Below are 57,671 nucleotides of genomic sequence, written 5' to 3' on the forward strand. Positions count from 1 at the left end.
TGGAAAGTCCATCCATGCCAACGCATAAGCGGCAAAGGCTGCAATGAGAATCGGGATAACTGTTGCAGGGATGGTTACCGTTAATGTATTAAAGAATGCTTTTGCCATTCCCTCCCTGTTATCTTCAAGTAAAACATTTCTATAGTTTTCGGTAGTAAATTCGGGTGGCGATTCAGCGGTAACAAATATGCGTTGTCCACGTTTACCAGTGAATGGCTCTGTATTTGCCATACGGTAATCACCATTAGGTTGCTCCTTTTTTCAGCTCAGCGGTATCAGTGGCGTTATAGCGACTGATTTCACGTGAACTGGTACCCCAGACGGAAATAATGGCACCACTTTCCTTTGTAAATAGGTTTCCCTCAATGACAAATTGGCCATCTTTTTCGACCTGTTTTGTAGGAGGGTCGGTACGCAACGTGAAATTTTGTACGGATGGCGTTAGAGAGTTCCACCAACCACTGCTCGCAATTTGGTCCGATGTGCGAAAGGAAGATACCAGTAGTCCCACAGTAGGGAATAACCAAAGCAAAACAAGCATCAATAAGGAAATATGTACTGCCCAGGTCAGGCCCGATTTTTTACCAACAATATTGTCCATTACTGCATCTCCTTACGAGCGTTGTACACATTCCAGATAAGAATGGGCATGACTAACAGCATTATGATCATGGCACTAGCGGAACCCACGCCCCAATCATGTGAGCGGAATAACTTGTCATACATATAATTCGCTAATACTTGGGTCTCCCATTGTCCATTGGTCATTGCGAATACAATATCGAAGACTTTTAATACGGTAATAGTGATTGTTGTCCAGACGACTACGATAGTACCCATGATTTGCGGCACCTTAATCTTAAAGAACACCTGAAATGGACTAGCCCCATCAATGATAGCTGCTTCAACCGTTTCCTCCGGAATACCTCGCAGGGCAGCAGATAGAATAACCATTGCAAAGCCTGTTTGGATCCAGACCAAGACAATCATCAATAGAATGTTGTTCCAGAATGGGATGGTTAACCAGTTGTTCGGAGAGTCGCCACCAAAGAAAATATATAACGCGTTGAGCACACCAATCTGGTCTTGATCAATTGGACGTGCGTCATAAACCAGTTTCCATATAACGGCTGCACCAACAAAAGAAATTGCCATTGGCATAAAAATTAACGATTTAGCGAGATTGCCCCAGAAAACCCTATCTGAGAGTTGAGCAGCAAGTAAGCCAAATGCCGTTGAAAGTGCAGGCACGATCAGTAACCAAAGCATGTTATTTTTTAGTGCTTCCCAAAACTTGGGTTCATCAAGCATCTGCTCGTAATTATCCAAGCCAACAAAGGCCGATCCACCATCAGGAAGTCGTTCAGTCAGTGACAGACGTAAGGTTTCTACTACGGGGTAGGCTAGGTACACGCCCAGCGCTAATAGAGCCGGTAGTAAAAATAACCAAGGACGAATGATATTTGCTCGATTAATATTCTTGCCAGCATTAGGCCCACTAGCAGGAAACAATACTTTATCTAGAAACTGGTTGGAAAAATAAAAATAGCCTACGCAACCACCCACACCAATAATAATGGTCAAGAGACCTTGAAGTGCTGGATTCATATTAACCCCTCCTTAGTATATAAAACAAAGGGCATCTTGCGGTGTTGTAAGCTGCCCTTCTTTTTTTAGGATTTAGGGCGGAGTTACTTTTTCAAAGCATCCCAGCTATCCTGAATGGCTTTACTGACTTCAGCAGCATCTTTACCGCCAGCATAATCAACCATACCTGTCCAGAAGCTACCAGCACCTACACCACCTGGCATGAGGTCTGATCCATCAAAACGGAATGTGGTCGCATTCAACAAGATATCTCCCATGCCACGCAATGTGTCATCTGCATACATTTTTGGATTAACCCCTTTGAATGGTGTAAGGAACCCTTTTTGTGCCATCCATACTTCGTGCGCGATAGGTGACTTCAAGAATTCAACCAAGGCTCTTGCAGCAGGGCTGTCTTTAGTAATGGTGAATAAAGTACCTGCGCCTAATACTGGTTTACCAAGGTCTTTATCAGCATACGACGGGAAGTAGAAGAAGTCTGCATCCGCGCCAATTTCTGTTCCCTCAGGGAAGAATGCGGGGATGAAGGAAGCCTGACGATGCATATAGCACTGTGGAGGTGATGAGAAAAGACCTTTAGGGCTGTCACGGAAATCTGTTGAAGCGACTGAACCAGCGCCGCCAGCAACATATTTATCGTTACGGGCAAATGCACCGAACTCTTCAATTGCAGCAACAACTCGCTCATCAGTAAACGAAATTTCATTGCTAACCCATTGGTCGTAAACCTCAGGCGGTTGGGTACGCAGCATCATATCCTCAACCCAGTCAGTTGCTGGCCAGCCTGTTGCTCCACCGGAACCCAGACCAATACACCAAGGTTTGCCTCCGTCTTTGGCAATTTGATCAGTGAGTTTTTTCAGATCTTCCATTGACTCAGGTACTTCGTACCCAGCGTCTTCAAAGTTCTCTGGCGAGTACCAAACGAGTGACTTCACATCGACTTTAAAGAAGAATCCGTATAAATCCTTTTCACCTTTTGAGTTAGCGAAAGTAGCAAGATCAACCCAAGACTGACCTGCTGCATAGTTTTCTTTAACCCAGTCTGCTGTTTCAGAGCCCAGCGGTGTCAGAAAACCACGTTTTGCCATATCAGCTGCTAAGCCAGGCTGTGGGAATACCGCTATATTAGGCGCTGAGCCAGCTTCAGCATCAATCATGATTTGTTGCTCAAAGCTGTCTGAGCCAACGTATTTGACGTCAGCGTTACTCGCCTTTGCGAAATAAGACAGTACATTCTCAAATACTTTTTGATCTGGCCCAAGCCATGGTCCGAAGACGGTGACTTGTTCACCTTTCAGGTCAGTCTTTTTTAGGGCTTCGTAGCTTTCCCAGTTAAAGTCACCTTCACCAGGTTTAAATGGCATTTCACCGGCAGCAATCGCTGCTCCTGTGAATGTAGAAGCCGCAAATAGAGCCGCAGCTATCGCGGGCTTAAGATGTAAATTCATAATATCTCCTCATAATGACAAAGCACAAATCAAAAAATCAAAGCGCTTTGACGGTTATTGTAGTTAAGGCTATTTTAGAATGCAATGAATTAGTCGCTTAAATTTTTAGTGCACCGTATGGTCTGCTGCTTGACACGTTTCCTGCAATAATAATGTATTTACTGTGCTTGTTAGGTAATTTGAAGTAAAGAACTATTATCGTTAAGGTACAAAAAATGAAAATGGTTCTCACTACCTTGTTAATTTGAAATCCTTCAGTTATATTGAGAATACCTTGGATATTCAAAGCGCTTTGAGAAAAGATCCTACATGAACCTAAAACAGCTTGCCGACCATTTAAAACTATCGCCCACCACCGTGAGCCGTGCGTTAAATGGCTATCCGGAAGTTAGTGAAAAAACGCGCAATCGGGTGCTAGCTGCCGCAGAAGCCAATCACTACCACCCCAGCCATCACGCTACTCGCTTGGCTAAGGGTAAGGCTCATGTCATTGCTCATGTCGTTCCTTTATCTGTCCACACCATGATCAACCCACACTTTTCAGACTTTATTGCAGGCGCCGGACTAACCTATGCAAAGGCTGGCTACGACATGATCTTGCGTGTGGTCATGGAGAGTGAAGAAGAGGCGGTTTATCGTAGCTTTGCCAAAGACGGCAGGGTAGATGGCGTTATCGTTCATGGTCCACGTGTTGGTGATACACGAATCGCGCTACTTCAGGATCTCGGCTTACCCTTTGTGGTTCACGGTAGAACGATGGCGGATGATGCTGACTACAGCTGGCTGGATGTGAACAACTTCAGAGCTTTTGAACGGGCGACCAATTTCTTATTAGACCTTGGGCATCAAAAAATCGCACTGGTAAACGGTTTTGAAGATATGGTGTTTGCCGCCAGACGTCGTGACGGCTATCTCAAAGCACTAAAAGATGCCGGTATTCCTATCGATCCGGAGATTATGTTTAGTAGTGAAATGGTCGAGCCACAAGGTTACCAGGCGCTGAAAAAAGTTTTAAAGCAGGCCAAGGCACCCACTGCAATCTTGTTATCCAGTATTCTTCCGGCACTGGGTGCAGTACGAGCCATTCATGAGGCAGGCTTAGTGCCGGGTAAAGATGTATCGCTGGTGGTCTTCGATGACCAACTTTCTTTCTTACAAAACAGTGGTGACATACCGATGTTCACATCGCTAAGGTCATCCATTCACGACGCAGGAACACGCGTTGCTGAAATGCTCCTTTCAAAAATCAATCAACCAGACTCCGGTTTCTGCCATGAATTGTGGGAGGCTGAGTTTGTACTTGGCTCCTCAACAGCACGGCCACCACAAGCCTGAGTGCTATTCACTGAGTAAATTAAAATGACAATCGATTTCACACGAAAAGACTTCCCTGAGGGGTTCGAGTTTGGTGTTGCGACCTCTGCCTATCAAATAGAAGGCAGCGACTTTGGCGGCTGTGGCCGTTCACAATGGGATGACTTTGCCGCCACACCGGGCAATGTGGTTCGTGGTGAAAACGGCGCAATCGCCTGCGACCATTACCATAAATGGGCGGAAGATTTTGACCTGATCAAAGACTGTGGCTTGGATTCCTATCGTTTTTCTACCTCATGGGCGCGCGTAATGCCTGAAGGCAGAGGGCAGGTAAATCAACAAGGTCTGGACTACTACGACCGCTTAGTAGACGGCTTACTGGAGCGCGATATAAAACCCTACGCATGTCTTTATCACTGGGAATTACCGAGTGCCATTCTGGACATGGGTGGCTGGCGTAATCGTGATATCGCGGATTGGTTTGCTGACTTTGCCGAAGTCATTATGGGTCGTATCGGAGACCGTTTACACGCTGCCGCCACCTTTAACGAGCCGTGGTGTATCGCATGGCTCAGTCATTTCTTAGGTCATCACGCACCGGGCGTCAGAGACGTCAGGGCCGCTACCCGTGCCATGCATCACGTACTGCTGGCTCACGGTAAAGCGATTCAAACTATGCGCGGTTTAGGTATGGATAATTTAGGCGTAGTCATGAACTTTGAATACGCCAGTCCGGTGGATGACACACCACAAGCGCAAGAATCCGCCAAGCTTTACGACGGCATTTACAATCGCTGGTTCTTAGGCGGCGTGTTTAACAAGGCATATCCGGAAGACGTGGTGGCTGAGATTGGTCAGCACCTTCCAGATAACTATCAGGATGATTTTGAGACTATCGCCGCGCCAGTGGATTGGCTGGGCGTGAACTACTACACCCGTAAGGTCATCGCACCCAATGACAGCGGACAGTTCCCATATCACGATGAGATTGAAGGGCCATTGCCTAAAACTGCGATGGAGTGGGAAGTCTACCCGCAAGGATTGCATCACTTCTTAACGTGGGCAGACCGCGAATACACCAAAGGTTTACCGATCTATGTGACTGAAAACGGCATGGCTTCTTATGATGAGGTTGAAGATGGCGAAGTTGCTGATCCGGTGCGGATTGATTATCTGAATCAGCATGTTGCGGCAGTGAAGCAGGCGATTGCAGATGGCTCGCCAGTGAAGGGGTATTTTGTCTGGTCGCTGCTGGATAATTATGAATGGGCGCTGGGCTATGACAAGCGATTTGGGCTGGTGCATGTGGATTTTGAGAGCTTGGAGAGGACGCCTAAGGGGTCTTATTTGGGGTTGAAGGAGGCGTTGGTGAAGTAGTCGCTGGCGACGGAAGCAGAGAAATTCTAAACTACATAGTTAGATAACAAACGGCCTGAGTTTTTACTCGGGCTTTTTCGTTTTTGCCTTGCATATCATCCTTGTGTGTTTGTTACGAATAGGTACTGAACAAGTGCGGTCAACTCACTAGCGTGAAGTTGTAATAAGGGGTAAATATTGAACTAATATGTTATAAAAGCAGCTTAACTTAATATGAATGGGGTGGATATGAGTATACCGTTAGCTAAAGTGTTGGATGCACTTAAAAGTGACTTGAAAAAAGCACAAAAAAACAGTGACCCTAAGAACCCATTGATAATCGAAGACATTGAGGTTGAGTTACAAACTGTAGTTACTTGGGGCGTTGACGGAAAAGGCGAAGCAACAGGTAAGGTTGATCTTAAAGTTTTGGACTTTTTAAAACTTGGTGAAGCGGAGGCAAAATTGAATGCCAACGGTAAGTGGGAAAAAGCTTCAACACAAAAAATAAAGTTGAAACTGTCGGCTGCCAGCTTGAATGAAGAAACGGGTAAATTAGAAAAAACACAAGTATCGGATACGACAGAAAATGAGCCTGAAATCTGAACTGGTTGGTTTATTAGTAAGCCCCGTTAGTGGTGCTTTTGAAAAAGGTACGGCTTATCCTACACGCGATGGTGTTGCCATTACTGCTGCTCATGTTATACCTGATATTCAGAACTACAATGAGAAGCAAGATAAAGTCAGTTACATCCTTTGGCCAACCGAAAAAGGCAATAAAAGCTTTATCCAGCGTATATTGTTTCCTGTGACAGATGCAGATTTTGACTCTGGGCTAGATGTAGCAGTTATAGAGTGCAGTACTCCAGTAGATCTTAGTGCAGTAGTACTTTGTAAAAATACACCTGACTACCCAGAGCTTTGGCATAGCTTTGGCTATCCACGGGCGGCAGAAAAGCCTGAGTTAGATAAACATCATCAAAAAGCTGCTGCTGGGAACTATCTCTCAAAAGTTCACAATCAATCTTTTCAAGAGTTGGAAACCGAAAGCTTTGCAACTGATGATGTTTGGTGGAAAGGGATGTCAGGCGCACCCGTTTTCAAGGCGAATAGCAGTCACCTTACAGGGGTTTTTATTGAAGGCTCACCTGTTTATAAAAAAGAGGGAGAAGCCTCGCAACAAATTTTCAATGGATTATTGAAAGCTGCATCAATTGCCCATTTGTTGGATAACCCAAACTTTGCAGAAGCTGTTTACGGAAAAGAGTATTCAGAATATCAACAAGAGCATGAGAAAAAACTACGCGATATTTGGGACGCTACACCAGCATTTAAAGCTAAACTCCCAAGTTGTGATGATGTCTTGGCTCAACTCAAAATAAACCCTGTTAAATGCATTCAAGATTTAAAGAAACAATGTAAAGGTCTTAACCTTGCTGAGTGTAAAAATGAAGTCGAGTCGCTCTTTTATTTACTTCTTAGCCAAGTTGATATGTCTTGCAGTTGGCAAGGAAAGCACTTCCACGAATTAGAAGTGAGTACACGCTTATTGGCAGAGTTGTCAGTTGCTAAGTTATATGGTGTCGAGCCTAAGTTTGAACAGACGGATCAACTAGTGGGGCAGCACGTCATACCTGCATCACAAAAAGAACTTGGCTTTGACTTTGAAGACGCAGCAGAAGATCAAGCTAATAGCGTTGCTTATGCAATCTATAAAAAATGGGGTAACGAAGGTTTATCAAAAAACAGTCTGAAAAATTCTCCCCAGCACTATGACGAAGTCAATGAACAGTTATTATTATCAAGAGAAGATGACGGTGCGGTCTATCGCTTTGAGTTAAACGAAAAAAGCGAGGAGGCTCAAAATCATGCCTTGATGGATGAAAAAGTCCGCAAGTATATCCATGAAAAGTTATTACCCGATTTGCCTATTGTCTTGTATGACCGATCACCAGAGTCAGTTTTCCCTGATGAAGGAAAGCTACAAACTCACGTACGCTCCTTTGTAAAACAAATTATCTTGGCTTGATTTATGAGTAACTATTCCAAAGAAACTTTCGACCTAAAATACCCACACAAAGTAACTCTCGAACCAACAGGCTCGTGGACACAAAAACACTACTTACTAGACAAAAAATCCGCCTACGCGTTACAAATGGCACTCGCAACGAACCGTCCGCTGCTAGTAAAAGGCGAGCCGGGTTTAGGTAAAAGCTACCTTGCCTTAGCAGCTGCAGAATTACTAAACCGTGCTTTCATCGCTGAGGTAATAAACAGCCATACCGAAGGCCAAGAGTTACTTTGGAAAGACGATCCAATCCAACGCCTAAGTGATGCTCAAGCAAAAATCAAAACAGGCGATGATTTACATCCAAAACGCTACATAAGCCCGAGTGTGCTGTGGTGGACATTTGATTGGGCTAACGCTGCAACACAATATGAACAATTGCATCATAAAGTTTATAAACCCGTCTGTGGGCATGCAAAAAACCGCAAAAATGGACTTGTCGTATTAATCGACGAGATCGATAAAGCAGACCCATCATTGCCAAACAGTTTACTCGAAGTGCTAGGAAATAACGGTTTTGATGTTCCGCTGGCAAAAGTCAACGTCGGTCATCAAGGTATTGCGCCGCTTGTGATTATCACGACTAATGATGAACGTGAATTGCCGCCTGCATTTGTTCGTCGCTGCTTGGTTTTGCACTTAAAAATCCCTGATGGCACAAGCGATGATGGAAAAGATGAGTTAATCGAATGGCTAAAAGCACGTGTGCGTGTACATATCACGAAGGATCAGTGTAGCGATATTGTGCTGGATGAAGCCGCGAAACAGCTAAAAGAAGACCGGGAAAAAGCAGAAAGCCAAGGCATGATAAAAGCAGGACTTTCAGAGTATATCGACTTGATTACCGCCTTAGTTGAAATGACTGAAGCAGGTGATAACCGAGAGACTGAACAACTCAAACTACTAGAAGAAATCAAGGAGTTCAGCCTACGTAAGGCGGATGCATGAAGCTACAATCGCAAGTCAGTCGTGCGCAGTTATTAAGGGCTTGGAAAGAAAGCTCCGATGCTGAGTTGCGTGCTGACATCGCTGAGTTATTTGGTTACGAAGCATCTGAGAAATATCTGGGTGACTTGGATAAAGAGGATCATGAAGAGTCTCTGCCAAAAGAGAACGGGGGCGAAATCGACGAGCTAGCGCCCCTGCCATCTAAGAAATTAGACCCACCAAAACCCAGACCACAAGTCAGTTACTACTATTTAGCTGACCGTCAACGTTATGCAACCGAAGTTGAGGCTCAGCAAGAAACACCGCAAATATTTGATAGTGTAAAGACACTGAGTCGTGAAGAACTAAACAATTATTGGAAGTCTGAACCGCAAGATCCAACAGAGCCTGCACCGCTTACTCAAACAAGAACGCTGACGCCTTTTGTGCGTAAACAACTACGTCAAGCGGTAGGTCGTAATTTGGATGTGAAAACCTTGGTTAGACAGGTTGCTAAACAAAGGCCACTAAAAGAATTACCCACACAACCGCGCTTACTACCAGCGGGTCGTGTAACGGTGATTGCTGACTTAAATGACCGCTTGCTGCCTTTTTGGGGTGACATACGTGATGCTTGTGAGTTGATTAAGCAAAAGCATGGAAAAATCGGCTTAGATATACGAGTGCTGGCAAGGGATGAAGCTGCGTGTGACTATTATGCTTATGACGACTGGGAGCAACGAAAACTCAAAACGCAGGCCTGGAAAAAGATACACGCTCAAAGCATGGTTTTCATTCTTAGTGATTTAGGGCAATTAGCCGATCAAAGCAGTGTGATTCGTCGGCGTTGGTTACAGTTTGTTGTCACGTTAAACCGACGTGGAATCACACCTATTGTCTTGGCTCCAATCGCTGCTGCAAAACAGTGTCCAAAGCTACAAGCCAGAACACAGCTCATACTGTGGCAACGTTTCGGTCAACTCAACTCACGGCAAGTTCGTGGGGATATCTCAAAACATCAAGAAAAAGTGGAGCGAGTACTCGCTTTTCTTTCCTTATCACCTCATATAGAACCAGAGCTATTACGTTCGCTGTGCGAGCTATTGGGAGCGCAAGAAGGGCAAAGTGGTATCGAAGCAGATGTCTACCTACACCCTGATGTGCAATGGGGTTATACGGCAATCACACTTCGAACAGAGAGACGTGAGCATTACCAAGCGCAGTTTGCAAAACAACCTCAAGCGCTTAAAAAGCAGGTACTGGATTGTATTGGTCAGCACCACGCTTCACAGTTTGCCTCTGTTTGGGCGGAGTCTATTTTAAATGCCGAAAAGCTGATGCAGGTTGATCAGGCAAGAGTGGATGAGGCTGAAGCACTCATGATGAGCTTGGCTAAAGGCTATAACGAAGACCGTGACCATGACGGCATGATGCGCTTTGCCCGCCGTCATTTGTCACGTATGAGTGAGGCGCAGCTTGAAGACAAAAAGAGCAGCTACACTGCTGCTTTGTATTACTTGGCAAACCGTAAAGAGATAGATCAGGGGCACGCTGTTGAAAGTGAATACACGAACAAAACAGAAATCATTAACCAGTTAATGAAGCAGTCAGCACCAAAAAGGGAACTGGCTTTAAGGCAAGTTGGTTCTAAGTTATTTTTGGGTGATGAGGCCAAGCTCAAAGGTCAGTCGTTAACCGAGTTTACAACGGTACAAAACAGCATTTTAGCGAATGGACAGAACACGCCCTTACTCGCAGGAAAGGCCGTGACGCTAGTTGGTGGCTCGAAGCACGAAGGCTTACTCGATAAGCTTCACCTAGACACGGGGCAAGAACACCTAATCATTCGTTCGTTGATAAAACCAAGTTGGGCAAGTGAAATCACTATGCGAGATGGTGTGCCTATTACTGTACTGATTTTTGAAGGCAATTCGTATGAAATGCGTCCAGAGTGGCAAGATGAAAAGCTCAAGTGGCAGCCGGTAGAAGAGACTGAAAAGGTTGGTACTGATGAGTTTGGTTTGTTTGCAGAGTTTACTGTAAAAGGGGTGACGCAACGCCTTCGCTATATCGAGCCGACGACTTTTATGATGGGATCGCCTGAGAATGAAGATGGTCGTTACAACAACGAAGACTTGCATCAGGTCACGTTGTCCCAAGGCTATTGGTTAGCAGATACCGCTTGTACTCAAGAGTTATGGCAGACAGTGACGGGTGACAATCCATCAGAGTTTAAAGATGACTCACAAAACCCTGTAGTGCAAGTGAGTTGGTTAGATACACAGCGTTTCATTCAACAGTTAAAACAACTAACCCCGGAGCTTCTGGCTCATTTACCTACCGAGGCCCAGTGGGAGAATGCTTGCCGTGCAGGAACTGCGACGCCATTCTCTTTTGACGATGATATTAGCGTTGACCGCGTGAACTATCGTGATACATGGGAGCTAGAAAAAGAAGGTGAGGGTTTTAAGTGGGGCAAGGATGCTAAACAAAAAACGGCTCGCATAAAGTCTTATGCCCCGAATGACTGGGGACTTTATGAAATGCATGGCAATGTATTTGAGTGGTGTTTTGATGAGTGGCAAGAAAATTTAGGTAATAGCTCGGTTATTGACCCCGTGACTGCTCGCTTTTCTAGCGCGGTAGCGCAAGAAAAACAGGCAGACAAAACAGGACAGTACGGTGGTTTCTACGATAGCGCTTTATTAACTAATGCAGAAGAGGTTGGCGTGCAACGCGTGCTGCGTGGTGGCTCGTGGTACGGTCACGGCTGGAGCTGCCGCTCTGCTATCCGTTACCGGAACGACGCGTCTAACCGCGTCAGGTTCTTCGGCTTCCGTATTGCTGTAGGTCTTTGAGCTACCGAACAGGGCGGTTTTGCGTAGCAAGACAGCAACGGCAGTCGGTAGATGTAGCGAGCAGACAGAGCGAAACACAGCGCGTCGCGGAGCAGCGCAGGGTTTGGGTCAGGCTGGGAGAGGTCAGTTAATTTTTTTAATAGTGCTGAGGTGTGCCTTGGCCATATCCTGATGACGGTGCGATTACGCATCTCAAGGCAATGCTTAAGAAAGTTGAGTCAACCGAAACTTATATGTGGGGAATAGTGAATCTTTAGCTCAGTTTCGATGTGGTTGAATTTGCCATTTGAGTATTTTTGATATAATTTATACTCATGCCAATATTTGAATACGATGAAGCAAAAAGTCAGATTAACTTTGACAAACACGGTATCAACTTTGTTGATGCTCAAGAGCTTTGGGAGGATGCAGCGTATATCGAGATTCAGGCAAATTCAGAAACAGAACCACGTTTCCTGATTATCGGACGCATAAATGAAAAACATTGGTCTGCGGTAATCACCTATCGCGATGAATCCATTCGTATCATTTCTGTTCGTCGTTCAAGAAAGAAGGAGGTAAAACTATATGAAAGCTGATGAGTTTGATAAAAAATTTGATGACGATGACGAAGACATAATCGATGACTTAAAACTGTCAACGATTCGACGGCCTAATCTGGAACAAAAGCGCATCAATGTAGACTTTCCTAGCTGGGTAGTCGAGTCATTGGATCGTGAAGCGGCACGTATTGGTGTGACCAGACAGTCGATCATTAAAGTTTGGTTGGTAGAACGGTTGAAAGCAGAGGGCTCGGCAAGCTTTTGAAATTGAGGTTGACTTAAAGTTGGCTCGTCAAAGTAATACACCAAAAATAAAAGCACTCCAAATCCCTCTCTACCACATGCGGGGCGGCACTTCGACCGGCGTCATTCTCAACAAACACGACCTTCCGGCTGATGAAGAGTCACACGACAATATACTGCGTAAAATCATGGGCGTCCCTGAGTCCGGCCACTCAGACCAAAGCCAGATCACTGGCTTAGGACGTGGTGCGCCAACCAGCAACAAGCTATTTATCATCGAGGTAGTCGACAGAGAAAACCGCAAAGTAAATAGCACATTAGCACAGTTCGCCGCCGGTAAATCTGACATCGACTGGAGCGGCTCAGAAAGCTTTGGGTATTGGTTGGTCTGAAAATGAAACTGAAAAACCGTCAAGGTCATTTGATGTCTCAGTCAGAGCTTGAGCACAGCGAGACGATTCCCAAAATTTGCATGGTGTCACCAGCGACTCATGCGGGGGATATCAGCACTCGTTATTTTATGCCGCAAAAACCACATGGCTCATTGGCGGTATCAGGTGGCGGTTGTTTGGCAGCTGCGTGCACTTTAGAGGGCACGGTTGCATATAAACAGCTCGGTGATGTGGCTCGTTTGAAAGTTGCTGAAGGGCGCTATCAGGTCGCGATTGAGAACCCCGCAGGTGTGCTTGATATCGAGTTGTTGATGGGGGTGATCATATCGATAGCGTGAGATATACAAGAAATGCGCAGGTGCTTGTGAAAGGAGAATCGGTTATTTACAGTGGACTTTAGCGTCTATACTTATGGCTATCTAAAACGAGATGAGTGCTGCTTGTGAAAGTCGAAAATATAGATACTGATCTGGGCAATAAAATCCTTGAAGACCTCAAGCAACAAGGCTGGAAGCTAGGCGCTCAGTACAGCCCGCTGGCATTCGACAAGGGCATCGATTTCGATAGTTACACACTCAAAAAAGATCAATCAAAACTGTATCTGGAATGGACTAATTGGTTTGAATGGGAAATCCACGGCAGCAAGCAAGACCTCGATCAACTCGCTGAGAAGTATGAATTGGCAAAAATCGTCCCGAGCGATTTAGTTAAAAAATGGTTCGGTGATCAATTCACCAAGCTCCACCCATTACTCCAGAAACTGCACACAGATGGTGGCACGCTCACGGGCGATGTGGATATTCATTACGGCAAAGGGTTGGCCGGTGTAATTGGTCGTAGACTGGCTAAGAAAATGAAGCTGCCAGAAGCGGGTACGCACCAGCTTGCGGTGACGATTTCGCATGATAGTGCAGGCTTGCATTGGGGGCGTTGTTTTAACCAGTATTCCTATATCGAGTCGCTGTTTGAGCCGGTGGGTGTTATCACTCATGGCTATTGGATTGAGGCCACCGGCCCGTTAACCATGAAGTTGACGGTAGATGTCAAAGACGGCGGTTGGTATTGGCGGTGTTTGAGTATTCGTTTTATGGGGCTGCCGGTGCCGCGCTGGCTGGTGCCTAAGACGACTGCATACAAGGTAATCGAGGATGACCAGTACCGTTTTCACGTTGAATTTTCATTGCCTATGCTGGGCTCTTTAGTGCGTTATCAAGGTTTACTCAGCGCCCAAAGTGACTAAAATACAAGTCTCATTTCCTGCGAATAGTAGCGGAGTACATCATGGCCGATGCCAAGCGAAAGACACGTGTTACCTCAAGTCACTGGGGTGCGTTTAAAGTCATTACCGAGGGTGATGCGATTGTGGCTGTCGAGCCGTTTAGTGCGGACCCAAACCCTAGCGCGATTTCTGAAATATTACCGGCTGCTGTTCATCATGATAGCCGTATCAAACGTCCATCGATTCGCCGTGGTTGGTTGGAAAGTCGTAACCGTGACAAGCGGGGAGAAGATGAGTTTGTTGAGTTGCCGTGGGATGAGGCTTTAGATATTGGCGCTGCTGAGCTTGATCGGGTGCGCAAAGAGCACGGCAACGAAGCGATTTACGCCGGCTCTTACGGGTGGGGCTCAGCGGGGCGTTTTCATCATGCACAAAGTCAGGTACATCGTTTTTTAAATACGGCGGGCGGTTATGTGTCGTCTTTTGGGAGTTACTCAACCGGTTGCGCGCAGTCGATTATGCCACATGTGTTTGGTATGCCGTTTTTGAAATTCACCTATGGCTCGCAGGATAGTTGGGAAACCATTGCAGCGCACACCGAAACATTGGTGATGTTTGGCGGGATTAATCCCAAGAATTCACAGGTCAGTATGGGTGGAATTACTGAGCATGAAACCGCGGATCGTTTTAAGCAATTCGCCGCCTCGGGAATGCGCCGGATCAACATCGGCCCGCAGCGAACTGATGCGCCTGAGGGTTGTGAGTGGCTGCCGGTTAAACCGGCGACTGACACTGCATTGATGTTGGCATTGGCTTATGTCATCGAAACGGAAGGCTATACCGATGAGGCGTTTCTTGCTGAGTTTACGACAGGCTTTGAGCGTTTCAAACCGTATCTGTTAGGTACGAGTGATGGTCAGCCAAAGTCGCCGGAATGGGCCAGTGCGATCTGTGGTGTGAGTGCGGATGAAATATCTGAACTAGCGCGGTATATGGCGACGACGCGTACGCTGATTACCGTGTCATGGTCGTTGCAACGTGGCGAGCACGGCGAGCAACCGTATTGGATGGCGGCAACATTGGCATCGATGTTGGGGCAGATTGGGCTGGCCGGCGGCGGCATTGGTTTTGGTTATGGGGCGATTGGTGGCATCGGCAAGCCGTTAAAGCATTTACTGGGGATGACCTTGCCGCAAGGGGTGAATCCTGTGAAGACGTTTATTCCGGTGGCGCGTGTTGCTGACATGCTACTCAATCCGGGTGTGGATTACGATTTCAATGGTAAGCGAGAACCTTATCCGGATATCAAACTGGTTTACTGGTGTGGCGGTAATCCCTTCCATCATCATCAGGATTTAAATCGTTTACATGAGGCCTGGAAACAGCCGGAGACGGTGATTGTGCATGAGCCGTGGTGGACAGCGACGGCTAGACGTGCGGATATTGTGTTTCCTGCAACCACACCGTATGAGCGTGAAGATATCGGTTTATCCAAAATAGACGACTACCTGTTTAATATGCCGCAGTTGATTCCGGCGCAGCATGAGGCACGTGATGATTATGAGATTTTTGCGGGTCTGGCTGAGAGAATGGGCATAGGGGATGCTTTTACGGAAGGACGGAGTGCTGAGCAGTGGTTACGTCATCTTTATGCAGATTTTCATGATAATGCAGTGAAAGGGGGTGTCTATATTCCAGACTTTGATGGCTTGCGTGAGCAAAACTGGTTGAAACTGCCTATCCGTAGTTTGGAATATGAAAAGCCATTTTTAAGAAACTATCGTGAAAATCCGCAGACCTCGCCACTGCCAACACCATCAGGAAAGATTGAAATCTTCTCTGAAACCATCGAAGGGTTTAATTATGACGATTGTGCGGGGCACGCGATCTGGTTACCGCCTCAGGATTGGTTAGGGGCTGCGACTGAGGCAATGCCTCTGCATATGATCTCACCGCAACCGGGTGATAAGCTGCATAGTCAATTAGAGTGTGCGCTGGCAGATGTTGAAGGTGCTCGTCCTGAAACTCTGATTATGCATCCCACGAATGCACAGCAACGTGGACTGCAAACGGGTGACATTGTCAAAGTACATAATGAGCGTGGAAGTTGTCGCGCGCGTTTACGTGTGTCGGAGGATATTGTCGAGGATGTCGTGGCGCTACCAACAGGCGTTTGGTTTAGTGATACCCACAAACATGCAAAGGGCGGACAAACTGATGGCCATTCCAAAGGGCTGGATGAGCACGGTAATCCCAATGTGCTAACGCGTGATGTGGGTACTTCTCGCTTGGGGCAAGGTTCCAGTGCACATACGGCCTTGGTGGAGGTGTCAGCACTGCTTTAATGCTGTCAAAAGCTGATATTTATAAATCGTTTACGGTAGAATAGCCGATTGTTCGAACCTCAGTGAAAGGCCGCTATGTCAAACCAACCCGACGCACCTCATAGTTTTGCACGTTTTGAATTGCACCCCTGTTTATTGGATGCGATTAATGCGCAAGGTTTTGATCGCCCGATGCCGATTCAGGGCCGCGCGATCCCTAAAATCATCGAGGGGCGTGATGTTTTAGCCAGTGCAGAAACCGGTAGCGGTAAGACTGCAGCTTATGTATTGCCTTTACTACAATCGCTACTTGAGCAGCGTCTGGAAGAGGGCGTGAATGCCGCTAAAGGTCACCATATCCGTGCTTTGATTCTGGTGCCGACGCGTGAGCTGGCTTTACAGGTATCTGAAGTAGTGGGTGAGCTTGGCTCTAAAATGCGGCCCGCAGTGCGTTGCACCAGCGTATATGGTGGTGTGGATGTCAACGTTCAGGCCAGCGCATTAGCGCATGGCGTCGAGGTCTTGGTAGCAACACCTGCACGTTTATTGTCGCTAATTAATGCTAAAGCGGTTGTGTTTAACAAGCTGCGTACTTTGGTGCTGGATGAGGTTGACCGGCTAATTAGCAGTGACTTTCAGGATGAAGTGGAAACGATCCTTAAGCACCTGCCAAACAAGCGACAGAATCTGTTTTTTACCGCCACATTCCCTGATTCCATTCGTGATTTAGTGCGTAAAGTGCTGAACAATCCCGAGGTCATCGACATTCCGCTGGCGTCTAAAATTCTCATCGATCAGCACGTTGCGACGGTGAATCTGCGCGATAAAGTGGCTGCTTTGGGGTATTTATTAAAAGAAAATGATTGGCATCAGGTGTTGGTGTTTGCCACTACTAAAAAGAGCTGTGATGAGCTTGTGAAGGCATTGAAGTCCTTAGATGTGGATGTGCTTGGGTTGCATGGCAATATCCCGACAGATCAACGTGAAGAGGCGTTAGCGCTGTTTAAACGCGGTAAGTTACGGGTCTTGGTTGCGACGGATATTGCGGCACGCGGTTTGGATATTGGTCAGCTGGACTGTGTGATTAATTTTGAATTACCCCGTCAGGCAAATGACTATCAACATCGCATCGGGCGTACTGGTCGTGCCGGTAAGACAGGGCAAGCAATCAACTTAGTAGCGCACCATGAATTGGCGCACTTTGAAGCCATCGAGAAATACAATCAGGAACGCTATCCCAGAGAAGTGATTCCGGGGTTTGAGCCGGATGAGATTGCACCACCGCCACCATCACGTCGTAAGCCAAAGAAGGTGGTTGGTAAGAAGCGTAAAGCGAAACAAAAAGCGAGTCTTAAGAAGCAGCGGACTAAAAAGCCATTCGGCTCAGGTGAGGGTATCAGCAAGTCAGAAAGTTCCGGGCCTTATAAGACGACTGCTCAGCGAAATGCAGAGAAAGCTGACGCTGAAACGTCTTACAAAGAGCCTAAAGGCGCGGCGTTTTATGGCAATCCAGTGGCCTCAAAAAAGCCAAGTCTGTACAAAGGCTCATCGGGTGATGCGCCAACTGCGGACTCAAAGCGTCAGTCGTCTGAAAAAGACGGTGATAGTGATCCGAAGCCTTCTTTTTATAAGAAAGCTCCGGACTCTGAGTGAAACATCAGCCTGATAAATCAGACTGATTTGTTGGTGTGATGATTACTGGATACGAACCGCACGGCAGCAGCCATTTAGCTCTTCACCACGAATCATCGCCTTCACACGGTAGTGCACATTCTGTTTAGACAATGTGTGGAAGCATTGCTTGGTGTATTTAACCGTCATGTCTGCCTGAGACTGGCCATTTGAGCTTTTAAGCACCGTTTTCATCGCCGTGTTCCAGCGGTTACGGTCTTGCTGCTGATGAATGATCGGTAGCATACCAAGTGGCTGTCCGCGAAGATTGACATCCAATGCCTCTCCTGTGTGCACAATCACTCTCCAGAATGGGCTCATATTGCCGCACTCCAGTACCCATTTACCTTTTGAACCGGGTGCTGCAGGTGTACGTGCAACGGCCGGGCGTGGCGCGACTCTGGCTGGTGCTGGTGCGACGGCTCGTGGTGCAGCGGGTCGGGGAGCCTGAGCCGTTTGCATTGGGCGAATGTAACGTTCACTTACCCAGCCAGTGTTTCCTTGCCAGGTGACTTTAGTCCAAACAGTGCGACCGACTGACACGCGTTGGCCTGTGCTGCGAACATATTTACCATTATGCGGGATTTTAGCGACGACGGGGTTTTTCGTGCCGGGTTTGCTGCGCATATTGAGCGAGTCATTGCTCGCGACGCCCTGAATTTGAAATACGGCTGCCTGAGCCATTTGAATTGACAGAAGTGTAGCGGCTGCTACTAATCCTGCACGTCCCAATAAAGTGCTGATTTTCATTTAAACCGTCCTTAATTTAAATATAAAAAGCCCCGAAACAAGTGCTTGTTAACGGGGCTAAGATTGGGGTCGAACTCACAGGGGTATTGTTATTGCGTTACAGATAACAAGTCGCTGAGTATTTTCCCATCTGTAAACTGACCGACTGCCTAATAAGGGCGATAACTGAGTTATTCGCCCTTGTGCAGTCAATTAACGCTGCCCACCGTAAGTGTGGCTGTGTTGGTTGGCGCCGTTCGGATGTGTGTGTGTCACCGAGTTCGTCAAATTGTTCGCAGGGTGTCTGTGAGTATTGGCAGAATTCTGTGATACCTGTGCTGTTACCGCCTGGCGTGGAGGAAGCAAGAAGTCATGTACGTGTACGCCTGCACCACCAGCATGGGTATGCTGAGTTTGCTTGTTGTAAGGCGAAGAAGGATGAATGTGAGTCACTAACTGAGTGCCTGTGTTCACTACCTGACGTTGTTGCTGTACTTGTTGTGCCTGACGCTGCCCACCGTAGTTATGGCTATGCTGTGCACTACCGCTGGCGTGTGTATGCGTCACTGCGTTAGTGAACTGGTTACGTGGATGCGTATGTGTGTTTGCATTGGTCTGTGTGACAGCGCGAACCTGAACTTGAGGCTGCTGTACCTGACGCTGTCCACCGTAGTTGTGCTTGTGCTGTGAACTGCCACTTGCGTGAGTATGAGTCACGGCATTAGTGAACTGGTTACGTGGATGCGTGTGCGTGTTTGCATTGGTCTGTGTAGCAGCACGAACCTGAACTTGTGGACGTGGCTGTTGAGTAGCCTGTCCCTGACAGCTGTAACGGTGTGTATGTTGATTGGCACCGTTTGGATGCGTGTGTGAAACCGAGCGTGTGCAAGGGTTAGCAGGGTGAGTATGTGTGTTGGCGGTATTGGCAGGACGTTGCTGAACAACCTGAGTAGGTCGCTGCTTCGTTGTAATTGCCGGCATGCCGTTACCCGGTCCAACATATACGCTGCGAACAGTCCCTGTACCGGCATCATAGATATCACCAGTACGCTGAGTAACCTGAGTGCTGTAGTTCGGGGTGTTGATGTAAGTCTGAGTGGTCGTCGTTTGTGTTGCAACCGGTGCTGGCGGCGTATAAGTGTAATCAGTCGCAAGGTAGCGCTTGTTGATCCAGCCGTTAACACCATTCCAGTTTATTTTAATCCAGGTAGAGCGACCAGTCTGTACTTGCTCGCCATCGCTGTTGATTCCACTACCGTTCGATGGGATTTCACCAATGATCGTACTTCTGGCATTTGGCTCAGAACGAATATTCAATGTATCCCAGCTTTCTACACCCGATACGATATAACGCTCAGAGGCTGCAGTCGCTTGATTCATCGCCGCGACACTAATGCAAAGAGCAATACCAGAGACAGACGCTGCCTGTTTCAGTCGATTAAATACATTCATAAAATTATTCCTTTCCCTGTTTAATATTTACTTTATAGGAGACATTATAAGGTTTGAATCGAGGCCGCTGAATCAGTTTTACCAGTGGAATGCAACGATTTCCATACACTTCTTGTAATTATATTATAGTGCTAAGCGAGCAAAATCAATGATTTGCACTGCCTTTGTTATAAACCTATGTATTTTTAGCGTGTAGATGTTCTAGTTGTAAGGTTGAAACCTAAAAAGGATGTTAATAATCAGCCTACTTAATATTGATGCCGTGATAAATAGACTTTGCTTATTACATGGGCTGAGGTGAGTAACCACCATGCGCAATATAGCAATGATATAGCTAGGAAGCTGCTATGATTCCACGTTTAATAACATAAGTATATGAGGTAAATCATGCCGCTTACACTAGTATTGGGAGGTGCCCGATCGGGTAAAAGTCGTTATGCCGAAACATTGGCGTCAAATACCGCCCAAACGGTAATTTATGTGGCAACGGCACAAGTGCATGATGCTGCCATTGAAAAGCGCGTTGCACTGCACAAAGATAGCCGTCCGGCAGAGTGGCAGACGGTTGAGAGTCCACTTCAGCTAGCAAGCACTTTGGAGTCGCTGGCTCATGATAAGGTAACCTTGTTGGTAGACTGTTTGACGATGTGGGTTACCAACTGCTTATGTGCTGAAGACAACATCCTTATTTCGCAGGAAATAGATGCTTTCAAAAAGGTACTGCCCACACTGTCAGGTGACATTATTTTAGTAAGCAATGAAGTGGGGCTGGGGGTTATCCCGATGGGTGAGTTGACGCGTGACTATGTTGATACCGCGGGCAAGCTTCATCAAGACATTGCAGCTCAGGCAGACAACGTTGTTATGGTCGTTTCAGGTTTACCGATGGCATTTAAAGGTGTTGTCTGACTCGTGATTGCAGGCCTTGCCGTCCGTCTAGTGGTTGCTTACTTTTAGTCCTATACAGTTATCATTCACTCAATGATAACAATAAAGGAATGAGCGGATGACTGATCTATACATTACCTATGGCCTGCGCGAATCCATGTGGGTTAATAAACTGGTCTCTTTATTGGATGCTGAGGGCTACACAGTCTTTTGGGAGCACGCTGTAGCTCCGGGTGCTGATGTACGTTCTGAAGAGAGTATTCAGGCGCTCACCGATGCTAAATGTGTGCTGGCTGTCTGGTCTGATACGGCGGTAGATGACTTTTGGGTTTTGTCTGACGCTGAACGAGCGCTGGAGCAAAAAAAGTTGATCTCATTGGTTGCAAAGTCCGCGGTGATTCCAAGAGCCTTCAGGCAGATTGAAACGATCTTCACTCAGCATTGGGATGTTAAGACGAAAGAAGAAAAGGTGTTTACCAGGTTGCTGGAGAGTATTGCGGCTTTCACCGAATCTAGTCAGCCACGACGTTCTGACAGAGAGCAAGAAAGAATAGCGCGCCAGCAACGAATGAAGGCGGAGAGTGAGCGTCGTCGTCAGCAGGTATTGCAGAGAGAAGTAAGAGCGCAGCAGCGCCGAACTACGGTATAGAGTTATCCACTGCAGCTGTGGATATAGTTGTTAGTAGTGCTGCAAAATGCACTCTGGCCCTAGTGATTATGGGGCTCTAAGCGAATTGATTAATTTTTGATCTATGTGGTTTGGAAAGTCCATGCGTTGCCCCCAATGTCAGAGGCAACGCATAGCGATAAGTCTTAACCGCTTACCGTTTCAAGTTTCCAGATATCGTTGTTGTACTCTTCCATCGTACGGTCAGTCGAGAAGAAACCACTCTTTGCCGTATTGAGAATACTCATGGTTTGCCACTTTTCCTGATCCTGCCAGACGGCAGACACTTGCTGCTGCATATCAACATAACTGCGGAAGTCAGCCAGCGTCATCCAAGGGTCATGTGGGTTCATCAACGTATTCATAATGTTGTCGAATATACCCGGCTCGTTAGAGTTGAAGTGACCCGAACGAAGCAGGTTAAGCACGTCACGCAAGTCTTCATCGTGATTGATGTAATCAGATGGATTGTAGTGGGGTTTCAGCTCTTCAACTTCATTTTCGCGTAAACCGAATAAGAAGAAGTTATCTTCGCCGACCGCATCCATAATTTCGATGTTAGCGCCATCATAAGTACCGATGGTCAGCGCACCGTTCATCATGAACTTCATGTTACCAGTACCAGAAGCTTCTTTGCCCGCGGTAGAGATCTGCTCTGATAAATCGGCCCCTGGCGCAATGATCTCCATAGACGACACATTGTAGTTGGGTAGGAATGCCAACTTAAGCTTGTCAGAAACTTCAGCATCGCTATTAACGACTTCAGCAACACTGTTGATCAGCTTGATGATGTCTTTAGCCAGTAGGTAACCTGGCGCAGCTTTACCACCAATCAGCACGCAACGAGGACTCCAGTCCTTGGTGTTGCCTTTTTTGATTTGGTTGTATAGGTGAATCACGTGTAGCACGTTTAATAGCTGACGCTTGTATTCGTGAATACGTTTTACCTGTACGTCAAACATCGCATCCGTGTTGAAATCAACGTCACACTTTTCTTTTACAAGCTTAGCCAGACGCATTTTATTGGCTTGCTTGACGGCCTTCCAGTTGTTGCGGAACTCTGTTTGTTTAAGGTCAGCAAATGGCGTCAGCTTGTCGATCTGTGATAAGTCCTTAATCCATTCATCGCCAATCTTGCTACTGATCAGTTCTGTCATCATAGGGTTCGCATGTGCAACCCAACGACGTGGTGTGACACCATTGGTTTTATTGTTAAATTTCTCAGGCCATAGTTCGTAGAAATCGTGGAATAAGCCTTTCTTCAGTAGCTCAGAGTGAAGCGCTGCCACACCATTGATTGAGAAGCTACCAGCGATGGCCAGATGCGCCATGCGCACATGTTTCACCGGACCTTCTTCAATAATTGACATGCGGGATTGGCGATCGGTGTCACCAGGCCAACGCTGAGAAACAACTCTCAGGAAGCGGCTGTTGATTTCATAAATGATATCAAGTAAGCGAGGTAGCAGTTCTTCGAAGAGTTTTACCGGCCACTTTTCCAGCGCTTCTGGCAGCAGAGTATGGTTGGTGTACGCCAGCGATTCGGTAACGATTCTCCATGCAGTATTCCAGCCCATTTTCTTCTCATCCATTAGAATACGCATCAACTCAGCCACCGCGATGGTTGGATGAGTGTCATTCATTTGGAAGACATTCTCTGCAGAGAATCTTGAGTAGTCAGGCGCACCGTCAAAACGTTTTTCCCATTGGCGGATAACATCCTGAATACTGGCGGATGCAAGGAAGTACTGTTGCTTTAAGCGCAACTCTTTTCCATTCTCAGTCGTGTCGTTTGGGTACAGTACCATTGAGATATTTTCTGCACTGTTTTTAGCGCCGACTGACTCGGTGTAACTACCGGAATTAAACTCATCGAGATTAAACTCGTCAGTGGCTGTTGAGTGCCACAAGCGCAGTGTATTAACAGTGTTGTTGTGATAACCCGTCACTGGCATATCATAAGGAATGGCAATGACGTCATTAGTTTCAACCCATTGTGCAACGAGCTGACCCTGGTCATTTTTGCGGTACTCAGTGTGACCACCAAATTTGATGCGTTGTGAGTATTCCGGGCGCTCGATTTCCCACGGTTGGCCATCACGTAGCCAGTGATCCGGCTCCTCGTCTTGGTAACCATTGATGATTTCCTGACGGAACATGCCGTACTGGTAGCGAATACCATAGCCGGTGACCGGTAGTTGCAGAGTGGCGCAACTATCCAGGAAACACGCCGCTAAGCGACCCAGTCCACCATTACCTAGACCTGCATCAGCTTCTGCTTCGATGACGTCTTCTAAGTGGAAAGACATTGATTCCAGCGCTGCACGCGTATCTGGTTCTATGTCGAGGTTTAGTAGGTGGTTACCCAGTGCACGGCCAATCAGGAACTCCAGCGACATGTAGTTTGCACGTCGGACTCCCGGCATTTTTTGAGCCAGGCTGGTGTTACGCCAGTCTGCCATAATACGATCACGTAATGTCAGGCTGAGTGCGTTGTAAGCGTAGGTTGGCGTTGTGCCGGTACTACGACCTAAAAAGTATGTGAGGTAATGATTAAAGCTAGCTTCTAGTGCCGTTTTGTCAACAGATAAACGCTCCATGCGCGGTCTATACTGTTTATCTTCGTCTGTGTGGCCCATTGATTAAAAATTCCTTTGAATCTATGTTTTAGTGTGTTGTTAGTGATAGAGGGATAAATATTGTGAGGCACTGTTGTGCCATCCGAAATCCTTTCGCATTCCGGTTTGTTGTAATCTTTCCCAGAGTGGTTTGTCTTGATAAAGATGAAGCATGTGCTGCATCGTAGCAATAAACGCATTGGTGTCTGCTGAATACATCACGAAGCCATTAGCGGTGCCATCTTCGATCGTTTCATCCGTGACATTGACAACAGTGTCGGCTAAGCCGCCAGTGAAGTTAACCACGGGTAAGGTACCGTAGTGCAAGCTGTACATCTGGTTAAGTCCGCACGGTTCAAAACGGGATGGCATGAGGAAAACATCACTGCCTGCCTCTACCATGTGTGCGGTTTCTTCTGAATACCCGAGGTAGCAGAAAACACGCGTTGGGTAGCGGTCACGCAATTTCTGTATGACTTGCTCGTAGTATGGATTGCCTGATCCCATAAGCATGAAGTTGGCATCACTCTGATTGATCAACGTAGGGATAGCCTGTGTGATTAAATCCACACCTTTTTGCTCGACCAGACGGGTCACCATTCCCATTAACGGCGCTTCCATCATGGCGTCGGTGACGTGATCAACATGCTTTGCAAGTAGGGCGCGTTTGTTATCGCTCTTGCCCGGTTGAACCTGATCTGCCGAGTAATGATGCGGTAGATAAGGATCTGTCTGTGGATTCCAGACATCGTCATCAATGCCGTTGAGAATTCCGGTCAGCTTGTATTGGCGGGCAGATAAAATACCCTCCATACCATGCCCAAACTCGGCACTACAAATCTCTTTGGCATAAGTGGGACTGACGGTGGTGATGGCATCAGAGTAAATAATTCCCGCCTTAAGCATGGAAAATCCACCGTAGAACTCAACACCTTCTGAAGACCACCACACATTCGGTAGTCTCATTTCATGAAACTGTTGTTCTGAAAAGTGACCGCCATAAGCGAGATTATGAATCGTGAAGATACGCTTAGGTGGTTCCGGATGCTCTTCCAAAAAGGCAGGAATCAAGCCGCACTGCCAGTCATTGGCATGTACGACATCAGCTTTCCAGTCTTTAATGACATGGCCTGTCGCGATTTGTGATACGGCCCACGCAAACTGAGTAAAGCGCTCAGCATTATCAAACCAATCCTGTCCTTCCTGATTAACATATGGATTACCGGGACGGTCAAACAAAGCCTGACAATCAACCAACCAGAAAGGGGTCTTTATGGCCTTATGCTTTGCTTCAAGCAGGCGTATGGATGGTGTGAAATAGCCATAAGGCGAATCCATCCAGCCGAGGATTTTAATCTCATCACACGAAGCCAATACATCACGGTAGGCCGGCATAATGATTTTTACATCTTCTCCGGCCTCCTGAAGTGCATGTGGCAGGCTGTAGGCGACATCACCTAAGCCGCCGGTTTTGACAACAGGCCAGACTTCACTACTGGCAAACAATATGTTCATTTAACCACCTTTAAGAACAGTGCGCCAAGTGGCGGCAGAGTTAATGCAATGGACTGCTCAAAGCCCATCCATGCTGTGTCTTCTGACTCTATCAGGCCGCTGTTGCCACAGTTACTACCGCTGTAGTAAGACGAGTCTGTGTTCAGAATCTCTTGATACTCACTGGCATCGGGTACGCCGATACGATAGTTTTCGCGAGGCACCGGTGTGAAGTTAAACAAGCAGATAATGTAATTGCCTTCTTCATCCTGACGGATCAGGGAAAGGGTTGACTGATCCGAGTCGTTACAATCAATCCAGCGGAAACCATCGTGTGAGAAATCAAGCTCATGCAGCGCTGTTTCTTCGCAGTAGAGTTTGTTCAAATCGGCTACTAAACGAGACACGCCTTGGCGGTCTTCTTCCTGCGCAGCATGCCAATTTAGCTGGCCCAGCTCGTTCCATTCTTCAGGCTGTGAGATTTCACCACCCATAAACATGAGTTTCTTACCAGGATGTGCATACTGCCAGGCGTAAAACAGGCGCTGGTTCGCCAGTTTTTGCCAGCGGTCACCAGGCATTTTATCAAACAGGCTGTACTTACCATGCACTACCTCATCATGAGACAGCGGCAGTACAAAGTTTTCACTGTAAGCATACACTTGGCTAAAGGTCAGCTTGTTGTGGTGATACTTGCGGTGAACCGGATCATTCTCGATGTAGTCAAGATTGTCATTCATCCAGCCCATATTCCACTTCATAGTGAAACCGAGCCCACCGAGTTCGATAGGACGGGATACCATCGGCCATGAGGTAGACTCCTCAGCCATAGTCAGTGCGCCGGGTGCTTCCTGATGCACAATGCGGTTCATTTCCTGAAGGAAGGCTACCGCCTCAAGGTTTTCACGCCCGCCAAACTCATTCGGCAGCCATTCACCGTGATCACGGTCATAGTCCAGATACAGCATCGAAGCAACCGCATCTACCCGTAAGCCATCGATATGGAATTCTTGTAGCCAGTACAGTGCATTTGCCAATAAGAAGTTACGAACTTCATTGAGTCCGTAGTTGAAAATCAGGGTGCCCCATTCTTTGTGTTCACCTTTGCGGGTGTCAGCATGTTCATAGAGTGCATCGCCATTGAAGCGTGCCAGCGCAAAGCTATCTTTCGGGAAGTGAGCAGGCACCCAGTCGATAAACACACCAAGGCCATTTTGGTGACAACGATCGATAAAGGTACGGAACTGATCCGGTGATCCTAAACGTGACGTTGGCGCGTAAAAACCAGTAACCTGATAACCCCAGGATTGATCCAGCGGATGCTCTGTGATGGGCATTAGCTCGATATGCGTATAGCCCATTTCTTTAACATAAGGAATCAGGCGATCGGCTAACTCTTCCCAGTTATAAAATTCTTCCGGGGCAGGGCGTTGCCATGAACCCGCATGCACTTCATAAATACTGATTGGCTTATGCTGCCAGTCAAAGTTAGCACGTTGCTCCATCCACTCCTGATCCTGCCAGCGATAGGTGTCATCAGCAACGATGCGCGAGGTGGTATCAGGGCGCAGTGCCATTTCACGGGCATACGGGTCGGTCTTAATGAGGAGTTGACCATCTTTGGACAGCAACTCATATTTGTAGTGCTCACCGGGATTGAGGCCGGGGATGAATATTTCCCACAAACCTGAACCGCCCAAGGCACGCATAGGATGGCAACGTCCGTCCCAGCGATTAAAGTTACCGACTAAGCTGGCGCGCTTAAGCGACGGAGCCCACAGTACAAACAGGCAACCTTCAACACCATCAATCGTTTTTAGATGAGCACCCATAAAACGGTACGCATGGTTGTGCTTGCCTTCGCTAAACAGGTGAATATCTAACTCATCAGTCTGCGGTAAAAAGGAGTAGGGTGAGTACTGCTCATGCCACTCTGAAGTGTGCTTGTCCAACCATTTCAGTTGGTAATGACTGCCTACTTCAAATGATTCATCCAGTGCTACTTCAAAAAAGTCAGTCCCTTCAAGACGCTTCATAGGCGTGTCTTGATTAAACATTACTTCTTCAGCGTTGGGCATAAACTCACGAACTAACGGTAATCCTTTGGCATTTTTCTGATAACCCAGTACCAAAAACGGGTCGTGTAAAATACCTTCCTGCAATGCTTTCATGGTCATATTCACTGATCGATCTCCTTCCGATGGTGTTGGGTCACTGTGCGCGCGATCTCACTGGGTAGTGAGTCTGGTATATCTTGCCACTGAAAGCGCCAGAGCCAATTATTATCAACTGTACCAGGTGTATTCATACGGGCCGAACTGTCGAGTTTCAAAAAATCCTGAAGTGGAATGATGGCAAGGTTGCCTTTGGTTGCGAATGTTTCATCTATCATCGCGCTGCAAATGTCATCCGTTTTTTCTTGTTTCAAACGTTCCCATACGAAATCTTGTTCGCTGGTTTCCAATGTAGTGTACCAGCCTAACGTGGTGTCATTGTCGTGGGTCCCGGTGTAGACCACGCGATTACTCACAATGTTCTCGGGTTTATGAGGGTTGTCCTCAAACCCATCGAACGAAAACTGCAGAACGGACATGCCGGGCAACTCAAATTGATCGCGCAGAGCAATGACTTCCGGAGTGATTAGTCCTAAGTCTTCTGCCACGATCGGCACATCACCTAAGCGTGCTTTGAGTGCGGCCAGTAAGTCTTCACCGGGTACTTCTTCCCAGTAGCCGTCAATGGCGGTCGGGCATTTTGCGTCGATCATCCAGGTCGCCTGAAGGCCTCGGAAGTGATCGATACGTACAATATCAAACAAACGGTAGTGGTGCTCCATGCGCTGCATCCACCATTCAAAGCCGGTTGTTGCCAAATGCTTCCAGTCGTAATGTGGGTTGCCCCAGCGTTGTCCTGTTTCTGAGAAATAGTCTGGTGGAACACCGGCTACCAGCGCTGGCTGCCCATGTTCATCTAGTAAGAAGCATTCCCGGTGTGCCCATACATCGGCACTGTCATGAGCGACAAAAATCGGCATATCACCGAATAAGTAAATACCCCGATCCGTAGCGGCTTGTTTTACTTGTTGCCAGCGTTTATCGAGCTGAAATTGTTGCCAGGTGATTGCCTGAATCTCATCGGCTGAGTCAGCGTGTAATTGATGAATTGCAGCCTCGTCGCGGTCTTTGTATTGCTGAGGCCAGTCATACCAAGGGAGTTGTTGGTATTTCTCTCTTAAAATGCAGTAATCCGCATAGTCTGTTAGCCAGAAGCGTTGTTGCTCGCACCAGCTTTTGTAATCTTCGTTATCCGGATTAATGTCACTGTCATCATCAAGCAACGCAGGATTCATCGCAAACGCGGAGTTACATAAATAGGGTGAGAAGCTATGTTGTGGAACCCCTAAAGGTAAAACCTGCCAGACACTGAGGTCAGCGCTTTTCATGAAATCAAGCCAATGGATCGCTTGTTCATCAATTTTGCCTGATGGCAAAGAGGTCGGATGGAGCAATACGCCAGCACGGCGTTGCTTTAATGGGTTATTCAATCAGGTGACTCCGCTATGTATGACGGCAGCATATTTACAGTATCTGCCATCACTAATACTCATTTACTTAATCATTGAAAAGAGTGCTTACGCCTTCTCTCTCCAACGCGTTGAACCATCCATTGGAAATGAATATTGCCCCAACATTTCTGGTGTGACTAATACAATACCCTCGGGTGAAACGTGGAATCGTTCTCTATCAGCTTCAATATCTTCACCGATAACTGTGCCTTCAGGAATCTCTGTTTCCTTGTCAATAATTGCACGGGTAATCCGACAGTTTGGTCCAATGCGGACTTTAGGCAGAATCACGCAGTCTTTGATAGTACTGTGACTCTCAATGATGGTATTAAATGAAATAACTGATCGTTTTACCTTCGCACCAGAGATTATACAGCCTGCAGAGATTAAAGAATCAATTGCTTCGCCGCGACGACCTTCTTCATCAAAAACAAATTTAGCGGGTGGGTTTTGTGTTTGATAGGTCCAGATTGTCCACGCCCTGTTGTAGAGATTGAGTTCGGGCTCGACATCGCATAGCTCCATATTGGCTTGCCAGTAAGATTGTAAGGTTCCTACATCTCGCCAGTAAGCCGGTAAACCTGTTTTATCGTCACGGAAGGCGTAAGCCATTGCAACCGAGTCTTCAATTCTGGCCGGAATGATGTCTTTACCAAAGTCATGGGAAGATTCAGGCTTGGCAGCATCCTCGGATAAGGTTTCATACAAGAATCGAGTTGAGAATACGTAGATACCCATGGAAGCCAGTGATGTCCCGGGCTTGCCTGGTATTGATTCAGGCTCTGCCGGCTTTTCATCAAAACGGGTAATGCGCATGTCATCGTTGACTGCTAAGACACCAAAACCCGTGGCTTCCTCTGTCGGCACTTCGATCGCACCTACCGTGAAGTCTGCACCGGACTGAACATGTTGCACCAGCATTTTGGCATAATCCATCGTGTAGATGTGATCACCACCCAATACGATCACATACTCCGTATTGTGACGCTGCATAATGTCCATGTTTTGGAACAAAGCATCAGCAGTACCTTTGTACCACGCTTTTTCGCTCGTGCGTTGCTGTGCTGGCAGAAGCTCGACAAACTCGCCGATTTCTGCACGCATAAAGCCCCAGCCGCGCTGTATATGACGCAGCAGAGAGTGGGATTTATATTGTGTTAGTACACCTATTTTGCGTAGTCCTGAGTTAACGCAGTTGGATAATGCAAAGTCGATAATTCGGTATTTTCCACCAAAGGGCACGGCGGGTTTAGCTCGCCATTTGGTTAAATCCTTTAACCTTGATCCCTCGCCACCAGCCAGTATTAATACCAGTGTGTTGCGAGTCAATTCTGTGATCATGTTAGGTTCAACATAATACTTATGTAAATCATCATCACCCTTAGGTGTTTGTGCCATAGCAGGTTCCCTCGATGCTAATAACGGTAAGTTGCGGTCTCGATTGCTCCCTGAAGATTTATACAAGCACTCGTAACCAAATAAATGGGTGTCTGCTGAACAAGCTTGCTCATTGTGCCTTTTTTAAGGCAGGCATTCATGAAATGTTCTGATTGCATCCATTGCTGTAGCTCTGCGGCTACTCGTCCACCGATATAGACTCCGCCCATTGGCTGATAGAGTAAGGCCAGGTTGCCGACGTAGGCACCGTAGGTAATCGCAAATAATTTTAAGGCTCTTTCAGCAGCAGGGTCTTCAGGTGCGCGTTGAATCATTTGTGACACGCTGATATCTGTCTTGGTGCCTGATTCAGGTTGCTTACAGTAGCGGTATAGTTCTAACAAACCCTCATGGGATAGGATACGCTCATACGAAACATGATTAAAGCGTTTCATTAAATACTCTAATAACTCAATCTGCTCTTTGTTGACCGGAGCGAAGTCTACATGCCCACCCTCACTATCATGTTTGGTGAATGCATCTTGCGTATGATCCATCCACGTCATGCCTAAACCATGACCTGCACCGGTAACGACACGGATACCACGCTCGCGTTTAATCCCTTCGTTTAACGAGATCAGGTTTTCGTCTGGTGTGATATCGATTCCACGGGCAGCAGCATCAAAATCACTAATCAGCGCTACTTCATTGATGTAAAACTGTTCACCTAATTGTTTGGCATCCAATGTCCAGTCAAGTCCTTTGATGTGGCACTGTTCTTGTTCAACTTTGCCAGCGACAGACACACAAAAGCGCTCGATAAGTGCAGACTTCGCATCAGCATCATGCAGGAATTGCTCGATCAGTCGTCGCGGACTGACAAACTCGCCAGGCTGATAGTGATGACGAAATAACTCCTGACGTGCACCATCAATTGAGATTTTAAGAAGGACTAGTTCAGCGTGTTCACAGCTGATATCAGCGGCTAGAATTTTCATATTAGTTACTCATGGTATTTTTATTATTAGCAAGTATTTATTGTTTTTGTCTAACGTAAGGCGCCCCGCTTCTTGCTAAGCGGGATATACCTTTTCTCTGTAATGTCTGATTAATGTATTAGTTGAAGCATCATGTTGAGTAGTACAGCTAGGTATATGTAATTCTTGCAATATTCGGTGACTCAAACTATCGCTAAGCTTAACGCCCCACTGATCAAACGGATTAATATTCCATAAAATGCTTTGGGTAAACGTTTTGTGCTCATAAAGCGCCAGTAATATACCCAGTGATTTGGGACTGACTCGTTCCAGCAATAGCATATTACTCGGATTGTTACCGTCAAAAACACGGTGTGGAATGGTGTTTTCAGCGTCATGTTGCTGGTAGCTTTCCTGGTCGACTACTGAGAGTGTTTCGTTTAAGGTGCGGCCACGCATTAATGCCTCAGTTTGTGCAACAGCATTGGCAAATAAACGGTCATGTTGCTCCTGGTGAATGCTGTGCGTACGCATCGAAACAATAAAGTCAGCCGGTATGATCTTATTACCACGGTGAAGTAGTTGATAAAATGCATGTTGGTTGTCCAAGGCATTACCACCCCAGATAATGGGGCCGGTGGCGTATTCGATTGTCCGGCCAAAGTTATCAACTGAGCGTCCGCAAGTTTGCATATCCAGCTGTTCAATATGCCGCGGCAGGTCTGCCAGATTATGATCATATGGCAAAATTGCCTGAGTTTCTGCCCCCAGAAAGTTGTTATACCAAATTCCGATCAGAGCCAAAATCACCGGCATGTTTTCTTCAAAATCAGCCTGATAAAAATGTTGATCCATTTCATGAGCGCCTTGTAAAAAGTCCATGAAGTGGCGTGTGCCTATTGAAAGCACGATCGGCAAACCGACTGCTGACCAGGACGCATAGCGATAATCCAGCCAGTCCCAAAGTCGGAAGATATTGTCATCGTGAATGCCGAATAAAGTGGCTGCATGATGATTACTTGTCACCGCAATGAAGTGCTGTGCAGTGTTTTGGCCAGACGCTGCCTCAAGTAGCCATTGTTTAGCGACTTTAGCATTCGCGATGGTTTCAGGCGTTGTAAATGATTTACTACTGATAATGAAAACAGTGGTGGCAGGATTCAGCTTATTCAGCGTTTCCTGAATCTGAGCGCCATCTATGTTTGAAACAAAATGCAGTGATAGTGTCGGAATCTGATGGTAAGGCGTCAATGCTTTACAAATACATTCTGGCCCCATGCCTGAACCACCGATACTGATATTTACAATGTTGGTAATAGGCTGACCGCTGAAGCCTGTATATTCACGACGATGCAACCGCTCAGTTAACTGCTGCATTTTACTCAGTAACTCACTAACCTCTGGCATCACATCGTGACCATCGACCAGTGCAGACTCAGAGCCCGGATTTCTCAGTGCGGTATGGAGTGCAGGGCGTTTATTAATCTGGCTGAGACCCGCTTGTTGAAACATGCTGTTTATTGCATGGCCGAGATTAGCCTCACGAGCCAACTGGAACAGTAGGGCTAATGTTTTATCGGTAATACAATTTTTGGAGTAATCCAGTAGCAACCAGTCAAACTTCAGCGACATCTTTCTATGTCGCTGAGAGTCAATACTGAACAGGCGGCGCATGTGCAGTTGTTTACAAGACTCCGCGTGTTCAGTAAGAAGTTTATAGGCAGCTAGCTGCGTAAATGAATGACTGTCCTGACGGCTCATGCATCTCCGGTCCAGGCCTCCTTGTCACAATAGACACTTGCCTGATTATTGGTTGTTATATTTGTTATCGGCATGTCAACACCACTAATCCAGTCCAACACTCTGTCGTGTTTAGATTGACCAGTGATTAAGATCAATATTTGATCATTATTACTGAGGCAGGCTGAACTCAAGCTGACTCGTTCAGGTGGTGGTTTGGGTGCGTTAAGCACAGGAAGTGCGAGTGGTCCTTCCGGGTAAATATGTCCGGGGAACAGGCTGGCTGTGTGGCCATCTTCACCCATGCCAAGTAACACCATATCAAACTGGCCGACATTCTGAAGTACCTTGTCATAAGCCGCTGCAGCCGCATCCGAGCCTAACTCAGAGGGTATGAAATGCACTTGGGAGTCTGGTATGGAAACATCATTGAGTAAGCATTCACTTGCCATCACGCTATTGCGTTCAGCATCGTCTGGTGACAGACAGCGCTCATCACCCAAATAGACGTGCCAATGCTGCCAATCACTGTCTGTCTTAGCTAATAGACGATAGATGACTTTGGGTGTGGTGCCGCCAGCAAGTACCAGGTGGAACGCACCTCGTTGACTAATTGCAGACTCTGCCGCGTTGAGGATGTCTTGCGTGGCTTGTTCAGCCAATACTGTCGCATTGTCAAAGAGCTGCCAGACAGGCTTTGTGAAAGTTGGTGATGCGCTGGTCATCATGCGTCCCCGAAAATTGATAAAACGGGAATGTTCGCATTTGTCAGGAGTGAATGCCAGTCAAGCCATGTGAATCTCAGGTATGCAGATGCGCATGCTTGTACAGATACATCATGAAGTGTAAATCAATGTCACTCTGCGTTGCTTTGCCCGCGCACCAGTCGTACCAGCAAGCGGTCATTGCGCTCGGAGTTATTGAGGAGGATGTCATCCTGAATCACGGTGACGACTACCCCTTCATCGTTGACGGTATTCGTCCAATAAGCAAAGTGTTCTTTGAATGGAAAATAGTGTACATCAATCGCTGACTGATCGGTCAGGTCAGAGCGTGTTGGGTCTACCAGACTCAGTAATTCATCGGCTGTCGGTAAGCGCCAGTCGTTGTAGCCGCAGTAGTTGCTTTGATTAACGCGCTCAGTAAAGGCATTGGTGTTGCAGTAGCTATCGGGATCATCTGCACGATATCCATAACAACTGGAGTCTATACCCAATAAATCCGGGTTAGTTCTTGCCTGCCCTGAGGGTGTTTGCTCGGGTTGATACCAGTTGTAGCTGTCATGACCGTGTAGTGCACTGCTAGGGTCGCGCTTTTGCCAGAATAGTTTGGTATCTGCATCTTCAACGCACTCCCATGTGTGGCTTTCATCAGGCAGACGATTACCATGAGAATCAATCTTGTACAGCTTTTTTGCCTTTGTTGTGAGGTCATCAGTGTTGACCTGTGCTAAATCTTCACCTGTTGTCTCTGTTGGATGCTCGCCTGAGTAAACGCTGGTAACACTCAGCGTCAGTAAACAACATAGCAGGGTGTTGATCGCATGTATCTTATACATTGCTGACATGAAAGTTCCTTTTCTTTTGGACAGCTGGGTTTGGTTTTATAAGCGTGTCAAAATTAACGACAAACGTCATGCACTCATTATGAATTCCTGATGGTTGGTAAAAAAACAGGGACAGGGAGTGTTATCAGGAGTTATCGGGGACTTTGTTACCTTTGTTTGCCGCCTTACTGACTTTCGCTTCCGGATGATAGCGGTAGTGTCCGGTTATTTTGAAGTCGAACAACATGTCATCAATCACCGGGCCATTACCGATGTTGTGGGCAATTAAATGACGACGGGGGTCTTCCTCACTCACCATTTCCAGCACAACGCCTATGTGTGGCATTTTGGGGCTAATTTGCCATGTCACCAGATCTCCCGGTTTGTAATTGGTCGGGTCATCACTAATTTCAATGGACTCGCCTTTGCGGTCGAAGAAGGTTTGTAAGTTGTAGACACGGCGGTGGTCGATATTGGTATCAGGTCGGCGTAGGCCCCAACGTCTACGACTGGGGTACTTTTTGAAATGACGCTTGATGTCTTTGTGTACTTCTTCTTGTAAGTCGATACCAAGAGTGCGATATGAGCGGATCACCACATCGGTACAAACACCAATATCAGAGGGGACATCACCCATGGGATAAGCAATCTTAAGATAGCTGCCATCGTAACGAACCCTGTGCATTGTTCTGGATAGCGCAGCTTGTGCCAGTTCTTCGGCAAAAGTAAGTGGTATCTCTTCTGGTTCTACAGAGACTGGTAACGGCTCGTCATCGGGAGCATATGGGTCTTCGCGATCACCGGGTTGGTGAAACCAGCCCTCAGGCATGCGACTAAGGTCTGGCATTTGCTCATGAATGGATGCCAGTGGGGGGATAGCAAGCTCACGTCGTTCCACCAGATTTTCTGGTGCTGTTGATTTTGGCTCGCAGCCAACAATCAAAAAGCCTGCAATTGTCACAGGGATAGCGAGTCGGGATACATTCATTACCTAAATGTAACGTCATTTTCTAACTATTCAAGTATTACGCGTTACCATCTGTTAACGATTACCGGTTAGGTTAATTAATTGACGTAAACGTCAATTGAAATTATCATTCTTGATATGGAGAAAAGCATCGATCATTTATATAGCATATCTGAGTTGTCTGACCTGTTCAGTATCAGTGCAAGGACCATCCGGTTCTATGAAACCAAGCAATTATTAACACCACGCCGTATAGGCGGCAACCGGGCTTATAGCTATAGCTATAGCGATAAGATTCGGCTGGCATTAATACTGCGTGCAAAACGGTTGGGCTTCTCTTTGGTAGATATTCGCGAGTACATCGAGTTGTATGACGCTGACCCGGATCACAAAGAGCAAATACAGCTTTTGTTGTCTAAGGTTGAAAGCCGGATGGATGATCTGAAGCAGCAGCAAGAAGACTTGATGATTGCGATTCGCGAACTCGAAGACATTGAGTCTCAATGTGTTGAGCAATTAAAGCGCATTGACGGTCAATGTTAAGTCAATTAATCTGGAACTGTGGCTATTAAATAAACGATCAGTTTCTTACAAATTAAACTATAAAATACACAAAAAAGCATTGTTATCTTCATACTGTACAGTGCATTGAGGAGTTAAAATGGAAAAAATCTGGCTGGCAAGCTATCCGGACAATGTGGGCCCCGAGATCGATACGAATGAATACTCATCCCTGAATGACTTGATGAGACAAAGTGTTAGCCGCTTCGGTGACAAGCCTGCATACGAGAATTTGGGTAAACAAATCACGTTTAATGAGCTTGACCAGCTGACTACCCAATTTGCTTCCTATCTGACCCATGTCGCAGGGCTGAAAAAGGGCGATCAAATTGCCATTATGCTGCCTAATTTGCTGCAGTATCCGGTGGCCTTATTCGGGGCATTGCGCGCTGGTCTGATTGTTGTCAACACTAACCCTCTCTATACCGACCGTGAGCTAGAGCATCAATTAAAAGACTCCGGTGCTAAGGCGATTGTGATTCTGGAAAACTTCGCCCATACATTGGAAGAAGTGGTTTCAAAAACTCAGGTTGAAACCATCATCACCACACAGATTGCTGATTTGGTTGGCTTCCCTAAATCGTTGCTGGTCAACAGTATCGTTAAATACGTGAAGAAAATGGTTCCGGCGTTTAATTTGCCGACGGCGGTCAAGTTTAACCATGTATTAGCTGAAGGTAAGAAATACCCCTTCGAAGATGTTGAAATGTCGCATGAAGATATTGCATTCCTGCAATACACCGGTGGTACAACCGGCGTTTCAAAAGGTGCTGCGCTGACACATCGCAATATGATTGCTAATTTGCTACAGGCTAACGTCTGGGCAAGTGGTGATTTAAAAGAGGGCACTGAACTGGCAATTACTGCACTGCCTCTGTACCACATCTTTGCCTTAACAGCGAATGCACTATTCAGCATGAAGATTGGTGCGAATAGCTTACTCATCACCAACCCACGGGATATGCCTGGTTTTGTTAAGACTTTAAAAGGCCGACGTTTTTCTTATATCACAGGTGTAAACACACTGTTTAATGGTTTGATTCACACGCCTGGTTTTGAGCAGTTAGATTTCTCTGGGCTCAAGCTATCACTAGGTGGTGGCATGGCGGTACAACGTTTTGTTGCTGACGAGTGGAAGCGAATTACTGGTTGTACACTGGTCGAGGCTTATGGTCTGACTGAAAGTGCACCAGCAGTCTGTATTAACCCTGTGAACCTCAAAGAGTTTAACGGAGCGATTGGTTTACCATTGCCCTCTACTGAAGTGTGTATTCGGGATGCGGATGGTACAGAACTGGGACTGAATACGCCGGGCGAGCTGTGCGTCAGAGGGCCGCAGGTCATGAAGGGTTATTGGAACCGTCCTGAAGAAACTGCCAACGTGCTGGATGCAGATGGTTGGTTGAAGACCGGTGATGTCGCTGAGATCGATGAGCAAGGTTTTGTGAAGATTGTCGATCGCCTGAAAGATCTGATCATTGTCTCAGGCTTTAATGTCTATCCAAATGAAATTGAAGACGTGGTGGCGAGCCACCCTAAGGTCATGGAAGCTGGTGCGATCGGAGTTGCTGATGATAAGTCAGGCGAGGCTGTGCGACTGTTTGTCGTGGCTAATGATGATAGCCTGACAGAGCAGGAAATTAAGGACTATTGTCACACTGAATTGACCGGGTACAAACGTCCGAAGCAAATAGTCTTCACTGATGAGCTGCCTAAGAGTAATGTGGGTAAAATACTACGTCGTGAACTTCGTGATAAAGATGTGTCGTAAGTTTATGTTTTCAGAGTGAAGTGCTCAGTTATAAAAAAACCCGCTAATTCAGCGGGTTTTTTGTTGAGCTAAAATACTACGGTCACTTACAAGGTAGGTCCTGCTTTAAGCAAAACCTGTCCGGCAGCGTTATCGGTATATTTATCAAAGTTCTCGATAAATAGTTTTGCCAGACTTTCTGCGCGTTTGTTCCATTCTTCCGCGTCCTCGTAAGTATCGCGAGGATCAAGTATGCCGCTGTCTACATTTGGTAGTGCGGTCGGCACATCGAGATTGAAGTAAGGGACGGTCTTACTCTCTGCGGTCTCAATGCTGCCATCAAGAATAGCGTTGATGATGCCACGTGTATCTTTAATCGAAATACGCTTGCCAGAACCATTCCAGCCCGTGTTGACCAAATAAGCTGTTGCACCGGAGTCTTGCATACGCTTAACCAGCGTTTCTGCATATTTCGTTGGGTGTAAGCTTAGGAAAGCAGCACCAAAGCAGGCTGAGAATGTTGGCGTAGGCTCTGTGATGCCACGTTCAGTTCCGGCAAGCTTCGCCGTAAAGCCCGATAAGAAATGGTACTGCGTTTGCTCAGGTGTCAGTTTAGAAACAGGGGGCAAAACACCGAAAGCATCAGCTGATAAGAAGATCACTTTCTTAGCAGGGCCACCTCGTGAGTGAGGCTTAACAATGTTTTCAATGTGCTCAATCGGGTAGGAAACGCGTGTGTTTTCAGTAATTGAGCCGTCATCGTAGTCGATACTTGAATCTTCACGAACCGTCACATTTTCCAATAGTGCATCGCGACGGATCGCAGCATGGATTTCAGGTTCTGCTTCTGCACTCAGGTTGATGGTTTTAGCATAGCAACCACCTTCAAAGTTAAAGACACCTTCATCATCCCAACCATGCTCATCATCACCGATCAGCGCACGCTCGGCATCAGTGGATAGGGTCGTTTTACCGGTACCAGACAGGCCAAAGAAAATCGCCGTATCACCATCTTTACCGACATTGGCAGAGCAGTGCATAGAAGCAATGCCTTTAAGCGGTAGAAAGTAATTCATCATGGAGAATAAGCCTTTCTTCATCTCACCACCGTACCAGGTACCACCGATCAGTTGAATGCCTTTGCTCAGATCAAATGCCACAAAGTTCTCAGAGTTTAGTCCCTGCTTTTCCCAGTTTGGGTTGGTGGTTTTTGCACCATTCATCACCACAAAATCAGGTTCAAAATTCTCTAACTCTGCCTCCGGTGGACGGATAAACATGTTTTTAACAAAATGCGCCTGCCATGCCACTTCCGTAATAAAGCGTACATTTAAGCGTGAATTTTCATTGGCACCACAAAAGGCATCAACCACAAACAATCGTTTGCCGGAGAGTTGCTTACAAACTACAGACTGTAGTTCTTCAAACACTTCCGGAGTCATTGGCTTGTTGTCGTTTCGTCCTTGATCGGACCACCAAATCGTGTCGCGTGTTACATCATCACGAACGATATATTTGTCTTTAGGTGAGCGCCCGGTAAAGATGCCGGTATTGACATTAATCGCACCGCTATCAGTAGGGATACCACGCTCATAACCTTCCAGGTCGTCGCGTGTTTCTTCTGCGTAGAGGGTTTCATAAGAGGGGTTGTAGACTATCTCGGTAACATTCTCAATGCCGTACTTAGAAACGTTAATTATTGTCATCGTATCTAGAGTCCTGTGGTTAAAATGTAAAACGCCTCGCTTGGCTGGGCGGGGCGTTGTCAGAGTGGAGCAACAAAGCTTCATACTCCATGTAGTCTTTAGCTATTAATTAAAACCAACTTGGCTAATCGGGCGTAATTTCAGCTAAAGAGGTTTCAAAGCACAACAATCAGAATGTCATCGGGAGGCTAGGGTAGGAGACTAGTATCCTGACTATTCCAGTGCGATTAAACTCATATACCCATGCATAGTGAGTACAAAAGCCGTATCAGCGGGTGCTTCTGAAGCAGACGGTAACATAGTATTCAAGGCGCACCAACCGCGTAAACTGGTGCCGGGAAGTGTAAGATTGTCTGATAAGCGGGAATTTTCATTTTTACTTGTATGACAAGTTAACGTTTTTATTAAAAATGGATGTATTGTTAGGCTAGGTGTTGTTCAGCGAAGTACTACTAAGTGTCTAATATATTGTCTATTATTATATTGCTTAAGTGGTTTTTGGTGTGAGTTAGTCGTTTTTAGTGTATTTTTGGGATTTTAATTGTACAAAATTAGATATTATCGCTATTTGAATTGGCTGATGTCGTATCTTTTAATGTTTTTGGGTGGCAATAAATAGAAGCCTAACCTGTCTGTAGACCTTACCAGATATGGAGTCCCAGTATATTTAAGTATTACGATGTTAAATGATTGAGTTCGCAAAGTTTAATGCTAAAACCTAATACGCTAAGGCTCAAAAAACAATTTACCGGCGTATTTTTTCTCTCAAATCAAGACAAATTCGAGATCAACTTCGCTACCTATAAAAAAGGCTACTCATGGCGATATACCAGAGTAGCCTGTTTTGCTCTGAACTAAGCTAGCTGGACTAGCTCAGTCAATCACTCACTATTACTGTAAAAAGCTAATAGTCGATGTAGCTGAAGGTTCAGTGCTCAGCTCTTTTAATGGAGGAGCAAAGTCAGTCAACTTAATGCCTTTAACCGCATTCTTGTACTCTTCGATAGTCGGTGTACGACCAAGGATAGTAGACAGTACAACAACAGGTGTAGATGCTAGCAGCGACTCACCTTTCTTTTCAGGAGAATCCGCTACAACACGGCCCTGGAACAAGCGAGTTGAAGTAGCCATTACCGTGTCACCTTTCTCAGCTTTTTCCTGGTTACCCATACACAGGTTACAACCCGGACGCTCTAGGTACATGATGTTCTCGTATTGAGTACGCGCAACACTTTTCGGGTTAGCGTCGTCAAACTCAAAACCAGAATACTTCTTTAGGATTTCCCAGTCGCCTTCGGCTTTCATCTCATCAACAATATTGTATGTTGGTGGTGCAACCACTAGCGGTGCTTTAAACTCAACTTTACCTTCTTGCTCTTCAATGTTTCTTAGCATCTGAGCAATGATCTGGATGTCGCCTTTGTGAACCATGCAAGATCCAACGAAGCCCAGGTCAACTTTCTTCTTACCTTCGTAGAAAGAAACCGGGTTGATGTTATCGTGAGTGTATCGCTTAGACACATCTTCATTATTGACATCAGGATCAGCAATCATTGGCTCGTTAATCTTGTCCAGATCAACCTCAACTTCAGCGTAGTATTTAGCATTGTTGTCCGGTGCAAGAGCTGGGTTCTCACCCGACTTGATTTCTGCAATACGCTTGTCAGCAAGAGCGATCAAGTTATGCAGCATCTGAGTTTCGATCTCCATTCCCTTGTCGATCATGATTTGAATACGGCTCTTAGAAATCTCCAGAGATTCAATCAGTGTCTCATCCTGAGAGATACAGATAGAAGCTTTCGCTTTCATCTCTGCAGTCCAGTCAGTGAAGGTGAATGCCTGGTCAGACAGAAGCGTACCGATATGTACTTCGATGATACGGCCCTGGAACACGTTGTCGCCACCAAACTGCTTAAGCATCTGTGCCTGAGTCGCGTGTACAACATCACGGAAGTCCATGTAGTCCTTCATGTCACCTTTAAAGGTCACTTTTACAGACTCAGGAATAGGCATAGAAGCTTCACCCGTCGCAAGTGCAAGACCAACTGTTCCGGAGTCAGCACCAAACGCAACACCCTTAGACATACGCGTATGAGAGTCACCACCAATGATGATTGACCAGTCGTCAACCGTGATGTCATTCAGTACTTTGTGAATAACGTCGGTCATTGGAGGGTAAACGCCTTTAGGATCACGAGCAGTCACAAGACCGAACTTATTCATGAACTCCATTAGACGAGGTGTATTTGCCTGAGCTTTAGAATCCCAAACAGACGCCGTGTGACAACCTGACTGATAAGCACCATCAACGATCGGTGAGATAACTGTCGCAGCCATTGACTCCAATTCCTGAGACGTCATTAGGCCCGTTGTATCTTGTGATCCAACGATGTTGATCTTTACGCGAACATCAGAACCTGCGTGAAGTGCAGACTTTGAAGAAACACCAACCGCATTCTTGTTGAAGATCTTCTCAACAGCAGTCAGGCCCTGGCCTTCGTGTGAAACTTCTTTAGATAGTGCATAGACTTGTGGCGCTTCAATGCCAAGCGTAGCAGCGGCAAAAGTTTGTAGTTTTTTACCAAAAACAATTGCGTAAGAACCACCAGCTTTCATGAACTCAACTTTCTGAGGAGTAAATGCCGCTGAGACATCAGTCAGCTCTTTGTCGCCGTTGTATAGCTTCTTCTCTTTAGTATTGATCGTTAGAACAGTTCCTGTATCAACGGAGTAAACTTGTTCAAGGATAATGTCGCCGTCTTCGTCACGAACTGGGTTACCATCAGCGTCTACTTTCTTAACCCAGTTATTAAGGTCTAAACCGATACCGCCAGTTACACCAACCGTCGTCAAAAAGATAGGAGAGATACCATTTGTACCTGCAACTACCGGTGCAAAGTTAACAAATGGAACGTATGGACTTGCTTGCTCACCGGCCCATAGTGCAACGTTATTTACACCAGACATTCTTGATGAACCAACACCCATTGTGCCTTTTTCAGCAATTAGCATAACTTTTTTGCCAGGATGTGCTTCACGTAGTGCTGTGATCTCTGCCTGTGCTTCCGGAGAGATCATGCTCTGACCGTGGTACTCACGATCTGAGCGCGAGAAAGCGGCCGTCGCAGGTGATAGTAAGTCAGTAGAGATATCACCTTCACCAGCGATGTAAGTTACGACATCAATTGTTTCAGGGATGTCTGGAAGCTTTGTGAAGAACTCAGCGTTTGCATAGCTCTCAAGGATGTCTTTAGCAACTGCGTTACCAGCTTTGTATGCTTTTTCAAGCTGCTCTGTGTCTGCTTCGTATAAGAATACCTGAGTTTTTAATACCTCAGCCGCAGGAGCAGAAACCTCAGCATTGTCAGATAGTGCAAGGTCAAGAAGGACTTCTACCGATGGACCACCCTTCATATGAGACAACAGCTCAAAAGCAAATGTTGGTGTGATTTCAGCAACCACTGATTCGCCAAGAATGATTTCTTTTAGAAACGCAGCTTTAACGCCGGCCGCACCTGTTGTACCCGGTAGTGTGTTATAGATAAAGAACTTCAGTGAATCTTCACGGTGCTCATTGTCAGTATCTTTGATCTGCTCAATGATCTCTGCCGTTAAGTCCGCTCCATCAATTGGTTTTGGGCTTAAGCCAAGCTCCTTGGCACGCGTTTCAATTTCTTTTACATACTCTAAATATAGACTCATATTGTCCTCTCAGGGCAGGTCACTGCCGGTATAGTTTGTTACTACTTCGCCTGACTGTTGTCAGCTTGCCCATCGGTCAGGCGAAATAAAGTATTGTTGCGGGTGTTGTATTAAGGCGATCTACGCTTAACGCTTACTTATGTCGACGTAGTCACGAGTCGCTTCACCCATATAAAGCTGGCGAGGACGTCCAATTCTGGACTGTTCGTCTTCACGCATCTCGTTCCACTGCGATATCCAACCAATTGTTCGGGCCATGGCGAACATAACAGTGAACATATTTAATGGAATATCCATTGCGAGGAATATCACACCGGAGTAGAAGTCTACATTTGGATACAGGTTGCGAGACTTGAAGTAGTCATCGCTAAGTGCGACTTCTTCTAGTTTCATCGCAGTATCCAGCATGGCTTTGTGTGGAGAATCCTCTGGCAGTTCTCTTAAAATGTCATGGCAGATTTCATGAACGATTCGTGCACGTGGGTCGTACGCTTTGTACACACGATGTCCAAAACCCATTAAGCGGAATTTGTCTTCGGGATCCTTTGCACGAGCAACAAAATCTTCCAGTGGCTTACCAGAGTCAATGATGTCCTGAAGCATACGTATAACCGCTTCGTTAGCACCACCGTGAGCAGGTCCCCAAAGCGTTGCAACACCGGCTGCAACCGCTGCGAACGGGTTGGCATCAGAACTACCAGACAAACGAACGGTAGACGTTGAAGCGTTTTGCTCGTGATCTGCGTGCAGGATCATCAGAACGTCAAGTGCTTTAACGTGCGAAGGGTTGGCAACATAAGGTGTTGTTGGTACACCAAACATCATGTACAGGAAGTTTTCACTGTAGCTCAATGATGAGTCAGGGTAGATAAACGGCAAACCTTTTGCGTGACGGAAGCTCCAAGCCGCAATCGTAGGCATCTTTGCAATCAGTCGTAACATAGCGCGTTCACGATGCGCCTTATTATGAATATCCATGTTGTAGTGATAGAACGCAGACAATGCACCTGTCACACCCATCATGATAGCCATTGGGTGAGCGTCACGACGGAAGCCGTTGTAAAAACTCTTCAGTGCCTCATGCACCATATTGTGATTATTGATATTTGTTTCGAAGTCTTCTAACTGCTTCGTATCCGGTAATTCACCGTAGAATAACAAATAACACGTTTCTAAGTATGAACTGTGTTTAGCAAGTTGCTCGATAGGGTAACCACGGTACTCCAGAATGCCGTTTTCGCCATCCATGTAGGTGATGTTACTGGAGCAGCTGGCTGTAGAAACATAACCGGGGTCGAAAGTGAAAAAGCCAGTGTTTTTGTAGAGGGGACGGATATCAATTGTAGGTGGCCCCATTGTTGGCTCTAACACATCAAGTGTTAGCTTTTCGCCAGTTTCATCATTAATGAGGGTCATCGTTTTGGTTGTCATGAATGCTCCGTAAATAAGTGTTTTTCGATCCCATATCGATCCAACAACCTGACTACGCACGCCAGCGTAGCCAGGTTTTGGATGTTCTCTTTACCAGTGAGTAGATTGCTTACCAACCAGTGTGAGCTTTAACGCCTTGACCAAGCTGTGCAGGAGAGCGAACGGTGTAAACACCAGCTGCTTCCAGTGCTGCAAACTTATCGTCTGCAGTACCTTTACCGCCGGCGATGATTGCACCGGCATGGCCCATACGCTTACCAGCAGGTGCGGTTACACCAGCGATATAAGCGACCACAGGCTTAGTTACGTTACTCTTGATGAATTCAGCCGCTTCTTCTTCAGCAGAACCACCGATCTCACCAACCATTAGAATCGCTTCTGTTGCCGGGTCGTTTTCGAACAAGGTTAATGCGTCGATGAAGTTAGTACCCGGAATAGGGTCACCACCGATTCCGATACACGTACTCTGACCGAAACCTAAGTCTGAAGTCTGCTTAACACACTCATATGTCAATGTACCAGAGCGAGAAACAACACCCACTTTACCAGCTGTGTGCATTGGTCCAGGCATGATACCGATTTTGCACTCGTCTGGCGTGATGATACCCGGGCAGTTAGGGCCGATCAGACGTACGCCCAGGCTATCAGTGATGTACTTAGCATCCAGCATATCTAGTGCAGGAATACCTTCAGTGATACATACCACTAGCTCAACACCAGACTCAGCCGCTTCAATGATTGAATCTTTACAGAAAGGAGCTGGAACATAGATAACACTTGCGTTGGCGCCAGTTTCTTCAACGGCTTCACGAGCTGTGTTGAATACTGGTAGGTCCAGGTGAGTCGTTCCACCTTTACCCGGGGTTACACCACCAACCATCTGCGTACCGTAGTCGATCGCTTGCTGTGAGTGGAAAGTACCTTGCTTACCAGTGAAACCCTGACAGATAACTTTAGTATCTTTATTTACTAAAACACTCATTACTTTTCTCCTACCGCAGCAACAATTGCGTCTGCAGCTTCTGTTAGATCGTTTTTACTGATTAGATCAAGACCACTTGACTCAAGTAGAGCCGCACCTTCTGCAGCACGAGTACCCTGAAGACGTACAACTAATGGTACTTTGATGTCGACTTCTTTAACCGCGTCGATAATACCTTGTGCGATCAGGTCACACTTCACGATGCCACCGAAGATATTGACTAAGATACCTTCAACTTTATCGTCAGACAGGATGATCTTTAGTGCTTCTGCAACACGCTCAGCTGTTGCGCCACCACCTACATCGAGGAAGTTTGCAGGGTCACCACCTTGAAGTTTGATGATATCCATCGTAGCCATTGCAAGACCGGCACCGTTAACCATGCAGCCGATGTTTCCATCAAGTGCAACATAGTTAAGCTCCCATTCTTCAGCACGTGCTTCACGCGCATCTTCCTGAGATGCATCACGTAACGCTTCTAGCTCAGGGTGGCGGTATAGAGCACTACCATCGACGCCAATTTTACCGTCAAGACAAAGTAGGTTGCCTTGCTCAGTAACAACCAGAGGGTTCACTTCAACCATCGCTAAGTCTTTCTCTTTGAACAACTTGCCCAGACCCATCAGGATCTTAGAGAATTCTTTGATTTGTGCGCCTTCAAGACCTAGTTGGAACGCGATATCGCGACACTGGTAAGGCATAACGCCAGCAACAGGGTCGATCTGAGCTGTCAGGATTTTCTCAGGCGTTGCTTCTGCAACTTCTTCGATATCCATACCACCTTCAGTTGAAGCCATGATCACGATACGACGTGAAGAACGATCAAGAACCGCACTCAGGTACAATTCACGAGCGATGTCACTGGTTTCTTCAACATAAATAGTGTTGATTGGCTGACCTTTAGCATCCGTTTGGAATGTAACAAGGTTAGTACCTAGCAAGCTTTCAGCGAACGCAGCAGCTTCATCAGCTGTATCAAATAGCTTTACGCCACCTGCTTTACCACGGCCACCAGCGTGAACCTGTGCTTTAACAACTTTCTTTGCTGTACTAACTTTCTCAGCAGCTTCCTTAACTTCAGCAGGAGTCTTACCGATATAACCAACAGGTGTTGGAATGCCGTACTCACGGAACAACGCTTTAGCTTGATATTCGTGTAAATTCATTCGAGTTTCCTTTTTAGGAGATCCTATGTTGTTGTCGGTTTGTAACTAATGACTACCGACGGCGATTCACGCCATGAATTGCGCGTCCGTCCACAGCAAATGCTGCTTCATGAACACATTCTGATAGAGAAGGGTGAGCAAATACGGTACGTGCCAAATCTTCAGCTGTATTCTGACTTTCCATCGCAATTACCCCTTGTCCAACCAGCTCAGAAGCCAATGGTCCGACAAAGTGCATACCCAGAATACGATCAGTTTTCTCATCTGCTAAGATCTTGACCATGCCGTTAGCCTGATCCATTGCCTTAGCGCGACCATTTGCTGCGAATGAGAAGCTACCCGCTTTGTATGCAATACCTTCTTCTTTCAACTGTTCTTCAGTCTTACCGCACCATGCAATCTCAGGAGATGTATAAATAACCCATGGAATTGCGTCATAGTGCATTTTGCTTGATTGACCAGCGATACGCTCAGCGGTAACTACACCTTCTTCTTCCGCTTTGTGCGCCAACATTGGTCCACGAACCACATCACCGATGGCATAAACGCCCGGGATATTTGTCTCGAGGTAGTCGTTAACATTCACACGGCCACGCTCGTCAAGCTCCAATCCAGCTGATTCATCAGCAATGTTCGTCGTGTTAGGACGACGTCCTACCGCAACGATCAAACGATCAACAGTAACCGTCTGGTCACCATCTTTATCGCTATACTCAAGCGTTAGCTCGTTATCACCCACAACCGTGTTGTTCAGACGTGCCCCAAGTTTGATATCCAAACCTTGCTTTTTGAATTCACGGTGTGCAGCTTTTGCAATCTGCTGATCTACAGCACCAAGGAACGTATCCATTGCTTCAAGGACAACCACTTCAGAACCCAGGCGACGCCATACGCTGCCCATTTCCAAGCCGATAACGCCAGCACCGATCACGCCTAAACGCTTAGGAACTGTTTCCCAGTTCAGTGCACCTTCGTTGTCTACAATGCGATCATCTGTCATTGGCGCAGAAGGGATGTTGATCGGGTCAGAACCGGTGGCGATGATCACGTTCTGTGCCTGATGAACTGACTCAGAACCATCATGCAACGTGACGCTAACTTTCTTATCAGCCAGTAATTTACCGTGACCTTGTAGCCAGTCGATTTTATTCGCTTGAAACAGTTGTGCGATACCACCGGTCAGGCTGGTCACGATACTGTCTTTGCGGCTAATCATTTTGCTGACATCAAGATCAACACTGCCGACATTGATACCGTGTGTATCTAAGTGATGGCTGGCTTCTTCATACTTCTCAGAACTCTCCAACAGAGCCTTAGAAGGAATACAACCAACGTTCAGGCAAGTACCACCCAATGCAGGGTCGCCTTCTTTATTGATCCACTTTTCGACACAGGCTGTTTTCAAGCCTAGCTGTGCGCAGCGAATGGCAGCTACATAGCCACCAGGTCCACCACCAATAACAATTACGTCATAGTTATCAGACATTATTTAAGTACCTTAAACTTCCAGTAGGATGCGGTTAGGGTCTTCAACCAACTCTTTGATGGTCTTCAGGAACAGTACAGCGCCTTGTCCATCGATGATGCGGTGGTCATAAGATAGAGCGACATACATCATTGGGCGTATAACGATCTCGTCGTTCTCAACCACAGGGCGCTTAACAATGTTATGCATACCCAGAATCGCACTTTGAGGTGGGTTCAGAATTGGTGTAGATAGTAGTGAACCGAATGTTCCACCATTAGTGATGGTGAATGTACCACCGCTCAGGTCGTCCATATCCAGCTTGTTATCACGAGCCTTCATTGCATAATCAACGATGGTTGATTCGACGCCAGCCATGCTCATTTTTTCAGTGTTACGCAGGATTGGAACAACCAAACCACGTGGTGCTGAAACGGCAATACCGATATCACAATAGCTGTGATAAACGATGTCATCGCCATCAATAGATGCATTAACTTCAGGGAAGCGCTGTAGTGCGATACTAGCTGCTTTAACGAACAGAGACATGAAGCCCAAACGAGCGCCGTGGGTCTTTTCGAACAGTTCTTTATATTGTGAACGCATGTCCATCAACGGCTGCATGTTGACTTCATTGAAAGTCGTTAGCATTGCTGTTGTTTGAGTCGCTTCATGCAGACGCTCAGCGATACGCTTACGTAGGCGAGTCATTGGAACACGCTCTTCAACGCGCTCTCCAACTGGAGCCGGAGCTGCTGCGCTTGCCGCCGGTGCTGCTTTGCTACCCGCTGCTGCAACGTCTTCTTTCAGGATGCGGCCGTTTTTGCCAGAACCTGTAACGTCATCAGCGGACAAGCCTTTTTCGTCCAATGCTTTGCGAACTGCAGGGGCCGTCTGACCGCCAGCTGCAGCCGGAGCCGCTGTTTCTTCCAGGGCAGGAGCAGGTGCTGCTTCAGCTGCCGGTGCTGCTGCAACCGCACCTTCTTTAATAGTACCCAAAAGCTGGTCACTAACGACTGTTGAGTCTTCACCTTCAACAATTGATTCGATCACGCCGCTTGCTGGGGCAGGCACTTCCAATACAACTTTATCAGTTTCGATTTCAACAAGTGGCTCGTCTTGCTCAACAGCATCACCTGCTTTTTTAAACCAATTAACGACCAATGCGTCGGCTACCGATTCTGGTAGTTGTGGAGTTTTAATCTCAACACTCATTTAAGTATATGCTCCTAGATGTTTAGGGTGGTGTTCTATCTACTTCAGGATAGTGAGGTTAGCAATGAGTGCATCAACATATAATAGTGCATATCTTGCCGCGCCCTTACTGATGTAAAACTGACGACGTGTACTTTGAACGCCGAAAATTATACTCAGATGCACGGAACAAACACACATTTAATACCAATAGTGTCTATCAAGCACACTGATGATAACGATATGTTGCGGCTATATTGCTATATTTAATTATCACTATGATTGTTGGTTCTCAAGCGGTCGAAGGTTATCACAGCTATCTATTTTGTGGTAGTTTTCGCTGGGTGGTCGCTGAACGCCAGTGATCTGGTATCTACTCGAAATAACGAGGTGATTTTGGAATCAGAGCAAACACAAAGTGTCGATGTTAAAGCTATAGCCAGTACCATACTGGATGCCTTTAATAAGCACTATCGAATCTTTCTTGATATCACCCGTGGTGCTAAGCAACGGTTTGTTGATCAGGACTGGACTGCTGACCGTGCTGCTTCGCAGGAGCGAATCACACTCTACTCAAAGCGAGTGGATGAGGCCTGTGAGGTTCTCAGGCGTGAGTTTGATCTTGAAGCTATCAAAAAATCGCTCTGGAAAGATGTTAAACAAGAGTACGTTGCGCTTTTATATGAACACCGGCAGCCGGAGCTCGCTGAAACGTTCTATAACTCGGTGTTTACCTGGTCATTCACCCGACGTTATTACAATAACGACAACATATTCGTTCGACCCGCACTCTCGACCAAATACCTGACGGGTGATAACCCGGTTTACCGCAGCTACTACCCAACTAAAGACAAACTAGAATCGACGGTTCAGGAGATGCTTGAAGCGTTTGATATAGGTTTGGCGTTTAGCGACTTTGATCACGACACCAAATGTCTGACCGATCAGCTTCGCTATATATTGAAGAGAACACACAGTTACTCTGATTCCTACCAATTACAGATTTTACGCCCACTATTTTACCGTAATAAAGCCGCTTATATCGTTGGGCGCGTATTAGATGGTGTGCACTATCGCCCGTTCGTTATTCCGCTATTGCATAATGAAGATGGAAAAATCTACGTTGATGCATTAGTGGCAGCCGGACGTGACATTACTAATTTATTCAGTTTTGCCCGCGCCTATTTTATGGTTGATACGCGCGTGCCATCTGCAGTGGTCAACTTTTTACATCAGATGCTGCCACACAAGACTGCAGCGGATTTATACACTTCAATTGGTCTTCAAAAACAGGGTAAAACTGAGTTTTATCGTGACTTTCTGGATCATCTGAAGCACTCAAGTGATCAGCTGGAAGTTACCAAGGGAACACTGGGCATGGTGATGACAGTGTTTACGCTCCCGTCATATCCTTTTGTGTTCAAAATTATTAATGATAAATTCGCGCCACCCAAAACCGTGACGCACCGGATTGTTAAAGAAAAATACCAGCTGGTCAAAATGCATGACCGGGTAGGGCGTCTGGCCGATACCCTTGAATTTTCACACGTCGCCTTACCACTCAAACGATTCTCTAAAGAATTGTTGGAAAGTCTGAAAGAGCGCATTCCGTCCAGTATCAAAATTGAAGGTGATCAACTGATCATTCGACACTTGTATATCGAGCGTCGCTTAGAACCACTGAATTTATTTGTGGATGACGCTAAAGGTGATCGACTAGAACAAGCCTTTATTGAATACGGCAATGCCATTAAAGACTTGGCGCAGGCCAATATTTTCCCCGGCGACCTGCTGTTGAAAAACTTCGGTGTGACTAATAACTGTCGGGTAATTTTCTATGACTACGATGAAATCGAGTTAATGGAAGATTGTAATTTCCGCAAGATCCCAACACCAAAAACACCTCAGCAAATGATGGCATCAGAGCCTTGGTACTCCATCAATGACAATGATGTGTTTCCCGAAGAGTTTTTATTATTCGTTTCTTCTCGTCCGGAGCGTCGCAAATTATTTACTAAGCACCACAAAGATTTATTGGATGCTGATTACTGGCGTGCAGTGCAAGACAAGATTCGCAATGGCTCCTTTGGTGACGTATTCCCATATTCACAGGGCATACGCTTTAAAAATATTTACGCGTCGTCTACTCCGACGCTCTCTAAACCATCTGAAGAGAATCAATCATGACCTTTAAGACGGCTGATCTATGTGATGATCATTACGATAATGGCACTATACAAGTCTGCGAACCGATATTTGGCGACTTTGGTGGCCGAAACAAATTTAGCGGAGCCATTCATACGATTCATTGTTTCGAAGACAACTCACTGGTTCGTGAGGCGGTTGCAATGGACGGTAAAGGCAAAGTCTTAGTGATTGACGGCGGCGGTTCACTGCGTTGCGCGATGCTGGGTGATTTACTCGCAGCAAAAGCGGTGTCGAATGGCTGGGAAGGTGTTATTATCCACGGTTTAATTCGTGACTCCGCGGATATCGAAGCAATGGACCTGGGTGTAAAAGCCTTGGGAACGTTACCGCTGAAGAGCGTTAAAAACAACAAGGGAACTCATAATGTAGAAGTGGGTTTTGCTGGTGTGCGTTTTACACCAGGCAGCTTCGCGTATGCCGACGAAGACGGCATCATCCTGAGTCCAACCGCACTAATTTAGGCAATTAATACTATCATGGCGACCACACAACAAAGTCTTTTTGAAAAAATGCGACAGGATTCACTGCTTGACGGAAGTAGTGCTATTTACCTGGAGTCTATGTATGAGTCTTATTTGGAAGACCCTCAGTCAGTGTCGGATAACTGGCGAAAGTACTTCGATGAATTACCTCAGGATGTCAACACGAATGGTGCTGGCGAAGCGATTCACTCAGAGAAGCGTGATCAGTTCCGCAATCTGGGTCTGCGTTTACAGCCTTCTGCACCCGTAAGTGAAGACGCTGAGCACCGTGAAAAGCAAGTCAAGGTTCTTCAGCTGATCAACGCATATCGATTCTTAGGTCACATGAAAGCGGATATTAATCCGTTGGAAGAAGGTGAGAAAAAGAGTGTTCCGGAACTAACCTTAGCATTCCACAATCTGAGCGAAGCAGACTTAGACACTGTGTTTAGCTCTGGTTCCATGGCAAGTTTGGGTGATGCAAAGCTTCGCGATATTATCGATCAGTTGGAAGGTGTTTACTGTGACACAACCGGTGCGCAGTATATGTATATTTCAAGCACCGAAGAGAAGCGCTGGATACAGGGTGAACTATCACGTCATTATCTAAAGCCGTCGTTCGATGCTGAAACACGTAAGTATCTGCTAAAGCAGTTGGTGGCTGCAGAGACCCTGGAGCGCTACCTGCACTCTAAGTATGTTGGTCAAAAGCGATTCTCACTGGAAGGTGGCGACAGCTTAATCCCATTGCTGGATGAGTTGATCCAACGTACTGGTAGTAATGGCACTCGCGAAGTCGTTATTGGTATGGCTCACCGTGGTCGTTTGAATGTATTGATCAATATCATGGGTAAGTCGCCTGCGATGTTGTTTAACGAGTTTGCCGGTAGTGTAGACAATGGTGGACGCTCTGGTGACGTTAAGTACCATATGGGTTACTCATCAGACATGAATACACCGGGCGGGCCGGTTCACCTGGCAATGGCCTTCAACCCGTCTCACCTTGAGATTGTTGGTCCGGTTGTAGTGGGTGCTTCGCGTGCTCGTCAGGACCGTCGTGATCCGGAAGATGCACGTCGTGCTGTCCTGCCGATTGTTATTCATGGTGATGCCGCATTAGCAGGTCAGGGTGTCAACATGGAAATGTTGAACATGTCAGAGACTCGTGGCTATCACACCAACGGAACCATTCACATTGTGGTCAATAACCAGATTGGTTTCACCACCTCTGCAATTCGTGATGCTCGTTCTACTGAATACTGTACTGACCTTGCCAAAATGGTTGGCGCACCGGTATTCCACGTGAATGCGGATGATCCTGAAGCGGTTATCAACGTTACGCGTTTAGCGGCTGATTACCGTTTGAAATTCCGTAAAGACGTGTTTATTGATTTGGTTTGCTACCGTCGTCATGGGCACAATGAGGCGGATGAGCCTTCAGCAACACAGCCGTTGATGTACAAAAAGATCAAGGCACTGGCGACGGCGCAAACGCGTTACTCCAATAAGCTGATTGAGATGGGAGTTGTTACAAAAGAAGAAGTAGCAAGCTACATCGCAGACTACCGAAAGGCGTTGGAAGATGGTGTTGAAACCGTTCCTCATCTGATTCCACCGGGGCAACACACACAAGACTTCCCTGTAAACTGGGAACGTTTTAAAGAAGGAAAATGGGATGATGAGGTCGATACCACCATCACAGCAGAGGCATTCCAGCGTCTGGGTCTGAAGATCACAGAAACACCGGAAAACTTTACGCTAAATGCACGTGTTAAAGCGATTGTAAAGAAGCGCGCACAAATGGCTAATCAGGAAGTAGCAACCGACTGGGGCTTTGGTGAAAACCTGGCTTATGCGTCAATTCTTGATGAAGGTAATCCGATTCGTATCTCTGGTGAAGACGTGGGTCGTGGAACATTCTTCCACCGTCACGCGGTTTTCCACGAGCAAACAACCGGTGAGCGTCATATCCCGCTTGAGCATATCGATGATAATCCTAAGTCATTCGCGATCATTGACTCTTTGTTATCAGAAGAAGCAGTGCTTGCGTTTGAATACGGTTATGCAACCACTGAGCCGGATAAGATGGTTATCTGGGAAGCACAGTTCGGTGACTTTGCCAACGGTGCACAAATGGTAATCGACCAGTTCATCAGTTCGGCACACCAGAAGTGGGCACTGCACTGTGGTCTGATCATGCTGCTACCTCACGGTTATGAAGGCATGGGTCCTGAGCACTCCTCGGCACGTCTTGAGCGTTTCATGCAGCTATGTGCTCAGGAAAACATTCAGGTGTGTGTACCAAGTACGCCGGCTCAGATTTTCCACATGTTACGCCGTCAGATTAAAAGAGAGTTCCGTACTCCTTTAGTTGTCATGACGCCTAAGAGCCTGTTACGTCACCCACTAGCGGTGAACGAAATGGCGGACTACACAGATCGTGGATTCCAGAATGTATTGGATGAAGTCGATGATTTGGATCCGTCAAAAGTAACTGAACTTGTATTGTGTAGCGGTAAGGTTTACTACGAGCTGGTAGAGCGCAGACGTAAGGAATCAGTGGATAATATCGCGATCATTCGCCTCGAGCAGTTGTACCCATTCCCGGCGGCTGACCTTAAGGCAGTCCTTGATAAGTACCCGAATGTTGAGCGTTATAAGTGGACTCAGGAAGAGCCATTCAACCAAGGCGCGTGGCTAAGTATTCAGCCAAATATCCGCGAAGTGTTGGGTGAAGATGCGAAGCTGGTTCCGGTCACTCGTGCATCCATGGCAGCACCTGCTGAAGGTAGCCATAAGGCACACGTAGTAGCTCAGGAAAAGGTTATTGCGTCAACGCTAAACCTGATCTGATCTAACGATTCGTCAGTATGATATGAGTCGCCTTGCATCAGGCATGCAAGGCGGCTCTTAAGCCACCAAGGGCAGGTGGAACTCCTCTTTTGTAATTTCTAGCGACTTTAATCATGATTGATAAACACGTAGATGTACTGCTAGTCGGTGCCGGTGCTATGAGTAGCACACTGGGCGCTCTTCTTAACGAACTTGATCCTAACCTGTCGATGATGATGGTTGAGCGATTAGAGAAGGGTGCACAAGAAAGCACAAGCGGTTGGAATAATGCCGGAACAGGGCATGCTGCTTATTGTGAGTTGAACTACACCTCCGTTAAGGCGGATGGCAGTATGGATACGGGTAAACCTGAGTTTATCAATCCGGCTTTTGAGTTCAGTCTTCAGTTCTGGTCGTATCTGGTAAATAAAAATATTTTGCCAGAACCGACGAACTTCATTAACCCGGCCCCACACATGAGCTTTGTTTGGGGTGAGGGAAATGTCGACTTCCTGCGTAAGCGTTATGAAGCCATGAAGCCACATCACCTGTTTAAAGACATGGAATACTCCGAAGACCCTGCGGTCTTAGCTGAGTGGATGCCGCTAGTGATGAAGGGCCGTAACCCGGATCAAAAAGTAGCAGCGACACGTGTCCGATATGGTACAGACGTTGACTTCGGTCAGGTATCTCGTAGTTTGGTGCGTAACCTTCGCGAGAAAGAGAATTTCACCTACTGGGTAAATACGAATGTCGTTGATCTTCACCAACGTGAAAACGGTGAATGGCAAGTGCTGATGCGCGACTCACAAACTGATATTCAGAAAATTGTTCGTGCCAAGTTTGTGTTCTTGGGCGCTGGTGGTGGTGCTTTACCATTACTACAAAAATCTGGCATTCCTGAAGCCAATGGTTACGGCGGCTTCCCGGTTAGTGGTCAGTGGTTGGTGTGTCATAATCCTGAGATCGTTGAGCAGCATGATGCGAAGGTTTACGGTAAAGCGCCTATTGGTGCGCCACCGATGTCAGTGCCTCACTTAGATACCCGTATTATCGGTGGTAAGAAGGCGTTGTTATTCGGGCCATTTGCGGGCTTCACAACGAAGTTCCTGAAAGAGGGCTCTTTCTTAGATCTCATTAAGTCGGTCAAGCCTAATAATCTGATCCCCATGTTGTCTGTTGCCCGTGACAATATGGATTTGACCCGTTACCTGATCAAAGAAGTACAGCAGTCTTTTGAAGATCGTATGGATACTTTGCGTTTGTTCTATAAAGAAGCAAAGGACGAAGATTGGGAGCTATCAATCGCTGGACAGCGCGTTCAGATCATCAAAAAGAACGCAGAAAAAGGCGGCAAGCTCGAATTCGGTACAGAAGTGGTTTCATCATCAGATGAGTCTTTGGTTGCATTGTTAGGTGCGTCACCGGGTGCTTCGACAGCCGTTCAGACCATGGTAAAAGTCATCGAAAAAAGCTTCGCGGAGCAAATGAACAATGGCGACTGGAAACCACGTTTGAAAGAGATCATTCCGTCATACGGTGAGTCACTGGATGGTGATGCTGAGCTGTTGCACCGTGTACGTAAGATGACATTAACCACGCTGAAACTAGATGATCACTATAGCAGTGAATAATACTCTAACTCATTATTTCTGTTGCATTTTTGCAACATCCGGAGATTTATATCAGTCTAATTAATAGTCTATATTGATCATTCCATAAAAGAGGCCGAATCACGTTTTTATTAGCGTTTCGGCCTTTTTTAGTTCTTGGGAAACGCTTCTCGCGGGTGCTAGTATATTTACGTTAACGCAAAGGACAGGTTAAGAAATCACTGTTTTTAATACGTAATTTGAGGAAGTTTTGCCATGTCGAAGTATCAGGAAATTCATCAACAATCACTTAGTAATCCCGAAGAGTTCTGGGGCCAAGCCGCCGCTGAAATCGATTGGATGAAGCCTTGGGACAATGTCCTCGACTACGATGCAAAACCGATTCCTCGCTGGTTTGCTGGCGCAGAACTAAACACTTGTTACAACGCGTTGGATCGTCACGTTGAAAACGGACTGGGTGATCAGGATGCATTGATCTACGACTCACCAGTCACTGACACCAAGATGCGTTACACCTATTCAGAACTCACTGATGCGGTTGCCAAGTTCGCCGGTGCGCTTCGCGCAAATGGCGTTGAAAAAGGTGACCGTGTTCTGGTTTACATGC

Annotated in this window: 45 protein-coding genes (2 of these 45 cut by a window edge); 22 read left to right on the top strand and 23 right to left on the bottom strand. The window is 46.5% G+C overall.

Going from position 1 to position 57,671, the window contains the following annotated elements; all coding sequences use genetic code 11:
• The 4 genes from DKW60_RS07780 to DKW60_RS07790 form a co-directional block, all read right to left on the bottom strand.
• Positions 1–231 carry the 5' portion of a carbohydrate ABC transporter permease gene (locus tag DKW60_RS07780; RefSeq protein WP_219988666.1) on the bottom strand. 531 nt of this gene lie to the left of the window's left edge, so only the first 231 of its 762 coding nucleotides appear in the window; the start codon lies at positions 229–231; its stop codon lies beyond the left edge, outside the window.
• Positions 232–244: 13 nt separating this feature from the next.
• On the bottom strand, positions 245–601 hold the full coding sequence (locus DKW60_RS23960) for a hypothetical protein (RefSeq protein WP_219988667.1): 357 nt from the start codon (positions 599–601) through the stop codon (positions 245–247).
• Positions 601–1,608, bottom strand: coding sequence for a carbohydrate ABC transporter permease (locus DKW60_RS07785; protein ID WP_109837092.1), 1,008 nt, complete (start codon positions 1,606–1,608; stop codon positions 601–603). Before DKW60_RS07785 ends, DKW60_RS23960 begins: the two co-directional genes overlap by 1 nt.
• 83 nt (positions 1,609–1,691) lie before the next feature.
• Complete coding sequence (locus DKW60_RS07790) at positions 1,692–3,059, bottom strand: ABC transporter substrate-binding protein (RefSeq protein WP_109837093.1); 1,368 nt, start codon at positions 3,057–3,059, stop codon at positions 1,692–1,694.
• Between the two features lie 309 nt (positions 3,060–3,368).
• Here DKW60_RS07790 and DKW60_RS07795 point away from each other — a divergent pair, with 309 nt between their 5' ends.
• The 13 genes from DKW60_RS07795 (at position 3,369) to DKW60_RS07850 (ending at position 17,955) form a co-directional block, all read left to right on the top strand.
• Positions 3,369–4,394: a substrate-binding domain-containing protein gene (locus DKW60_RS07795; RefSeq protein WP_109837094.1), complete on the top strand. Its 1,026-nt coding sequence runs from the start codon at positions 3,369–3,371 to the stop codon at positions 4,392–4,394.
• A gap of 24 nt (positions 4,395–4,418) precedes the next feature.
• The gene (locus DKW60_RS07800) at positions 4,419–5,750 is read left to right on the top strand and encodes a GH1 family beta-glucosidase (RefSeq protein WP_109837095.1); all 1,332 of its coding nucleotides are present in this window, start codon (positions 4,419–4,421) and stop codon (positions 5,748–5,750) included.
• A gap of 213 nt (positions 5,751–5,963) precedes the next feature.
• Entirely contained in the window at positions 5,964–6,335 is a 372-nt protein-coding gene (locus DKW60_RS07805) for a trypco2 family protein (protein WP_146203449.1), read from the top strand.
• Complete coding sequence (locus tag DKW60_RS07810; RefSeq protein ID WP_109837097.1) at positions 6,319–7,758, top strand: S1 family peptidase; 1,440 nt, start codon at positions 6,319–6,321, stop codon at positions 7,756–7,758. The genes DKW60_RS07805 and DKW60_RS07810 overlap by 17 nt, the downstream gene beginning before the upstream one ends.
• A 3-nt stretch (positions 7,759–7,761) precedes the next feature.
• Positions 7,762–8,745: an AAA family ATPase gene (locus tag DKW60_RS07815; protein WP_109837098.1), complete on the top strand. Its 984-nt coding sequence runs from the start codon at positions 7,762–7,764 to the stop codon at positions 8,743–8,745.
• Positions 8,742–11,582: a formylglycine-generating enzyme family protein gene (locus DKW60_RS24280; RefSeq protein ID WP_245929628.1), complete on the top strand. Its 2,841-nt coding sequence runs from the start codon at positions 8,742–8,744 to the stop codon at positions 11,580–11,582. The genes DKW60_RS07815 and DKW60_RS24280 overlap by 4 nt, the downstream gene beginning before the upstream one ends.
• Before the next feature lie 314 nt (positions 11,583–11,896).
• Complete coding sequence (locus tag DKW60_RS07825; RefSeq protein WP_109837099.1) at positions 11,897–12,160, top strand: BrnT family toxin; 264 nt, start codon at positions 11,897–11,899, stop codon at positions 12,158–12,160.
• Positions 12,150–12,389 (top strand): type II toxin-antitoxin system BrnA family antitoxin, encoded by a 240-nt coding sequence (brnA, locus tag DKW60_RS07830; protein WP_109837100.1) that lies wholly within the window; start codon positions 12,150–12,152, stop codon positions 12,387–12,389. The genes DKW60_RS07825 and brnA overlap by 11 nt, the downstream gene beginning before the upstream one ends.
• A 19-nt stretch (positions 12,390–12,408) precedes the next feature.
• Complete coding sequence (locus DKW60_RS23965; RefSeq protein WP_219988668.1) at positions 12,409–12,759, top strand: PrpF domain-containing protein; 351 nt, start codon at positions 12,409–12,411, stop codon at positions 12,757–12,759.
• A 2-nt stretch (positions 12,760–12,761) separates the two neighbouring features.
• Positions 12,762–13,097 (top strand): PrpF domain-containing protein, encoded by a 336-nt coding sequence (locus tag DKW60_RS23970; RefSeq protein WP_219988669.1) that lies wholly within the window; start codon positions 12,762–12,764, stop codon positions 13,095–13,097.
• Between the two features lie 104 nt (positions 13,098–13,201).
• Positions 13,202–13,999 (top strand): DUF4166 domain-containing protein, encoded by a 798-nt coding sequence (locus DKW60_RS23630; protein ID WP_181389622.1) that lies wholly within the window; start codon positions 13,202–13,204, stop codon positions 13,997–13,999.
• Between the two features lie 41 nt (positions 14,000–14,040).
• Positions 14,041–16,323, top strand: a complete 2,283-nt coding sequence (locus DKW60_RS07845) for a molybdopterin-dependent oxidoreductase (RefSeq protein ID WP_109837101.1) — start codon at positions 14,041–14,043, stop codon at positions 16,321–16,323.
• Positions 16,324–16,398: 75 nt separating this feature from the next.
• Entirely contained in the window at positions 16,399–17,955 is a 1,557-nt protein-coding gene (locus DKW60_RS07850; protein ID WP_109837102.1) for a DEAD/DEAH box helicase, read from the top strand.
• Between the two features lie 42 nt (positions 17,956–17,997).
• On the opposite strand, the gene DKW60_RS07855 is transcribed toward DKW60_RS07850, so the two are convergent.
• Together DKW60_RS07855 and DKW60_RS07860 are read right to left on the bottom strand one after the other, a co-directional pair.
• On the bottom strand, positions 17,998–18,723 hold the full coding sequence (locus tag DKW60_RS07855; protein WP_109837103.1) for an SH3 domain-containing protein: 726 nt from the start codon (positions 18,721–18,723) through the stop codon (positions 17,998–18,000).
• A 192-nt stretch (positions 18,724–18,915) separates the two neighbouring features.
• Positions 18,916–20,154, bottom strand: coding sequence for an SH3 domain-containing protein (locus DKW60_RS07860; protein WP_109837104.1), 1,239 nt, complete (start codon positions 20,152–20,154; stop codon positions 18,916–18,918).
• A 387-nt stretch (positions 20,155–20,541) separates the two neighbouring features.
• Between DKW60_RS07860 and cobU the strand changes: the two genes are divergently transcribed.
• The gene (cobU, locus tag DKW60_RS07865) at positions 20,542–21,063 is read left to right on the top strand and encodes a bifunctional adenosylcobinamide kinase/adenosylcobinamide-phosphate guanylyltransferase (RefSeq protein WP_109837105.1); all 522 of its coding nucleotides are present in this window, start codon (positions 20,542–20,544) and stop codon (positions 21,061–21,063) included.
• 97 nt (positions 21,064–21,160) lie between these two features.
• The gene (locus DKW60_RS07870; protein WP_109837106.1) at positions 21,161–21,691 is read left to right on the top strand and encodes a toll/interleukin-1 receptor domain-containing protein; all 531 of its coding nucleotides are present in this window, start codon (positions 21,161–21,163) and stop codon (positions 21,689–21,691) included.
• A gap of 164 nt (positions 21,692–21,855) precedes the next feature.
• Here the strand turns inward: DKW60_RS07870 and DKW60_RS07875 are convergent, their stop codons facing one another.
• From DKW60_RS07875 to DKW60_RS07920, 10 genes are all read right to left on the bottom strand, one after another.
• Positions 21,856–24,348, bottom strand: a complete 2,493-nt coding sequence (locus DKW60_RS07875) for a glycogen/starch/alpha-glucan phosphorylase (RefSeq protein WP_109837107.1) — start codon at positions 24,346–24,348, stop codon at positions 21,856–21,858.
• A 39-nt stretch (positions 24,349–24,387) separates the two neighbouring features.
• Positions 24,388–25,842, bottom strand: a complete 1,455-nt coding sequence (gene glgA, locus DKW60_RS07880) for a glycogen synthase GlgA (protein WP_109837108.1) — start codon at positions 25,840–25,842, stop codon at positions 24,388–24,390.
• The gene (gene glgB / locus DKW60_RS07885) at positions 25,839–27,998 is read right to left on the bottom strand and encodes a 1,4-alpha-glucan branching protein GlgB (protein ID WP_109837109.1); all 2,160 of its coding nucleotides are present in this window, start codon (positions 27,996–27,998) and stop codon (positions 25,839–25,841) included. The genes glgA and glgB overlap by 4 nt, the downstream gene beginning before the upstream one ends.
• A 2-nt stretch (positions 27,999–28,000) precedes the next feature.
• Entirely contained in the window at positions 28,001–29,365 is a 1,365-nt protein-coding gene (gene malQ, locus DKW60_RS07890) for a 4-alpha-glucanotransferase (RefSeq protein ID WP_245929630.1), read from the bottom strand.
• Between the two features lie 87 nt (positions 29,366–29,452).
• On the bottom strand, positions 29,453–30,784 hold the full coding sequence (gene glgC / locus DKW60_RS07895) for a glucose-1-phosphate adenylyltransferase (RefSeq protein WP_181389623.1): 1,332 nt from the start codon (positions 30,782–30,784) through the stop codon (positions 29,453–29,455).
• A 17-nt stretch (positions 30,785–30,801) separates the two neighbouring features.
• Positions 30,802–31,761 (bottom strand): glucokinase, encoded by a 960-nt coding sequence (locus DKW60_RS07900; protein WP_109837110.1) that lies wholly within the window; start codon positions 31,759–31,761, stop codon positions 30,802–30,804.
• Between the two features lie 75 nt (positions 31,762–31,836).
• Positions 31,837–33,501, bottom strand: a complete 1,665-nt coding sequence (pgi, locus tag DKW60_RS07905) for a glucose-6-phosphate isomerase (protein ID WP_109837111.1) — start codon at positions 33,499–33,501, stop codon at positions 31,837–31,839.
• Positions 33,498–34,208 carry a 6-phosphogluconolactonase gene (gene pgl, locus DKW60_RS07910; RefSeq protein WP_245929632.1) on the bottom strand — a complete coding sequence of 237 codons (711 nt, stop codon included), beginning with the start codon at positions 34,206–34,208 and terminating at the stop codon, positions 33,498–33,500. Before pgl ends, pgi begins: the two co-directional genes overlap by 4 nt.
• 128 nt (positions 34,209–34,336) lie before the next feature.
• Positions 34,337–35,047 (bottom strand): Lcl C-terminal domain-containing protein, encoded by a 711-nt coding sequence (locus tag DKW60_RS07915; RefSeq protein ID WP_109837113.1) that lies wholly within the window; start codon positions 35,045–35,047, stop codon positions 34,337–34,339.
• A gap of 124 nt (positions 35,048–35,171) precedes the next feature.
• Positions 35,172–36,014 carry a DUF1287 domain-containing protein gene (locus DKW60_RS07920; protein ID WP_219988670.1) on the bottom strand — a complete coding sequence of 281 codons (843 nt, stop codon included), beginning with the start codon at positions 36,012–36,014 and terminating at the stop codon, positions 35,172–35,174.
• Between the two features lie 117 nt (positions 36,015–36,131).
• On the opposite strand from DKW60_RS07920, the gene DKW60_RS07925 reads away from it, so the two are divergent.
• Together DKW60_RS07925 and DKW60_RS07930 are read left to right on the top strand one after the other, a co-directional pair.
• On the top strand, positions 36,132–36,536 hold the full coding sequence (locus tag DKW60_RS07925) for a MerR family transcriptional regulator (RefSeq protein WP_109837114.1): 405 nt from the start codon (positions 36,132–36,134) through the stop codon (positions 36,534–36,536).
• A 118-nt stretch (positions 36,537–36,654) separates the two neighbouring features.
• A complete protein-coding gene (locus tag DKW60_RS07930; RefSeq protein WP_109837115.1) occupies positions 36,655–38,325 on the top strand; it encodes an AMP-binding protein in 1,671 nt (556 codons plus the stop codon).
• Between the two features lie 86 nt (positions 38,326–38,411).
• On the opposite strand, the gene pckA is transcribed toward DKW60_RS07930, so the two are convergent.
• The 7 genes from pckA to odhB form a co-directional block, all read right to left on the bottom strand.
• Positions 38,412–40,010, bottom strand: a complete 1,599-nt coding sequence (gene pckA, locus DKW60_RS07935) for a phosphoenolpyruvate carboxykinase (ATP) (RefSeq protein ID WP_109837116.1) — start codon at positions 40,008–40,010, stop codon at positions 38,412–38,414.
• 891 nt (positions 40,011–40,901) lie between these two features.
• Complete coding sequence (locus DKW60_RS07940; protein WP_109837117.1) at positions 40,902–43,712, bottom strand: bifunctional aconitate hydratase 2/2-methylisocitrate dehydratase; 2,811 nt, start codon at positions 43,710–43,712, stop codon at positions 40,902–40,904.
• A 126-nt stretch (positions 43,713–43,838) separates the two neighbouring features.
• Positions 43,839–45,143, bottom strand: coding sequence for a citrate synthase (locus DKW60_RS07945; protein WP_109837118.1), 1,305 nt, complete (start codon positions 45,141–45,143; stop codon positions 43,839–43,841).
• 109 nt (positions 45,144–45,252) lie between these two features.
• On the bottom strand, positions 45,253–46,125 hold the full coding sequence (gene sucD / locus DKW60_RS07950) for a succinate--CoA ligase subunit alpha (protein ID WP_109837119.1): 873 nt from the start codon (positions 46,123–46,125) through the stop codon (positions 45,253–45,255).
• Entirely contained in the window at positions 46,125–47,291 is a 1,167-nt protein-coding gene (sucC, locus tag DKW60_RS07955) for an ADP-forming succinate--CoA ligase subunit beta (RefSeq protein ID WP_109837120.1), read from the bottom strand. The genes sucD and sucC overlap by 1 nt, the downstream gene beginning before the upstream one ends.
• Positions 47,292–47,343: 52 nt before the next feature.
• Positions 47,344–48,777, bottom strand: coding sequence for a dihydrolipoyl dehydrogenase (gene lpdA, locus DKW60_RS07960; RefSeq protein WP_109837121.1), 1,434 nt, complete (start codon positions 48,775–48,777; stop codon positions 47,344–47,346).
• Positions 48,778–48,789: 12 nt separating this feature from the next.
• Positions 48,790–49,971, bottom strand: coding sequence for a 2-oxoglutarate dehydrogenase complex dihydrolipoyllysine-residue succinyltransferase (gene odhB, locus DKW60_RS07965; protein ID WP_109837122.1), 1,182 nt, complete (start codon positions 49,969–49,971; stop codon positions 48,790–48,792).
• A 375-nt stretch (positions 49,972–50,346) separates the two neighbouring features.
• Between odhB and aceK the strand changes: the two genes are divergently transcribed.
• From aceK to DKW60_RS07990, 5 genes are all read left to right on the top strand, one after another.
• Entirely contained in the window at positions 50,347–52,137 is a 1,791-nt protein-coding gene (gene aceK / locus DKW60_RS07970) for a bifunctional isocitrate dehydrogenase kinase/phosphatase (RefSeq protein ID WP_109837145.1), read from the top strand.
• Positions 52,134–52,619: a ribonuclease E activity regulator RraA gene (gene rraA / locus DKW60_RS07975; RefSeq protein ID WP_109837123.1), complete on the top strand. Its 486-nt coding sequence runs from the start codon at positions 52,134–52,136 to the stop codon at positions 52,617–52,619. The genes aceK and rraA overlap by 4 nt, the downstream gene beginning before the upstream one ends.
• A 15-nt stretch (positions 52,620–52,634) precedes the next feature.
• Positions 52,635–55,472 carry a 2-oxoglutarate dehydrogenase E1 component gene (locus DKW60_RS07980; RefSeq protein ID WP_109837124.1) on the top strand — a complete coding sequence of 946 codons (2,838 nt, stop codon included), beginning with the start codon at positions 52,635–52,637 and terminating at the stop codon, positions 55,470–55,472.
• 113 nt (positions 55,473–55,585) lie between these two features.
• Positions 55,586–57,085 (top strand): malate dehydrogenase (quinone), encoded by a 1,500-nt coding sequence (mqo, locus tag DKW60_RS07985; protein WP_109837125.1) that lies wholly within the window; start codon positions 55,586–55,588, stop codon positions 57,083–57,085.
• A gap of 234 nt (positions 57,086–57,319) precedes the next feature.
• Positions 57,320–57,671 carry the 5' end (the start) of a propionyl-CoA synthetase gene (locus tag DKW60_RS07990; RefSeq protein ID WP_109837126.1) on the top strand. The gene runs 1,544 nt beyond the window's last position, so 352 of the gene's 1,896 nt are visible here — the first part of the coding sequence; it begins with the start codon at positions 57,320–57,322; the stop codon falls past the right edge of the window.

The sequence above is a fragment of the Leucothrix pacifica genome, assembly GCF_003172875.1.
Lineage (GTDB): Bacteria > Pseudomonadota > Gammaproteobacteria > Thiotrichales > Thiotrichaceae > Leucothrix > Leucothrix pacifica.

Bases quoted from the DNA above. Each gene is read 5' to 3' on its own strand.
- DKW60_RS23960 (WP_219988667.1), bottom strand. From the start codon at position 601: ATGGACAATATTGTTGGTAAAAAATCGGGCCTGACCTGGGCAGTACAT.
- DKW60_RS07785 (WP_109837092.1), bottom strand. From the start codon at position 1,608: ATGAATCCAGCACTTCAAGGTCTCTTGACCATTATTATTGGTGTGGGT.
- DKW60_RS07790 (WP_109837093.1), bottom strand. From the start codon at position 3,059: ATGAATTTACATCTTAAGCCCGCGATAGCTGCGGCTCTATTTGCGGCT.
- DKW60_RS07795 (WP_109837094.1), top strand. From the start codon at position 3,369: ATGAACCTAAAACAGCTTGCCGACCATTTAAAACTATCGCCCACCACC.
- DKW60_RS07800 (WP_109837095.1), top strand. From the start codon at position 4,419: ATGACAATCGATTTCACACGAAAAGACTTCCCTGAGGGGTTCGAGTTT.
- DKW60_RS07805 (WP_146203449.1), top strand. From the start codon at position 5,964: ATGAATGGGGTGGATATGAGTATACCGTTAGCTAAAGTGTTGGATGCA.
- DKW60_RS07810 (WP_109837097.1), top strand. From the start codon at position 6,319: ATGAGCCTGAAATCTGAACTGGTTGGTTTATTAGTAAGCCCCGTTAGT.
- DKW60_RS07815 (WP_109837098.1), top strand. From the start codon at position 7,762: ATGAGTAACTATTCCAAAGAAACTTTCGACCTAAAATACCCACACAAA.
- DKW60_RS24280 (WP_245929628.1), top strand. From the start codon at position 8,742: ATGAAGCTACAATCGCAAGTCAGTCGTGCGCAGTTATTAAGGGCTTGG.
- DKW60_RS07825 (WP_109837099.1), top strand. From the start codon at position 11,897: ATGCCAATATTTGAATACGATGAAGCAAAAAGTCAGATTAACTTTGAC.
- brnA (WP_109837100.1), top strand. From the start codon at position 12,150: ATGAAAGCTGATGAGTTTGATAAAAAATTTGATGACGATGACGAAGAC.
- DKW60_RS23970 (WP_219988669.1), top strand. From the start codon at position 12,762: ATGAAACTGAAAAACCGTCAAGGTCATTTGATGTCTCAGTCAGAGCTT.
- DKW60_RS07845 (WP_109837101.1), top strand. From the start codon at position 14,041: ATGGCCGATGCCAAGCGAAAGACACGTGTTACCTCAAGTCACTGGGGT.
- DKW60_RS07850 (WP_109837102.1), top strand. From the start codon at position 16,399: ATGTCAAACCAACCCGACGCACCTCATAGTTTTGCACGTTTTGAATTG.
- DKW60_RS07855 (WP_109837103.1), bottom strand. From the start codon at position 18,723: ATGAAAATCAGCACTTTATTGGGACGTGCAGGATTAGTAGCAGCCGCT.
- DKW60_RS07860 (WP_109837104.1), bottom strand. From the start codon at position 20,154: ATGAATGTATTTAATCGACTGAAACAGGCAGCGTCTGTCTCTGGTATT.
- cobU (WP_109837105.1), top strand. From the start codon at position 20,542: ATGCCGCTTACACTAGTATTGGGAGGTGCCCGATCGGGTAAAAGTCGT.
- DKW60_RS07870 (WP_109837106.1), top strand. From the start codon at position 21,161: ATGACTGATCTATACATTACCTATGGCCTGCGCGAATCCATGTGGGTT.
- DKW60_RS07875 (WP_109837107.1), bottom strand. From the start codon at position 24,348: ATGGGCCACACAGACGAAGATAAACAGTATAGACCGCGCATGGAGCGT.
- glgA (WP_109837108.1), bottom strand. From the start codon at position 25,842: ATGAACATATTGTTTGCCAGTAGTGAAGTCTGGCCTGTTGTCAAAACC.
- glgB (WP_109837109.1), bottom strand. From the start codon at position 27,998: ATGACCATGAAAGCATTGCAGGAAGGTATTTTACACGACCCGTTTTTG.
- glgC (WP_181389623.1), bottom strand. From the start codon at position 30,784: ATGGCACAAACACCTAAGGGTGATGATGATTTACATAAGTATTATGTT.
- DKW60_RS07900 (WP_109837110.1), bottom strand. From the start codon at position 31,761: ATGAAAATTCTAGCCGCTGATATCAGCTGTGAACACGCTGAACTAGTC.
- pgi (WP_109837111.1), bottom strand. From the start codon at position 33,501: ATGAGCCGTCAGGACAGTCATTCATTTACGCAGCTAGCTGCCTATAAA.
- pgl (WP_245929632.1), bottom strand. From the start codon at position 34,208: ATGATGACCAGCGCATCACCAACTTTCACAAAGCCTGTCTGGCAGCTC.
- DKW60_RS07915 (WP_109837113.1), bottom strand. From the start codon at position 35,047: ATGTCAGCAATGTATAAGATACATGCGATCAACACCCTGCTATGTTGT.
- DKW60_RS07920 (WP_219988670.1), bottom strand. From the start codon at position 36,014: ATGAATGTATCCCGACTCGCTATCCCTGTGACAATTGCAGGCTTTTTG.
- DKW60_RS07925 (WP_109837114.1), top strand. From the start codon at position 36,132: ATGGAGAAAAGCATCGATCATTTATATAGCATATCTGAGTTGTCTGAC.
- DKW60_RS07930 (WP_109837115.1), top strand. From the start codon at position 36,655: ATGGAAAAAATCTGGCTGGCAAGCTATCCGGACAATGTGGGCCCCGAG.
- pckA (WP_109837116.1), bottom strand. From the start codon at position 40,010: ATGACAATAATTAACGTTTCTAAGTACGGCATTGAGAATGTTACCGAG.
- DKW60_RS07940 (WP_109837117.1), bottom strand. From the start codon at position 43,712: ATGAGTCTATATTTAGAGTATGTAAAAGAAATTGAAACGCGTGCCAAG.
- DKW60_RS07945 (WP_109837118.1), bottom strand. From the start codon at position 45,143: ATGACAACCAAAACGATGACCCTCATTAATGATGAAACTGGCGAAAAG.
- sucD (WP_109837119.1), bottom strand. From the start codon at position 46,125: ATGAGTGTTTTAGTAAATAAAGATACTAAAGTTATCTGTCAGGGTTTC.
- sucC (WP_109837120.1), bottom strand. From the start codon at position 47,291: ATGAATTTACACGAATATCAAGCTAAAGCGTTGTTCCGTGAGTACGGC.
- lpdA (WP_109837121.1), bottom strand. From the start codon at position 48,777: ATGTCTGATAACTATGACGTAATTGTTATTGGTGGTGGACCTGGTGGC.
- odhB (WP_109837122.1), bottom strand. From the start codon at position 49,971: ATGAGTGTTGAGATTAAAACTCCACAACTACCAGAATCGGTAGCCGAC.
- rraA (WP_109837123.1), top strand. From the start codon at position 52,134: ATGACCTTTAAGACGGCTGATCTATGTGATGATCATTACGATAATGGC.
- DKW60_RS07980 (WP_109837124.1), top strand. From the start codon at position 52,635: ATGGCGACCACACAACAAAGTCTTTTTGAAAAAATGCGACAGGATTCA.
- mqo (WP_109837125.1), top strand. From the start codon at position 55,586: ATGATTGATAAACACGTAGATGTACTGCTAGTCGGTGCCGGTGCTATG.